Below are 56,497 nucleotides of genomic sequence, written 5' to 3' on the forward strand. Positions count from 1 at the left end.
CGGATCCGCGACTATCCGATCACCATCGACAAGCTCCTCGGATAGATCGTCTTACAAATCGGGTGGCTCAGCGCTCCAACGGGAGTGTTATGCTGACGGGATCTTACGGTTTCCGACGGAGACCGCACTATCACATGCCCGAAATCGGTCTTCTGCTCCTGATCTCCACATCCAGGCCATAGCCTCTCCCGTAGATGCCTTCACGCGCTGAAGAGTTCCGGGTGCTCCGCCTCGACTCGCGGCAGGGCTCGCAGAATCTCCGTGAGGTGTCGGCGCATCGCTTCTGCTGCCGCATCCTCGTCGCGGGCGTCGATCGCCGCCATGATGGCGCGATGCTGGTCGATCAGGGGCAGCATCGCCTCAGGGCCGGGCAAGGTGAGCTGGCACACCCGATCCATATGCGCCTTGATGTCCTGAACCGCCTCCCATGCCAGGGGACAGCCGGCGCCTTCCGCAAGGGCAATATGGAAGAGCTCGTCATAGCGCTGGAACGCCGCGTGGTCGTCCCGGCGGGCGGCCTGCTCCTGGAGTTCCAGAAGGTCGCTGATCCTTTCCCGGCTCTGCATGTCGAACGATGAGCAGGCCCGGCGCACCACGGCCGTCTCGATCGCTTCGCGGACGAAGCGCGATTCCATCATCTTCCGGACCGAGATCTTCACCACCGTCGTGCCGCGCTGGGGCTGGATTTCCACGAGCCGGGTCCTGGCTAGCCCAATCAGGGCCTCACGGACAGGCTGACGGGAAACACCATGGCGCTCGGCAATATCCTGCTCGGAGAGCCGGCTGCCCGGCGGAAGCTCGAGAGCAATGATCAGGCGACGCAGCTCGTTCTCAATGCGCTGGGCCGCAGAGCCATGACCGGTGGGGAAGGGGCTGTTCACATCGGATCTCATTCTTTTGGCGGGTTGCGTCATATATTAGTGTATACTACCATACAATCGTCGACCAAGTAAGCCGCGAAAGACGGCCGTCGGGTTTCTGCCAAGTCGCCAGGGATCTTGGGCAAGGGCTCTTTGGAAAGACAATGATCGGTCCGGAAGGGGCAGATCTGAAACAATAGGACATCAGAGGAAGCCTAAGGAGGAAGAGAATGCTGACAAAAAGGACATTCGCCGCTGCTGCGCTCGGGCTGTGTGCCGTCATGATGGCTGGCACAGCCAGCGCCCAGACAACACTGCGCTCGGCCGACATCCATCCCGATGGATACCCAACTGTCGAGGCCGTCAAGTATTTCGGCTCCCTGCTGGAGAAGAAAACCAACGGCCGGTACAAGGTTCAGGTTTTCCATTCCGCCCAGCTGGGCCAGGAAAAAGACACGATCGAGCAGACCCGTTTCGGCGTCATCGACCTGAATAGGATCAATATGGGTCCGTTCAACAATCTTATCCCTGAGACTCTGGTGCCCTCGCTGCCCTTCATCTTCCGGTCCGTCGACCATATGCGCAAGACCATGGACGGCCCGATTGGCGATCAGATCTTGAAGGCGTTCGAACCTCACGGCCTCGTGGCGCTGGCCTTTTACGACTCGGGCGCCCGGTCCTTCTACAACTCCAAGCGTGCCATCAACACGCCGGCCGACCTGAAGGGTATGAAGGTTCGGGTGATCCAGTCCGACCTCTTCCTCGACATGGTCAACGCGCTCGGCGCCAATGCGACCCCGATGCCTCCAGGCGAGGTCTATTCCGCGCTTCAAACCGGCGTGGTCGATGGAGCCGAGAACAACTGGCCGAGCTACGATTCCTTCCGTCATTTCGAGGTGGCGAAGTATTATTCTCTGACTCAGCATTCCATGTCGCCTGAGGTGCTGGTGATGTCGAAGAAGAGCTTCGACAAGCTCTCGCCCGAGGACCAGAAGGCGGTGCGTGAAACCGCCAAGGAATCAGTGGCTAAGATGCGCGAACTCTGGGAAGCCCGCGAGAAGGATGCCGAGAAGAAGATCCGGGCGAGCGGCAGCCAGATCAACGATGTGGACAAGCAGCCCTTCATCGATGCGATGAAGCCTGTCTACGAGAAGTACGCCAAGGACGCGAAGGTGAAGGACCTCGTCTCCCGCATCCAGGCGATGAACTGAGTTCGGTCCTCCTGAGCCAACCTGGGCCGGCTTCGGCCGGCTCTCTTTTCCGCTGGAGATTTTGATCGATGCGCGATGGTCTTGCCGCGCTGTCCCGAACTCTTGCCGTCATCAATCGTGCGGCGCTTTGGATTTCCGGGGTCGGGCTCGTTTTGATGACGGTCTTCGTCGGATGGCAGGTGTTCGGACGATATGTGCTGAACCAGTCGCCGAGCTGGACCGAGCCGGCCTCCCTCCTGCTGATGAGCTGGTTCATTCTGCTCGGCTCTGCCGTCGGGGTGCGGGAGGGCAATCATCTCGGTTTTGAAATCGCTCTTCACTATGCTCCTCAGGGACTGCGGCGCATCATGCTCGGCGTCACCGAGGTGCTGGTGATGGCCTTCGGTGTCGCCATGGCCTGGTACGGCACCGAGCTTGCCGTGGAGACCTGGTCGGCGGCCATGCCAGGATTACCGATCCCTCAAGGTTTCGACTATGTGCCTCTCGCCTTCGGCGGTGCTCTGATCGCCCTTTTCTCATTGGAAAAATTCGTTCGCCTCCTGTCTTTGGGAGAAGACGTACCCCTGGTGCGGGTGGACGAGCCTCATCTTGTTGCCGTGAAGGATTGACACCATGGAGATGTGGGTTCTGTTCGGCGTCTTCACGCTGCTGCTTCTCATCGGCACGCCAGTTGCATTCTGCCTCGGCATTGCGTCGCTCGCGACCATTCTCTACATGGATTTGCCGCCCGTCGTTGTGTTCCAGCAGATTAATTCCGGCATGAACGCCTTCGCCATGATGGCGATCCCGTTCTTCATCTATGCCGGAGACCTCATGATGCGAGGCGGCATCGCCGACCGCCTGATCCGACTGGCCGCCGGCTTCGTCGGCCATCTGCGCGGCGGGTTGGGCCAAGTCAACGTGGTTGCATCGACCCTCTTCGGCGGCATCTCCGGTTCGGCCATCGCGGATGCTTCGGCCATTGGCGGTATCATGATTCCGCAGATGGAAAAGCGCGGATACGCCAAGGATTACAGCGTCAACGTGACGGTGAATGCCGCTATCATCGCGCTTCTGATTCCGCCGTCACACAACATGATCATCTACTCCATCGCAGCCGGCGGCACGATCTCGGTGGCGGATCTCTTCACGGCCGGCGTCCTTCCCGGATTCCTGCTGGCGGCCGCCCTGATGATCACGGCCTATGTCGTGGCCGTTCGCCGCGGCTATCCCGCCGATCCGTTCCCCGGCCTGCGGATGCTGGCCTACTTCTTCGTCTCCGCCGTTCCGGGCATCCTGCTGATCTTCATCATCTTCGGTGGCGTGCGTTCCGGTGTCTTTACCGCCACGGAGAGTTCGTGCATCGCGGTAGTGTACGCCCTGCTTGTGACGCTTCTCGTCTATCGCGAGATGAACTGGGAGAATTTCGTCGAGGCGACCCTCGGTGCTGTGCGTACCACCGCGATGGTTCTCCTCGTCATCGGCACCGCCAGCGCCTTCGGCTGGCTCATGGCCTTCCTGCAGGTGCCGCAGGCGACGATATCCCTGATGAAGACCATATCGGACAATCCGATCGTCGTCCTGCTGCTGATCAACGTCATCCTGCTGGTGCTCGGCACCTTCATGGACATGGCCCCGATGATCATCATCTGCACGCCGATCTTCCTGCCCGTGATCAAGGCCTTCGGCATCGACCCGGTGCATTTCGGCGTGATCCTGATCCTCAACGCCGGCATCGGGCTCAACACGCCGCCGGTCGGCTCCGTTCTCTTCGTCGGCTGCGCGGTGGGCAAGATCTCCATCGGCGAAGCCATGAAGACCATCTGGCCGTTCCTCGGCGCGAGCGTCCTGGTGCTGCTCCTCGTCACCTATATTCCCGGGCTGTCGCTCTGGCTGCCGGCCCTGTTCCGCTGAACCATTCACTGAAAGAGGCAATGATGACCATCGAAATCCGGCAGGTATGCCATCCCGAGGCCGTGCGCCATTTCAGTTCCGCCGAACTGCGCCGTCACTTCTTGATCGAGACACTGTTCGTGCCGGGTGAGGTGAAGCTGACCTACAGCCATATCGACCGCCTAGTGGTCGGAGGAGCAACACCGACATCTGGTCCCATCAAGCTGGAATCGCACAAGCAGATCGGATCTCCCAACTTCCTCGACCGGCGCGAACTCGGCGTCGTGAATCTCGGTGGCGCGGGGCGCGTCCATACGGATGGAACCGTTCATGATCTCGGCCCCCGCGATGCCCTTTATATCGCTATGGGCACCAAGGACGTGCGCTTCGAGAGCCTCGACGCCGCAAACCCAGCGAAGTTCTATCTCGTCAGCACCCCGGCGCATGCGCGCTTCGAGACGGTGAAGATCGGCCTCGACCGCGCCCGTCGCGTGGATCTCGGCGACGCGGCGAACGGCAATGTCCGCACGATCTTCCAGATGATCCACCCGGAAGTCTGCCGTTCGGCGCAACTCGTTCTCGGCATGACGCAGCTCAAGCCGGGCAGCATGTGGAATACCATGCCGGCTCACGTCCACGACCGGCGCTCCGAAGTCTATGTCTATTTCGACATGCAGCCTGACACCCGCGTGTTCCACTTCATGGGCGAGCCCGCCGAGACCAAGCATCTCGTGGTGTCGAACGAGCAGGCGATTCTCTCGCCTGGCTGGTCGATCCATTCCGGTGTCGGCACCAGCAACTACACCTTCGTCTGGGCCATGGGCGGCGACAATCAGGACTTCACCGACATGGACATGGTGCCCATGGACGCTCTGCGCTGAGGACATGGCGATGACGTTCTCCTTCGATCTCACGGGCAAGACCGCTCTCGTCACCGGGGCCAATACGGGCCTCGGTCAGGGCATTGCGGTGGCGCTGGCCCAGGCTGGCGCTGCCATCGTGGCGGTAGGCCGCTCAAACATGGACGAGACGGAGCGCCTGTGTCGCGAGGCCGGCGCCGCGTTCCACAGCGTGCAGGCGGACCTGTCCTCCCTCGACCCGATTGAGCGCATCGTCACGGAGGCCAGTACCCTTAGTGGGCGGATCGACATCCTAGTCAACAATGCCGGTATCATCCGGCGGGCCGATGCCATCGAGTTCACGGAGAAGGACTGGGACGACGTGATGAACGTCAACCTGAAATCGACCTTTTTCCTGTCTCAGGCAGTGGCGCGCACGATGATCGCTGACGAGAGGGGCGGTAAGATCATCAACATTGCCTCGCTCCTGTCCTTCCAGGGTGGGATCCGGATCCCCTCCTACACGGCGAGCAAGAGTGGCCTTGCGGGCCTCACGCGGCTCTTGGCCTGCGAATGGGCATCGAAGGGCATCAACGTCAACGCCATCGCGCCGGGCTACTTCGTCACCAACAACACCGAGGCCCTGCGCAATGATCCGAAGCGCAGCAGCGAGATCCTTGGGCGGATTCCGGCGGGACGCTGGGGCGACCCGGCGGATCTCGGTGGCGCTGCCGTATTTCTCGCTTCGACCGCAGCAGATTACATTCATGGCATCGTTCTGCCCGTCGACGGCGGATGGCTTGCCCGATAAACCATTTCGGAGACGATCATGACTCGCAAAGGTTCAGCCTTCGCTTTTGACCGTGACATTGACTGGGACGCGGCAGGCGAGGGCATCCGCCGCAAGGTGCTGACCTACGATACGGGCGTGATGATGGTCCGCGTGGCTTTTGAATCAGGCGCCGTCGGCGCTGCCCATTCGCATCCGCATGTCCAGTGCAGTCTCGTCGAGCAGGGTGTCTTCGACATCACCATCGACGGCCGCACCGAACGGCTGCGGCAGGGCGACAGCTTCCTTGTCCCCCCGAATGCCGTGCATGGAGCGGTGGCTATCGAAGCCGGTGTTCTCCTTGATGTCTTCACGCCGATGCGGGACGATTTCGTTGCAGCAGAGGCATGAGGAGCTTCCGCTTCGCCGCCCTATAGGTTGGTAAGCCAACCCAGTCCGTCCTCCGTGCGGCCCCGCGGCCTATACTCGGCACCGACCCAGCCTTCGTACCCTAGGCTGTCGAGCGTTCGGAAAATTTCTCGGTAGTTCACCTCGCCCTCATCCGGTTCGCCGCGGCTCGGGACGGCAGCGATCTGCACGTGGCCGATGAGATCCAGGTGAGCGCGCAATCGCGTGATCAGGTCGCCCTGTGTGATCTGCACGTGGTAGCAGTCGAACATCAGCTTGATATTGCGGCGGCCCGCGTGTTCGATGATGGCGGAAGCCTGCTCCACAGTCTGAAGAAAATACCCCGGCCTGTCGCGATGATTCATCGGCTCGATCAGAACCGTCATGCCTGCCTGACCGGTCTTATCGGCGGCCAATTGCAGATTGGCGACGAAGGTGTGCTCGGCATCCGCCTGATCATTGGGAGAGACAATCCCGGCAAGACAGTGGATCGCCGAGGCCCGGATCGCCCTGCCATAGGACAGGGCCAGATCCAGAGCCTGCTCGAACTCCCTCTCCCGTCCCGGTACGGCACCCAGGCCGAAGTCGCCTGCGGCATCCCCGACAGGCATGTTCAAGCCGAGCATGGTCAGGTCGTGGGCTGTCAGCGCCTGGCGCATGTCATGCGCGGGCACCTGGTACGGCCAATGCATCTCGACCGCCTTGAAGCCATAGGAGGCAGCAGCGGCGATCCGCTCGATCTCAGGACGATCCGAGAAGAGAAATCCGAGATTGGCCGAAAAACGGGGCATGGTTCCTAGCTGCCTGTGCGTTCGGGATGCGGGGCATTCCTGCGGCAGTGAACAGCACCTCAGGGGCGCATTCAATGTTCTCCTGACATCCGCTTGGGTATGAAGAACGTCGAGGCAAGTCTCTCGACTTGCCTCGAGGAAGCGGTATTTAGTTCGCATGGTCTCATCACGAAGCTATACCATTCGCCAGTGCTTGATGGCTTTCGGCGCGGCCCTCGTGCTGCCGGGCCTTATCTTCGCGGCTATCCTGCTGTGGCGCTATGCAAGTGCGGAACGCCATCATTATGAGGAGGAGGCCCTCGGCACTGCCCAGCGCATCATGGCCTCGGTTGACCGTGAACTGGTGGGGATTCAGGCCGCCGCTCAGGCCCTTGCAACCTCCTCCACTCTGCTCGATGGCAACTTCGAGGCGTTCCAGCGCCAGGCCCAGATCACCCTTCAATCCTGGTCGCGGGAGAAGCCGGATGACTATGCCATCGTGGTCCGTGACACCACGGGCCAGCAGGTCGCCAACACGCGGCTGCCCTGGGGCTCGCCTTTGCCGAAGGGGGCCAACCTCCCGATCGACCAGCAGGTGATCGCAACGAAGCGTCCCGTGGTCCAGGATCTCTTCACCGGTGCAGCCGCCGGCCGGCCGATCATCAGCATCAGAGTGCCTGTTCTCAGGGACGACACCGTCACCCATGTGCTGTCCATGGCGGTCGAGCCCCGGCGGATTGCCGATGTTCTACAGGCCGAGGGACTTCCCGGCCAGTGGGTCGCAACGATCATCGATAGGGCAGATCGCGTCGTGGCCCGGTCTCGCCTGCACGAAAATTTCATTGGGACGCCTGCACCTGACGAGTTTCTCCAGGCGGCGCGCGATACCGATGGCACCTGGGAGGGCCGCAATCTCGAAGGAACTGAGGTTCTCGGAGCCTATGCCCGCTCCGCGCTATCGAGCTGGACGACCTTCGTGGGCGTTCCCACCGAGATCGTTCAGGCCCCGCTGCGCCGCTCCCTCTGGACCATGTTCGGGCTCGGGACGGGCTTGCTCGTGCTTTCCTTTCTCCTCGCCCGTGGGTTTGGGCAGCGCATCGCCGGTTCGGTCCAGGGATTGGTCAGCCTGGCGCAGCGTCTCGGCCGTGGCGAGCCGCTCACTGCAGAACCAATCGGACTGATGGAAATCGATCGCGTCGGTGAGGCCCTGACAGGTGCCTCGGCAGAGTTGCGCGCCCGGGAGGCCGCGCTGGCTCAAAGCGAGGCTCGCCTGCGAGCCACGCAGAACAACGCAGCCGTGGGCATCGCCGAGGTGGACAGGGATGGGCGGTTCGTGTCTGTCAACGAGGCCCGCTGCAGGCTGACCGGCCATGCCTATGAGGAGCTGCTCGGCCTGCACTTCGGCCACGCGGCCGATTCCTCGACTCTCGAACAGGACCTGGACCTGTTCAGGCGGCAGGTCGCAGGCGAGCTCGACACCTATACGACCGACAGCAAGTTCCGCCGCAAGGGCGGCAGCAGCGGATGGGCCCGCGTGACCAGCACGGCTGTCCGCGATGCCGGAGGAGACTTCCTCTATGCCGTACGAGTGGTCGAGGACATCACGGAACGCCGGGAGGCGGACCGGCGCCAGAGGCTGCTGATCGACGAGCTGAATCATCGGGTGAAGAACACGCTTGCAACGGTGCAGTCGCTGGCCTGGCAGGCTGCGCGTCATGGAGTGCCACCGCAGGTGGCGCAGCAGCGGTTTCAGGAACGTCTGCTGGCGCTCTCACGCACGCACAACCTCCTCAACGAGACACACTGGGAAGGAGCCTCCCTCAGGACGATTCTCGAAACAGAGCTCCAACCCTACGCAACGGCTCCCTTGCGCATTCAGCTCCACGGCCCTGAGATACAGCTTTCTCCAAAATCCGCCGTGGTGCTGGGTATGGCCATTCACGAACTCGCCACCAACGCCGTCAAGCACGGAGCCCTGTCTCTTGCGCCCGGTCAGGTGCAGGTGGATTGGAAGCTCAATCAAGCAGGCGATGAGGCCATCCTCACCATCGATTGGTGCGAGCGAGGCGGCCCCCAGATCGACGGTCAGCCAAGTTCCGGGTTTGGCTCGCGCCTCCTGCGGCAGACGATCATCCAGGAACTCGCAGGCGAACTGGACGTCAGGTTCGAGCGTGAAGGAGTGTGCTGCACGATGGCTGTTCCGACCGGATCAGCCAGTCAGCAAGCGGCCTGAGGGGAGAGGTACTGGCCGTCTGCCGACATTGATCTTGTCGGTAGGATTGCCGATACTGCCAATTCCGACTGTTCAGACAACCCTCAGGTCTACTGCCGGGCGTATTCGTGCCGCTCTGACCGTTGTTGGCGGATGCCTGTTATCATCCAAGGTTTTAGACCTTAATACATAACTGCGTTAAGAACTATATTGACAGGAGAACCCGCCTCGACCTGCGCGCTGCCCCGTGCCATCAGCCAACCATCCGCACGCTCCAAACGCGCAACGATCCGAAGCGTCTGCGAAGCAGCCGGGCTTGCGGGCGGTGACAAGGAAAATGCTACCGCCTTTGATGCACCATCGCTTGTGATACGGGTTGCCGCGGAACGACGCCGCGCATTATCCCGAATGGCAGGGTCCTCAAGATAAATTTCAAGATGGCCTTTTGGGACAGCAGCGCCGCCCTCGAACGTGACTGCGCCGCGAATGTCCTCCGGTTGCGCGGCGACCGCTCCCGCGGCCGCGGCGACAGCCCCAACTCCGGCAGTGAGCAGTATTGTGCGGCGGTTGGCCATGCGCTTCATCACACTCTCCATGATCGCTCCGTAAGATCAAAACTTTGGTGACATCTCTGCTCAGCCTGCAATTCGAAAGGTGCAGCCTACTGCAACTGCCGTATGAGGTGGGGCGCCTGAAGGCGCCCCACCTGGGGTCAAGTTAGATGATGATGAAGTCAGCTGCCGAGAGATTCAGTTTTGTGCTCACCCGAGCAAACTGAATGGCTGCGGCTTGCCCTGTACCATCGGCATCATACGACAAGGATCCGCTGTCGGTATCGTAGATGATGCGGTCGCTGGCGTCATGAGCAACGCCCGCTGCACTCTTGTGGAACGCCCCTAGGGCGAGAGCGCCATCACTCCCCAGACTGGTAAAGATGAGGTTGTCCAGAAGGATGGTGTCATCTGCGACCTTGAAGTCCTTGATCCAGTCGACATTGCCGTTCCCAAGAGCCGTCGAGAAGCGGAATGAGTCCTCTCCCGCGCCGCCGGTGAGGATGTCGGCCCCCAGTCCGCCATCGAGCAAATCGTCGCCGGTGCCGCCGTTGAGTCTATCGGACCCCGCAACGCCTGGCCGAGCCGGTTCAGGAGGAAACTCGACCGATACGTTCAACTCATATGTCGAGCCTGTCGGCACTGCCTCCGCCCAACCGTCGCCCGGTGCTGCCTCTGACCAGCTGCCTTCCACGATGTAGTAGGTTCCCGTCTCCTGGACAACGAAGACCGTGCTTGAATCCCGGTTGCTCGTCGAGCCAGGGTCGCCGCCGCCATCGTCGTTTTGAGCGACGATGTTGCCGTTGCTGTCGAGCAGTCTGACCCAGCTGTCGTGGACATCCGGATCGGCAATTCCGTCAATGTCGATCGTAATGACCGTACCAGCCGCCAGATCGATCTTGTAAAATCCGCCCCCGCCGTTTCCGGTGGCGTTGACGGTCGTATGAAGAATCGTGGTCGAGTCGAAGATGTCAGGGTCGCTGGTCAGGGAGAAATTGTTGGAGATGTCGAACGCAGTTGCAATCGAGTTATTCGTCGCGTCTGGTCCCAGCGTGGCGTAGCCGGTTCCCATGCCTGGGCGTGGCGGCGCATCGCCCTGATAGGCGAAATCGCCCAGCAGGGTGTCATCGCCGCGCCCCCCGTCGATCGTGTCGTTCCCGCCCTGGCCGGTCAACACATTGTCTGCGCTGTTGCCGGTCAAGCGGTCCTTGAATCCCGAACCTGCAAGGTTCTCGATGGAGACATACTTGTCTCCGCCTGACCTGCCTCCGGCAAGGGAGAGCCTAACGCCGCTCGTCGCGTTCGCATAGTCTGCCGTGTCGCTGCCGGCGCCTCCATTCAACCTGTCCGCGCCAGCACCGCCGGTCAGGGTGTCATTGCCGGCGCCGCCGGAGAGCTCGTTGGCCTTGGCATTGCCGATGAGGTGGTCATCATGAGATGAGCCCACGGCATTTTCGAAGCCGGCGAGAATGTCATGCCGAATGGTCGTGCCCCGGCCGACGATTTGCACAGGGCCATCACCATCGCCACCGATGGCCGTGCCGCGGGCAAGATCGATCGTCACACCGCCAGAGCTGCCTGCATAGACGACCGTGTCGGTGCCCGAACCACCATCCAGGTAGTCTTGGCCGGCGCCGCCAATGATCGTGTCGTTCCCGGCCTCGCCATACAGGATGTCGCCGTCGTTGCCACCGTCGAGGATGTCATTGCCGCCGCCGCCGTTGAAGTAGTCCCCGCCGCCGCGGCCCCAGAAATGATTGGCCGCGGAGGTGCCGATGAAGCGGTCGATACGGTCATCCGAACCAATCAGGTTCTCGATGCTGTAGAACGTGTCACCCGAAGCGGTGCCGCCGCTGGCGACGTTCGTGGCGAGGTTGACGAGCAGCTGGAAAGGGCTCTCCCTGCTGAAATCGACTGTGTCGATTCCTGCGCCGCCTCTGAAGACGTCAATTCCGTCCTGTCCGCTCAGCGTATCATTGCCGTCGCCACCGTCGAGAATGTCGTTGCCCTGGCCGCCAAGAATGACGTCGTTGCCGCCGCCACCGTAGAGCGCGTCGTTACCGTCGTCGCTCTCCGTCTGGTCTTCAAGATCCTCGACGTCGATCGTGTTATTGATGTCGCGGCTTGCGAGCGAGTCGCGGCCGCCGATGATCAGATCGTCACCCCCCTGTCCGAAGACCGTGTCATCCCCGGCACCGCCGTCAAGCGTGTTGTTGCCGTTGTCGCCGAAGATGATGCTGGTCCTGGTATTGTCGCCAACGATGGGCGGGCTCTCGCCGTCGTCGCCGGGCTGAAGCGTCGACGCGTCGGCGTAGATGATGTTTTCGACGTTGGCGACTTTCCTGATTTTCAAGTTCCTGGCGAGGATGATGATCGTGTCGTTACCACCGTTGGCTTCCTCACGAACGATGTCGTCCAGCGAATCAACGAAATAGATGTCGTCACCGCCGTTGCCGGCCATACGGTCTGCGCCGCCGCGGCCGTCCAGTATGTTTGCGCCGTCGTTGCCGATCAGGATGTCATCATGCCTGCTGCCGATGCCGTTCTCGACGTAATAATCGGTTGCATCCGCGTTATGCCCGGCGAAAATAGATACATTGTTGCTATGGCCGTTGACACTGGAGAACTGGCCGGCGCGCAAATCAAGGATCGTACCCGCCGTCGAACCGGAGAAGTCGATCGTGTCGGTTCCTCCGGTGTCATGAATCAGGAACCCGATATCGTGTTGCATGCCGGAGGAGGTTAAGCGGTAGCCATATTGTGTGCTGCCGAAGCCGTAAACGTTATCGCCTGTGTTGAGGTCGATGTGCTGATAGGTGCGCACTCCGTTTGCATCGACGGTCGAGAAAAAGCGACGAATGACGGCCTCAACGTCGGCCATGAGCGGTGTTGCCGCGGACCAGCGGCTGGTTTCGCCCACATCGATCCCGTCGAAATAGGACATGACGCTGTATTGCTGGCGGTCGTAAGTCCAGGTTGCATTGTTCAGATAGTTGATCTGCACACCGCCGGGACCACTGTAATTGTAGAGACCGGGATGGTTCAGGCCAAATTCATGGCCAAATTCATGGATGAAGGAATCGAAGACATAACCGCCGATATCTGTCTTGTTGGGCTCCGTGTCGTGGAAGCGCTGACCGATGCTGACATACCGATTGCTTGAATAGGCGCTGCCATCGTCCTCTTCGCCGAGTTCCGGGCTGACAACCTCCATCCAGTCCGTCGCGGCATTGTATGGTGCATCGTCAACGATCTCGAATTTCAGGGGAGTGACAGATGACCACATCTGTAGGGCGCCGATAGCGGCAGCCTTGTAGTCTGGATGGTCGTTAAGCTCGTAAACGTTGATCCTGAGCGTTCCCGCGGCGATCTCTGGCGTCAGGGTACGGCGCAATGCTCCAAGATAGTCGAGAAAGGACTCGTAGTCCTCGCTCTTGCCATAAGGGTTATCTGGCGTCTGATCGTTGACCCACCATTGATCGCTGGTTTGGCTCGGATTCGGCATCGTAGGGTTCCTCTCTCATGACTGTGCGCAGATTACGGTTAGGCCGTTCTGCAGCTACTAATCTTTTACCGGCACATCATGCACCGGCCCATCAGCGCCTTCACGCTTCCAAAGTAACTGGGCGGAATATTTGACTTGTCTACCCCCTAAGAGATACGCTTTTATCAGTTGAAGGCGAACAGCAGACGCTCGTGGCGTGTCACGTCGAAGCAGCGCCTAATAGAAGAGGAGCTGACGGATGAGTAAGTAACTGATCTGAAAAGCTTATAGTTGAATTTTATTCTTCAGAAGTCGGTTTAGGCTGGAGCAATCGCAACTTCCCTGAACCTCAGTTCAAGTCGCCGCGAATGGAGCACTGTCTGTCGCTGCTACATTAGAGCAAAGCGTCATGTCTAAGGTTAGGAGCGGCTCAATAAGCCTGCTCAACGAAGACCAAGAGCTCTGTTTCGCGCGCTGTTGATATGAGCTTCCATGGCTGCAACAGCTCGCAGCGGATCGCGCGTTTCTATTGCGTCTATGATTGCCAAGTGCTCCTGCATGACAGGCGTGACCAGAGCCTCGGACAGAAGTGTTTGCTCCTGCCGGATGAGACGCACCTTAATGGAGTTCACCCGGTAGGCATCGGCTATGATGGCGTTGCCGAGAGAGGCGATGATGGTCCAGTGCAGGTTCCAGTCGACGGCTTGAGCTCGTGCTACGAGGTCTGCCGTGACGCCTTCGCGAGAGTCTGCCAGGATGCTCTCATGCTCATACCTCAGCTGAGCGAGCGCCGAGGCTGTTGCTTCGGCGGTAAAGATTGCAACCGCTGCACTCTCCATAAAAAGCCGGAACTGAAACGCGTCCCGAATCAAGTTTAAGTCCACATGAGCAACCTGCATGCCCCGCTGCGGGACCGTCTTGATGAGACCTTCCGATTCAAGTCTAGGTATGAGTTCCCGAATGGCCCCAAGGGTTAGGCCCGTCAGCTCAACGAGCTGGCGCTGCGAGATGAATTGCCCGGGGCGGATGTCTCTCGCCAGGAGATGGTGCGTAAATCGGTCATAAGCCTTCTCCCGAAGCTTGTGACCAGTTCCACCTGAATCGACCTCGCCCATCTTTGCCTCGCTAGGCTCACTTTCGTTCCGCGAAGAGATGATCAAAAATCGAGCCGAGACGATCGGCGTCTGCTGCCGATATCCGGAGGAATGGGGATCTGACGTTCAACCACGCTGCATCTCCCGTTCGGTGAGCGACGAGCGCTTTCACCGCGGGTGTAACTGGATATTTCAATACTTCGTCGACAAGCCTGCTAATTCGTTCATCTCCTTGCCCGTTCATCGCCAGCGGTCGGAGAAAGTCAGGACAAACATTAGCGAGGCCGGAGATGGCTCCTTGCCCGCCTCTTCGCACGCCCTCTGCCAGGTAGCGCTCGTCTCCAATCAGGATCGCGAGATCTTGGTGTCTGTCGAGGAGGCGCTGCGTGTACTCCCAGTCACCTGAGGAATCCTTCACACCCGTGATGATGCCGGGGAACTGCTTCTTGAGCCGGTCGATCAGTTCAATGGACAGTGAGATCTGGGTGACTGACGGGATGTTGTAGAGAATGACCCCGCGTGCAACCGATCCCATCTTTTCCAGAACGGATGAAAACCAGGAGAAGAGCCCTTCATCCGAAACGCCCTTGAAATAGAAGGGCGGTGTCAACAGGAGACCACGGCAGCCGAAGTCCAGCGCCATGCGACCCTGCGCAAGGGCCTCGTGCACCGATGATGCTGCAACGCAATATACCACACTTTCACCAGCAATTCCCGCGCCGGCGAGTGCTCCCAACACCTGCTCTCTGCCTGATATCCCGATTGAGGCGCCTTCACCTGTCGTGCCAAAGACCGTGACGCTGGCGCATCCATTGGAAAGGCACCACTTCGCGTGCTCCGCCATTCGGGACAGGTCAACTGCCTCGTTTGAGCGGAAAGGCGTGGTCATCGCGGCGGAGAGGCCGAAGCAGCCGGCAGACACAGTCACATCAATAATCCCTGTTCTGATCCAGGTGACGAGTGTTTCCTGGAGCATTGCGTTGATTTCTGACATGTTAGTATGATGTCAGATATTTACAAGCGTGGGATTGCCGGTGCAGGATGTGAAAACAAGGGTGAGTCCGATAACACCCTGAAGCCGTCATGACCTTTGGGAGGACAACAATGTTCGCTTCGCTCTCGCGCCGCCTGTTCATTGGAACAGTCGCGACCGCCGCCATCGCAGCTTTAGCCCCGGCCCAAGCCGCCGATCCGATCAAGCTTCGCATCTCGACGCCTGCCGTAGAGGCCGACTGGCATGCCAAGATGCTCCCGGTGTTCAAGCAGGAACTGGAGAAGACCGCTCCTGGCCAGTTCGATGTGGAAATCCACCTGAACGGCACCTTGTTCAAGCAAGGCACCGAGCCCGCAGCCATGCAGCGTGGAAACCTTGAGATGGCGATGATCTCGGCATTCGACATCTCCAAGCAGATCCCGGAATGGTCTATCTTCACGGCCGGCTACCTGCTGCGGGATCCCGATCATCAGAGGAAGGTGTTCGGGAGCGATGTCGGCCAGGAGATGTACCGCCTCGTCGAGGATAAGATGGGGATCAAGATTCTCGATGTCGGCTATTTGGGAACACGTCAGCTGAACCTGAGGACGGAAAAGGAGGTCAAGACTCCAGCCGATCTCGCAGGGGTGAAGCTGCGTATGCCCGGGTCTGACACCTGGCTGTTCCTCGGCAAGGCCCTCGGCGCCAACCCGCTGCCGGTTGCATTTGGTGAGATCTACACGGCGCTGCAGACTGGCGCGATCGACGGCCAGGACAATCCGCTCCCCACCGTTCGCGCGGCAAAGTTCTATGAAGTCACAAAGCAGGTTGTACTCACGGATCATCTGGTGGATGCCATCTTCTTGTCGATGGCGGGCTCCACTTGGAAGAAACTCGATGAGAAGCAGAAGGCCGCTGTGACCAATGCCGCCAAGGCAGCCGTTCGATTCAACAACGAGAACCGGATCAAGGAAGAGACGGAGCTGGCTGACTTCTTCAAATCGCAGGGCTTGAAGGTCTACAAGCCCGATGTCGAGGCTTTCCGCGCCCAGGTGCAAAAGACATATCTCGAATCCGAGCTGTCGAAGGCTTGGCCGAAGGGAATGGTCGATCGGGTCAACGCGATCAAGTAAGCGGATCGTCCCGACCGTGCCTACGATGCTTCGGAGGCCCCGCAGCCTCCGAAGCAGCCGCCCAAAACGATCCGATCGCTCCCGTGAGTGCGGCAGCCGAAGGCCAGTCGCGCTCAAGCATCTTTCCGTGAGCTCCCATGCAAGCCCTCCGTTCCCGCCTGCGCTACTTCGCTGAACTGGTCGCCGCCATTCTATTCATGGCGATGTTCGGAGCGTTCCTTCTCCAGGTTTTCACTCGTTACATCTTGAATGATCCAGTGGCCTGGACGCAGGAGTTCGTGCTGATCGTTTACATCTGGATCGTGTTCTGGTGCGCGGCATTCTTGCTGCGGGAGCGGGAGCATATCACTTTCGATATGTTTTTCCTGGCTCTTCCCCTTGCAGGGCGGCGGGTGTTCGCCTTTGTTTTAACTGCGCTGATCGGCATTGCATTCATCGCAGCTCTCCCGGCGACGATCGATTATGTGACTTTCATGAAGATCGAGAAGAGTCCTGTCATTGGGCTTCGGTTCGATATCCTGTATTCAATCTTTGTCGTCTTTGTGATCGCAGTGGCGGTTAGTGCTCTGTTGCGTGTCTGGCGCCTTCTCAGTCGCTCGTGGCGGGACGAACTTCGGACAAGCGGAGACTTTGAACCATGAGCGCTGTCTTCATCCTCACGCTCGTGGCCTTCTTCGGCCTCGCCCTGTTAGGGATGCCTGTTGCCTTCGCAATGTTCGTGGCATCCATTGGGTACCTCATCGCCTCTGGTCGCGATGTTGGGCTGTTTGGCGAACAGATCCTCAATGGCCTTTACGATTCATTTGTGCTGTTGGCGGTCCCACTCTTCATCTTGGCGGCCAACATCATGAACGCCAGTGGAGTATCCGATCGCCTCTTCATGTTCTGTCAGGCGCTTGTGGGCCGCTTCCGGGGTGGCCTCGCCCAAGTCGACATTCTGGTCAGCATCATCTTTTCAGGCATGTCTGGCTCGGCGATCGCCGACGCGGCCGGTCCCGGCAAGCTCGTGACGCAGATGATGATCAAGCAAGGACGCATTCCGCCAGGATTCGCCGCCTCCGTTGCCGCGTCCTCGGCCACTATCGGGCCGATTATTCCGCCATCGATCCCGATGGTGATCTATGCGGTCGTGTCTGACACCTCAGTCGGGTATCTGTTTCTCGGCGGGGTCATTCCTGGATTGATCATGGGGTTGGCTCAGATGGGCCTTGTGGGTTTTGTCGCCAGAAAGCGGAACTTTCCCCGAGGGGAGGGGATCCCGCTGAGCGAGCTCCCACGAACGACATATCGGGCGTTTCCAGCGCTCCTCATGCCAGTAATCCTGCTCTACTGTATCTATGGTGGGGCGACAACGCCGACGGAAGCGGCTGCGATTGCGGCAGCCTATGCACTTGCGCTCGCCGTGTTCTTCTATCGTGAGCTCTCGTGGAAGGAAGGTTTCAAGGTTCTGGTGGAGTCGAGCAAGGCGACCAGCGTGGTGGCTCTTCTCATCGCCGGGGCCTTGATTTTTAACTATATAGTGGCTTCGGAACGTCTCCCCGAGCAGGTCGGTCGTCTCCTCGATGGCCTCAATGTCTCTCCCCTTGTCTTCCTGTTGCTCGTCAACCTTCTGTTCCTCGCACTCGGTTGCCTGTTTGATGCCACGACACTGCTGCTCGTCATCGTGCCGCTGTTCCTGCCAGCGGCCAGGGCGCTTGGTATCGACCTCGTCCATTTCGGTGTTGTCATCGTCGTCAACATCATGATTGGACTCATCACACCTCCATACGGCGTGCTGCTGTTCGTCATGAGCGGACTTACAGGCATTCCGCTGCGGGATATCATCCGCGAGATCTGGGCTTTTATCGGGATCTTGATCGCAGCTCTGCTGCTGATGATCTTCGTGCCGGAGGTCGTTCTCTGGTTGCCGCGGTATTTCGGCTACAAAGGCTAGACGCGAGGATAGCCTTTGCGTTGAAACGTCCTACAAGCGAGATTTTCCGCTTCTGACCTTCTTTGGTTATCCCTGAAGCTCCGGGCGTCAGGATAATCCATAAAAGTGTTGAGCCGTGCCTCCGAACAGGGCGTTCTTCTGATCCTGAGGCAAATGAGCGGTGAGTTCCTGCGCCCACTGCCACCATTGCACGTATGTGCTGCGCAAGGTGCAAACCGGCCAATCGCTGCCGAAAATCAGGCGCTCTGGCCCAAACAGAGCGAGAAGAGACTGGCAGACAGGTTCAAGGGCAGCCTTCGAGGTTCGTTCTCTGCACTCGGTTACTAGACCTGAGAACTTGCAGTGCACATGAGAAATAGCAGCCAATTGTGCCAGATCCCTGTGCCAGGAGCTTAAGTCACCTCCGATCGGCGGCTTAGCACCATGGTCGATGACGACTTTGATGTCCGGGTACCGTTCGATCAGCCGCAGAAGATTGGGAAGATGCCGTGGAAGAACAAGAGCGTCGAAGCGGAGGCCAAGATCGACGAGAGCCCGATAAACGGGAGCCAAGTCCGCTTTCAGCATCCAGTCATCGTCAGGAATGTCCTGCAGCATGGGGCGGATGCCCCGGAGCAGCTTGCTGGAGGCTAGTCGCTCCAGTTCATCAATGGCATGAGGAGCCATCATGTCGATCCAGCCGACCACTCCTTTGACCTTTGGTTCGCTCTCCGCAACCGATAGAAGATACCGGGTCTCTTCCAAGGTTGGCGCAGCCTGAACAAGAATCGCGTAATCGATGCCGGCCTGTTCCCAGGATGATCGCACATCTTCAATGGTGAAATCGCGATAGATCGGGGCAAGGTCAGGAGTGAGCCAGCCGTAGTCGCCCCGCGACAATCGCCAGACATGCATGTGAGAATCAATGCGCGGGATCGTCAAACGTGTGACCTCCGAAGAGCTGACTCTTAGATATGAATTCTCTATTCCGGCGACTGAGGACTGAATCGCTTTACAGCAGAGCAAGGGAGAGGGAATGATCCCTCTCCCGAGAACTGCGCTCAGTCGTAGAGAACGGCTGCAATCTTTGGATCGCTCATATTAGATTTGTCGTAATAGAAGAAGCCGGTGTCGATCACCTTTTCGAGTTTTTCACCTTTGAGAGCCTTCACGGCAGCTTCAACTGTCTTGTAGCCGATACCGACCGGGTTCTGGGTGATGGCTCCGGCCATGAGACCATCCTGGATTGCCTGCTTCTGCTGCTTACCGGAATCGTAGCCGATGATGACGATCTTGCGGTTCATCTCCTTGGCGCCGTTGACCACGCCGATGGCCGAGCCCTCATTGGCACCGAAGATGCCTTTGAGGCGCGGGTTCGCCTGGAGGATCGACTTCGTGATCTCCGTCGATTTGAGATGATCGCCGGAGCCGTACTGAACGCTCACGATCTTGATCTTGGGGTACTTTTCCTTGACTCGGTTCACGAACCCATCGCGCCGGTCGATGCCCGTGCGGCTGGTCTGGTCATGCACCACGAGAGCGATATCGCCTTCCCCACCGATCAGCTCAGCCATCTTGTCGGCAGCCAGGGCTGCGGCCGCAAGATTGTTCGTGGTCGCTGTCGTTACCGGGATGTCGCTGTCGACTCCAGAGTCGAACGCCACAACCGGGATCTTGGCGGATTGAGCCTTGCGCAGGAGCGGGATGGCTGCCTGGCTGTCCAGTGCCGCAAAGCCGATCGCCTTCGGGTTCTTGGCGAGAGCAGCCGAGAGCATGTCGATCTGCTTATCGACCATGGTCTCGCTGTCCGGGCCTTCGAATGTGATGCGCACGTTATGCTCTTTGGCAGCCTGCTCGGCTCCAGCCTTGACCGCTTGCCAGAACTGATGCTGGAAGCCTTTTGAGACGAGGGGAATATAGATATCCTGGGCCGCGGCGGGACCCGAAAAGCCGATGAGCGCTCCGATGCCGATGGCTCCGATCAGATTGCGTCTGCTCCACATCTGTTCCTCCTGGATGTCGTTCGTTGTCGGTCCCGTTTGTCCGGGGTCGGGGATTGTACTGAATGGGTGTTTGCTGTTGCGGTTGCTCCTTCATGATCGCCAGAGGTGAGGATGAGTTAGCTCCTGCGGCGCAGGATGTCGGCATAAACAGCGAGAATGATGATGATTCCCGTGACGACTGTCTGCCATTCCTGGGCGACCGAGAGAATGCGCAGACCGTTCGTGAGCACGCTGATGATCAATGCGCCGATGATCGTACCGAGAATGGTGCCGCGCCCACCGCTTAAGGAGGTGCCACCGATAACCACGGCCGCAATGGCATCGAGCTCATATCCTTGACCGAGAGCAGGCTGGGCGGAGTTCAGCCGCGAGGCGATGATGAGACCGGCAATGCCGCAGATCCCGCCCGAAACGGTGTAGACCATGATCTTCCAGAAGTCGGTATTCACACCTGAGAGTCGTACCGCCTCCTCGTTGGATCCAAGGGCGAAGGTATAGCGGCCGAACGCCGTGCGCGTGAGGACCAGGCTGGAGACGATTGCAACGACGAACAGGATCAGGACGCCGTTGGGAATCGGCAGGAAGGGCAGGATAGCTCCAATCAAGGACTCCTGCGAGATCATGGAAAAGTTCGGGGTATCGTTGAAGTAGATCGGCCTGGTTCCTGAGATCACGAGGGCCAAACCCTTCAGCAGCATCATCATGCCGAGGGTCGCGATGAAGGGAGGGATCTTCATCTTGGCGATGAGAGTGCCGGAGACCGAACCGCAGAGGGCGCCTGCAGCGATGGCCGCCACGATGCCTACGGGCATGGGAAGGCCCCAATAGGTCAGGAATACGCCTGCGATGACGGCACAGAACGTCATCAAGGTGCCGACAGACAGATCGATTCCGCCCGTGATAATGACGAAGGTCGCAGCCACCGCGAGAACCCCATTCACGGCAGTTGCCTGGAGGATGCCAATCAGGTTATCGCTCTGCAGGAAATTTTCCGACGCAACGCTGAAAACGGCCATCAGAGCAATCAGGCTTGCGAAGGCAAGGATCTTCTGCCAAGCCCCCTGACTCAGCACGGTAGACCTGACGATGGACTGCGTGTCCTTTTCTACGATGGTTGTCATGTGGGTGATCCCTCAAGCGCCAGGTTCGAGCTATCGGTCGTCAGGCTATGCCGCTGTGTTGCCAAACGCATGATGTCTTCCTGAGTCGCTCCCTCGGCGGGAAGCTCACCTGTGAGCCGCCCCTCGCACATCACGGCGATCCGGTGGCTCATGCGCAGGATCTCGGGCAGTTCGGATGATATCATCACGATGGCCCGGCCCTGAGCGGCAAGAGTGTTCAGGAGTTTGTAGATCTCGTTCTTCGCGCCGACATCGATGCCACGGGTCGGCTCGTCGAAGAACAGGATCTCGCAGTCCCGTGCGAGCCATTTCGCAATCACGATCTTCTGCTGGTTGCCGCCTGAGAGGAAACGGACCTCCTGGGCGTCCGAAGGCGTCTTGATCCGAAGCTGCTTGATGTAGGAGCGCGCTGTCTCGCGGATCGCCCGCGCCTTGAGGATCATGTTCAAGGAGAGAAACTTGCTCAGGCATGGCATGACGATATTCGCAGCCACATCCATGCTGGTTGCCAGTCCGAAGCGCTTCCGGTCTTCAGAAAGGTAGCCGATGCCAAGCCGCACGGCATCTTTCGGCGAGCGGATCGTCGCCAGCTGGCCCCTGACGATGATGTCCCCCCCGTCGAGCGGATCGGCTCCGAAGATTGCCCTCGCCACTTCCGTTCGGCCAGCTCCCATCAAGCCGGCGAAGCCGAGAATCTCACCCTTTCGCAGCTTGAAGCTGACATCCTGAATCGCGTTGCTTCGCCGCAAATTGCGGACCTCGAGCACCACATCGTGGCTCGACAAGTCGGGAACATCCGTTTTCGTCTCGGTCAGGCTGCGCCCGACCATCATCGAGATGATCGTATCGACGGTCGTGGACGCCGTTGGAACCGTGCCCACATACTCTCCGTCGCGCATGACCGTCACACGATCCGAGATTTCCTTCAGCTCGTCCATCTTGTGGGAAATGTAGACAATGCCGACGCCCTCGGCTCTGAGCTGCCGGATGATGCTGAACAGCTCCGCAATCTCCGCGTTGTTCAGGGCGGCCGTGGGCTCGTCCATGATCAAGACCTTGGACCTGAAGGACAGGGCCTTGGCGATCTCGACCATCTGCTGCTTGGCGACCGTGAGCTCGCCCACCTCGGCGCGAGGGTCCAGCACCAGATGCATGCGCGCGAAAATATCGGCGGCAGCCTGGTTCAGCGCCTCCTCGTCGAGCAGAAGCCCCATGGCCCGCTTGGGCTCGCGGCCGATGAAGATGTTCTGTGCGGCCGTGAGATCATTCATCAGGTTCAGTTCCTGATGGATGATGCTGATCCCGAGATCCTGCGCGACTCGTGGCGATGCAATATCGATGGACTTGCCGTCGATGAGAATGTCGCCTGCATCTTTTTGATAGATCCCGGCGAGCACCTTCATCAAGGTCGACTTGCCGGCGCCGTTCTCTCCCATGAGGGCGTGGACCTCCCCTGGAAGAAGTTCGAAATGCGCTTTCTTGAGAGCCTTCACGCCGGGAAATGACTTGTCGAGATCCCTGATCGTGACAAGCGGCGTCATGAGCAACGCCCCATTTGCCCGCGCGGCAGCTCACGGATTTTCGGCCGGGAGATCATACAAAGAACTGAGGCCGCATGAGGATCGGCAATGCCTGTGCGGTTGAAAGCCGTTGGGCAATCCAGGTCCCAAATCGCGGCGGACGCCAACAGGACCTCGTCCTGCACCTGCATCTGATCCTCCCGGCGCCCCTGTAATGTCCGTTCCCTGGAGCTATTCTGCGCGGCTCCTTCGGGTTTCGGATCCGGTTGAAAGCTCGAAGGCTTTTCTTGCAAGGATGATATTCATGATCATCAGAGGCAGGCAACTGAAAATGTCGTCTGGCGCACTGGTCAGATATAAACAGTGTAACAGAGTTTATCCCTCTCTAAGCGGTGCTCCAGACGTCTCATCGCTTGCCTGCCTGGAGGTGGCGCCATAGGCTTGAACCTATTCCTCGCCGGATCCGGATCGAAACTGTCGGGGGACGTGAATGGAGTTGTCAGATGTCCACCGACCCGATTGAGAAGACCACCCTCGGACGCACGGATCTCTCAGTATCCAAGATCTGCTTCGGCACATCCTCTTTGGGAGATATGCCTGGAACCTACGGCTATGACGTGAGCGAGGATCGAGCTCGGGAAACCGTACGTGCTATCTTCTCGGGTCCGGTAAATTTCCTCGATACGTCCCGCATCTACGGCCTCGGGCGCAGCGAGGAACGGATTGGTGACGTCATCCGTGAGCGCGGGGGATTGCCAGAAGGTTTTGTCCTCTCGACCAAGCTCGATCGCGATCCGCAAACCAACCGCTTCGATGCCTCTCAGGCGCGGCGATCTCTCGAGGAGAGCCTCCGGGCACTCGGCCTCGACCGCCTCGATCTCCTTCATCTTCATGATCCGGAGCATGCTGACTCGCTGGATGTGGCCACCGGTGCGCAGGGAGCCCTTCCTGAGTTGTTCAGGATGAGGGAGGAGGGGCTTGTGAAAGCGGTCGGCCTTGCCGCAGGGCCGGTCGATGTCATGATGCCGCTTCTGCGTGATTGGAACTTCGACGCGATGATCACGCATAATCGCTTTACTTTAGCCAACCGCAATGCAGAGGCCATGATCAGCTACGCGCATTCGAAGGGCATAGCCGTTCTCAACGCAGCGCCTTATGCAGGCGGTGTTTTGGCGAAGGGCTCTGACTCGTACCGGCGCTACGTCTATCAGGAGGCCTCGGACGACGTGCTGGACCCGATCCGCCGGATCGAGGCCATCTGCTCAAAGCACGGTGTTCCACCGGGCGCCGTGGCGCTGCAGTTCTCGATGCGGGACGAGCGGGTCACCTCGACGATCTGCGGGGTCAGCAAGCCGGAGCGGGTTGCCCAGACACTCGAATGGGCGCGTTGGCCGGTTCCACAGGCTGTCTGGGATGAACTGGCATCTCTTTCTTACTCGCTCGATGATCCCGAGGCGAGCCGCCAGTACAATCCAGGGTAGACCATGGTCGCTCCATCCGATCCTTCGCTGCTACGAATACCCTCAACACGGTGATCATCTTGATAACGGCCCGGCATTACGGAGTGCCGCATCACCCGCGAGAAAACACTTAGGGCTTCCTTTCGGCCATTACTTAGGTTCATCCGATCATGCTGAAGAATATCGATCCTCTCCTATCTCCAGATTTGCTGATGGTGCTGCGCTCAATGGGGCATGGCGACGAAATCGCCGTCGTCGACGGCAACTTTCCGGCCGCTGCCATGGCTCAGCGTCTCGTAAGGCTTGACGGGGTATCGGTGACAGCCGTGATCAATGCCATCCTGTCAGTGATGCCTCTCGATGATTTCGTGCCGGAGGCAGCATGGCGCATGGAAGTCGTGAGCGACCCTCGGGCGGAACAGCCGATCTTCGAGGAGTTCCGCACCATCATCGCCCGCCACGAGGGCTCGAAGTTGCGCCTTGGGTCTCTTGAGCGCTTTGCCTTCTACGAGCGAGCCAAAGCCGCCTATGCTATCGTTTCGACAGGAGAGAGCAGGCTTTACGGCAATGTCATCTTGAAAAAAGGTGTTGTCCGCAGCGAATGATAACGAGCGCGGGAAAGCCCTTTGAGTTGCCTGTTATCACTTATCTCGCTGATCTAGCTTCGGAATCGAACCCTTCTGCCTTACGTCGGTAGAGCGCTGACGCGGATCGGGGGGACTATACCTGAGCAAGTTATCGCGATAGCGGTCTGGGCGGCGGGAGCAGCTTCATGGCCGGCTCTCCTTGAGAGGGCGCGATTTACGCTCCTAAAGCTCTTCTCCAACTCGATCTATAGAATGGAGCAAAAGGAGGGCGCATCCCCCAATGTTCAGGTTGAACAAGGAGGAGAGGTGCTTTTGGACCAGAGGCTCAACACTTTTGGCGCGTCTTGCCTGATCGTCCAGGGCGATCCTTGGCCGTTGCTGATGGATGCCGCTGCGAAGGTGCGAACGATCATGATGCGAACCGCATCCTGGAGCTCCGCCACCTGATTCCCTACTTTTGGGCATTAGGTTCCGCAGCATGAACACTGGGGCCTTAGGTTCATCGACTTCGCCTAAGGCCTCTTATTAACTGGGATTCCCGTCCATGGCTCTACACTCAGCCATTGGATGTAGTCATAGGTTGTCGTAAGTCTCTGAGATAAGGTAACTTTTCCCTTGAGGCATAGGCATCGGCTATGATCTTAGACGCGGCCCCGGCGCGTATGTTGTGCCGCATTGATAAGTCCATGACCCCTTTTTGCGCGGCAGCATTCAGCCTCTCATTCGCGTCACAACCCTCTGATTTATTAACGAAAACCTAACATTTGGCATCGGCAGTCCCTGCGAGTGTTGGAATTTGGCCACAGTATGTCAAAGATCCGACATGAGTCAGGACGAAAGCGCGTCCATTCGCTTGATCACGAACTCGTGCTGGGTAATGTGGCTGCAGCGACGGGGGCACCCCAGTCGTGATCCTGGTGGGTTCGACCGAGAAGGCGAGCCGCCGGGTACTAGGGGAAAAGGGACGTGTTTAGGGCTTCGATGAAGTCACCGAGGCACAAAAACCCGGCCCCCCAGGGTCTCGAAACTTTGGAGGTTTAACCATGAAGCTCGTTAAGAGCCTCTTCCTCGGATCGGTCGCGGGTCTCGCGGCTGTCGCCGGGGCTCAAGCTGCCGATCTTCCCGCGAAGAAGGCCGCTGCTGTCGAATACGTTCGCGTCTGCTCCACCTACGGCGCAGGCTTCTTCTACATCCCCGGCACTGAAACCTGCCTGCGCGTCTCCGGCCGCGTCCGCGCTGAGTATCAGTACCTCGAGCCGGTGACCCGCGCCAGCAACGCCATCGGCTTCCGCGCTCGTGGCCGCGTCGCTCTCGACGCCCGTACGGCAACCGCCTACGGCCTGCTCCGCGCCTACATCCGCATGGAGATGGACCGCAACACCGGCGTGTACGCTTCTGGCGCCGGCATCGGGGCTGCCACTTCGCCGAACATGGCCCAGGCCTACATCCAGTTCGGCGGTCTGACCGCCGGTCGCACGACCTCGTTCTTCGCCAACGGCGACCTGCCGTCCGAGAACATCACCACGCTCCGTTTCTACGACTATCCGGACGTGAACCTGCTCGCCTACACCTTCTCGTTCGGCAACGGCTTCTCGGCCACCCTGTCGCTCGAAGACGGCGCCAGCACGGTCGTCAACAACGCCACTCTCTTCGGTCAGGGCGGCCAGCGTTACCCCGACCTCGTCGGTAACGTGAAGTACGCCGGCACGTGGGGTTCGGTGCAGGTCTCCGGTGCTCTGCACCAGGCCCGCAGCATTGACCCCGTGTATGACAGCGAGCTCGGCTGGGCCATCGGCACGCAGATCGGCTTCAACCTGCCGATGCTCGGTGCTGGCGACGCCCTCTGGCTTGCTGCCGCCTATGCTGACGGTGCCATGGGCTACCTCGGCTTCTCGGGCAACGTGACCAACACGAGCGACGCTTCCGCCTCGATCTTCGACGCCTACATCGGCGCTGACGGCAGCGTCGAGACGGCAAGCGGCTGGCAGGTCGCCGGTGGTCTGCGTCACTACTGGACGCCCACCATCCGTTCGGCCGTGCACGGTTCGTACGCCAGCGTTGAGTTCGACGACGCTCCGATCGGCCTCGCCGACTTCACCGAGTGGCGCGTTGGCGTCAACACCTTCTGGACCCCGGTTTCGGGTCTGAACATCGGTGTTGAGGCTCTCTACGCGAACCTCGACGTCGACGGTATCACCGCCGGCATCGACGACGATCGCTGGGAAGCTCGCTTCCGCATCCAGCGCGACTTCTAATCGGCTCGTCTGATTGGACAGGAAAACCCCGGTGGCAACACCGGGGTTTTTCTTTTTGCGATCAAGACCATGGGCATCGATCATCAGAGTTGTCATCGTGACAGGGATCAAGGAGGCCGCGGCAATAAGATGCCTCAGTAGGCGTTTGGCGGCTGGTGCCGAGATCGCGAACGGCGACGCACTGCTCCTGACTGGGCATCATTCCAGCCGGAGCGGTTGGCCAATAGCTCAAACCGTGAATCGTCACCGCGAATGGTCCGGAGAGCCCGATTCGCCTGAGAGGAACGTCGGTCCGACCCTGCATCTCGCCGTCACGACCTGTTACGATCTTCCGGCACTCCAGAAGGCCCGTAGGACGCGCCATAGACCAAGTCGCTTAAGAGCCAGCATCGCGGGGCCTTAGCGGTCCAGGATGGGCGCGGGCGGCTTCTCCGGCAGCGGGGGCATTGTCAGATCGAATGGGGTCGATGATCGCCCGGTGCTCGGCCGTCGAATTGGTTGGCATCGGACGAAGGTGAAGCGTCAGCGGCCGGGCCGGTGCGACTGGTCAGTGACTGTCGCGACTATCCGTTACACGCCATGCGTTGAGGTCTGCGGTCGGCAGGCCGAAGCCATCGCGTCGGTACTTGCCTGCAACTTGGCGGGGGAGCACAGGGTGCGGTCAGGTTCCCTGACTCCAGGAGTTCGGTCGCTACCCCTTCAAGAGCGAAGGGTGGCGGATTTGTTCTTTTGGGCTGGTTCGGACGCTCTGGCGGCCCTCGGCCTGAACCTCAGAGATCGCTATAGATCAACGGGTTGAATGGCGGAGAGGGGGAGACTCCACTTTTGCCACCCAAAACCCTGTGATTTCAAGGGCTTCGTGGTTGCCGTTGCCCCGCCTGTGTAGCACCCGTGCGGGGGCAGGGACAACAAGCATTGGGTATCAGATTTCTCTCTATTAGCGGTACTCCGGAGGCACCAATCATCCCCTCGCTGCATCGCGTCCGGCCCGGCCGCCGCTGGCCCTCAACCCGTCCCGCTGGGCTGCTGCGCGAGACCGAGGGACGTCAGAGGTCCACGTGAACTTGGGGCGCACGCTCAGGGATCCCACTGGGTTTGCCATCGACAGGAGCCCGCTGACGCGACCGGCGTCAGAGCGGGATATTGCCAGAACGCAAAACTAATGATATTAGTTTTAGCGCGAATGGTGATAGCAAAGGTTTGCAGATGCGTCTTCGACATAACGCCATTGGGGTGACAGTTGCTGCCGCAGGTGCAGTCGTCCTCATGCAACCCGCCGCCGCGTCCCCTCAGGACCGCAGTCGCAGCCTCAACGCTGGGTCGGAGACACACTTCTTGCAACGCGCCGACGGCCGGCTGGCCTATGATGATGTCGGCCAGGGACCGTTGGTTGTCATGGTGCCCGGACTTGGAGATCTGCGGACCGAATACCGCTACTTGGCACCGAAGCTCGTGACTGCCGGCTACCGCGTCGTGACGCTCGATCTGCGCGGGCACGGACAGTCCAGCGTCGGCTGGCCCGACTACACCTCGGCGGCCCTCGGCAGCGATGTGGTCGCGCTGGTGCGCCACCTCGATGCCGGGCCGGCCCATCTCGTCGGCACCTCAATGGGAGCGGCAGCTGTCGCCTGGGCGGCCGCGGAGGAGCCAGACCGCGTCGGCAGCCTTTCCCTGATCGGTCCCTTCGTTCGCGATGTGCCGCCCGCCTCGGCTTTCAGGGCAGCGCTGCAGCAACTGATGATGCGGGTCGGCTTTGCCGGTCCCTGGGCGCCACGCGCCTGGGGCCTTGCGTACGCGTCATTCCACGCCAGGAAGCCGGCGGACTTCGACGCCTACCGGGATGCGCTGGTCTCCAACCTGAGGGAGCCCGGCCGGCTCGACGCGGTAAGGGGCATGATCTTCGCGAGCAAGAGCGACGTCGAGGCCAGGCTGGCGGAGGTGCAGGCTCCAACGCTGGTGGTCATAGGCGAGGCCGATCCGGATTTCGCCGATCCTCGGGCCGAGGCCGAGACGGTTGCGCGCCTCCTGCGCGGCGCCGTTCACATGGTGCCGGGCACTGGCCACTACCCGCATGTCGAGGCTCCGGACGACGTCGCACCGGCACTCCTGCGTTTTCTTGGTGCGCGGGAGGGTGCGTGAGATGCCCCGAGCCGGATTGGACACCCAAACCGTAATCGACGCGGCAACGGAACTGGCTGACCGCGAGGGACTGGAGGCCGTTACTCTCGCGAGCCTGGCGAAATGCCTGAACGTGAAGCCGCCCTCGCTCTACAACCATCTTGACGGGCTGGAGGGGGTCCGCCGCGCGCTGACCCTGCGCGGGCTGCGGGAGGCCTACGCCCGCATCACCCGGGCGGCTGTCGGGCTGGCCCGGGACGACGCGCTCATCGCCATCGCCGCCGCCTTCCGGGAGTTCGCCCGGGAGCACCCAGGCCTCTACACCGCGTCTCTGCGGGCTCCGGCCCCGGACGATGCCGAACACGCCGCGGCGGGCAACGAGATCGTCGCCGTCGTCGTCACCGTGCTCGCAGGCTACGGCCTCAAGGGCGACGACGTCCTGCATGCGACGCGGGGCGTGCGGGCCCTCGTCCACGGGTTCGTCTCGCTGGAGGCCGCAGGAGCCTTTGGCCTTCCGCTGGACCTGGATGAATCCTTCAGGCGGCTTCTGCGCGCATTCATCGCCGGCCTCCAGAGCCCAAGCAGCGGAAGCCCCTCACCATGACCTGTTCCGGAGTGCAGTGCGCTTTTGCGCCCCTGTGACGCCCAAGCCAAACCGTATCCAGAGTTCAATCATGCCTGTCCTTCCGACCACGATCAGGCCCGCGACGCCGCGCGAACTGCCGGACCTCGCGCATTTCGTCGTCGATGCCTATTCCGAGTTCAGCACCCGGCTGTCGGTCGGGAACTGGGCAACGATGCAGGACAATCTGCGCCGCGCCATCATGAGCCCGGGAGGTGGCCTGCCCCTGGTCGCGGAGATGGGTGGCGCTGTCGGCGGCTTCGTCATGTACTACCCGCCAGGGCGATCCGACGGCGTGCTGTTCCCGCGCGAGTGGGCCTCCATCCGCCTTCTCGGCGTCAGCCAAGCCATGCGGGGACGAGGGCTCGGCAGGGATCTGATGAAGGAATGTCTGCGCAGGGCTGAAGCCGATGGCGCCGCAACCTTCGGGCTGCACACGAGCGAATTGATGGACACTGCCCGCGCCATGTACGAGCGCATGGGGTTTGCGGTCGTGCGCGAACTGGAGCGGCGTGTGGGCGCCAGGTACTGGCTCTTCAAACTCGATCTTCCAACCTCAGCTTCGGAGCCGACCAGAATTAAGGGGGCACAATGAACAACCGCTACGGCAGCCTGGCCGCTCTCGTGTACGATCTCGACAAGCCCGTGGGGCGCACCTTCGGCCGGGAGATCGAATTCTACCGTAGCCGCCTGGCGGATTGTCGCGGCCCCGTTCTGGAGCCTGGCGTCGGCAACGGACGGTTCCTGATCCCGTTGCTGCAGGCCGGCCTCCAAGTCGAGGGCTTCGATGCCTCCGAGGAGATGCTCGAACGCTGCCGCGCCCATTGCTCGGAGAGAGGGTTTTCCCCTCGTTTGGAAAGAATGCGATTCCAGGACTTCGCCTACGCTGACAGGTTCGAGGCCATCATCGTTCCGTTCGGATCGTTCCAGCTCATCGGTGACTTCGACGAAGCGCTCGCGGTGTTGGGGCGCTTCCATGACCACCTTATGCCCGGTGGCCGGCTGATTGTGGACCTCGATCCCATCAGCGACTTCTTCGCCAATCAGGTCAGGGTCCGGAGTTGGCCGACGGAAGACGGCGACCTGGTCACCCTGCAGGCTCAGCAGGTCGACATCGACCACATCGCGCAGCGCAAGGTATCGCATCTGCGCTACGAGCGCTGGCGCGACACGCGCCTGATCGAGACCCAGCTCGAATTGTTCACCCTGCGCTGGTGGGGACTCAACGAGTTCGAATTGGCCCTCAAGGCCGCCGGGTTCGGCGACATCGTCATCTCGGGGAGCCATGAGTACGGCCGCGCGCCCACCCGTGAGGATTGGATGATCACCTTCGAGGCAAGGAGAACCTGACCCCACCCAATCTCCTGAGCCGACACCGCCGGTGCCTCTGCCACTTGTGAAGCCACTAGATCAATTGCAGTGATGCCGCCGGAACGCCGAACATCCGGTGGAACGTGCGGCTGAAGTGGGCCGAGTCGGCGAACCCGGCGTCGTGCGCGGCCGCCGTCAGGGACGACCCGGCGGAGATCCGCTCGACCGCGAGCATGAGCCGCCGCCAGAGCAGATAGCTCCGGAAGGGCAGGCCGACCTCGGCGGCAAAGAGATGGCTGAAGCGGCTGTCCGAGAGACAGGCGATGGCCGAGGCTTCCGCAAGCCCGACACCCTCGCCGATGCGCGGCGTAAGCCAGTCGAGGGTGCGCGCAATCCGCGGATCGAGGGTGCTCGGCGGCAAGCTCTCGCCGACGATGCTCTCCACGATTTGCCGGCCGAGCGTTTCGACGATTTCATTGTCCGGCCGCGGCTCCGTCCAGAGGGAAGCCAGCCTGTCCTGTGCGTCCCCAAGGCATGGGGCCTCACGCCTGGTTACCGGCGCGCCTGCGAACCGGCCCGTCAGAGCCTGCCCCGCACGGCTTTCGGGCTCCACGAAGAGCAGGGCGACCTTGCCCTCCGGCTCAAAGGCGTGGGGCACATTCGACCCGATGATAACGGCAGGCCCATCCGTGCGCCCGTCCTCGGTCCGAATGGCAAAGCGGCCGCCGGCTGAGAGGGTGATCTGGATGGCGTGATGGGCGTGAAGACGGGTTGACGGCTGACCTTCGGGCGCGGGCGGCACGTCGAACGTCCAGAGGCCACCTCCGTCCCAGAGCACGATCCGCCCGCGAACCACATTCCTCATCTGCTTCTGCAAACCCCTTCGTCTCCGAGCGCTACCACACGCGATTCGGCGGCAGAAGTCAGCAGCTACGTTCAAGCGGAGCATCCGCCCGGCGCATAGGGTGCGCGCTTTCAGAACCCGCGCCGCAACGGTGCCGGAAGAGGACTGACGAATATGTTGACCCTGACTTCGCGCCGCGCGCTGCTGCTCGGCATTCCCGCACTTGTGCTTGCCGGCGGCATCGTCACGGCCGGGGCGATGATGCGCTCCGTTCCCAGCGACCTCGATCTCGCGCTGGAGAAGCCGACCGCGGCAGGCCTCTACAAGGCCGCCATCGCACCACAGACCAATCCCGTCAGTGTCGGGTCGATGCATGCCTGGACCGTGACCGTCCTGACCCCGACCGGTGCTCCTATCAAGGCGGCGAAGATCGGGATCAACGGCGGCATGCCGCAGCACGGCCATGGCCTGCCGACTGCGCCGCAGGTGACCAAGGACCTCGGCGGGGGCCGCTACCTGATTGAGGGCATGAAGTTCAACATGCGCGGCTGGTGGACGCTTGATCTCGCCATCGACGGTCCCAAGGGGGCCGACACCGTCACCTTCAACCTCGTGCTCTGAGGAGGCCGCGATGCGCCGGGCGGCTGCCATTCTCTCATCGGTGTTGTTTGGCGCCGGCCTGCTGGCGGCCGGGCTCCATGCCGCCTCCGCTCCGGCGGTGCGCTGGACAGAGGAGGAGCGTGCGATCATCCGGTCGCTCGCGCTCGACGCGCTGCCGCCGCTGCCTACGGACCCCTCGAACCGGGTGGCCGACGATCCACGGGCGGCGGAACTCGGCCGCGCGCTCTTCTTCGACGTGCGGCTCAGCGCGAACGGCCAGGTCGCCTGCGCCACCTGCCATCTGCCCGAGCGCCAGTTCCAGGACGACGTGCCGCTGGCGCGGGGTGTCGGCACGACCACGCGGCGCACCATGCCGATTGCCGGCATGGCCCACAGCCCGTTCCTGTTCTGGGACGGGCGCGCAGACAGCCTGTGGTCGCAGGCGCTGGGCCCGCTCGAAAGTCCCGTCGAGCATGGCGGCAACCGCACCCAGTACGCCCATGTCATCGCCGAGCACTATCGAGAGCGCTATGAGGCTGTGTTCGGGCCGCTGCCTGAGACAGTGAAGTTTCCGCCCCAGGCTGGTCCCGTTGCTGATCCGGATGCCACCAGAGCCTGGGAGGCGATGCCGGAGGCGGATCGCGAGGCGGTGAACCGGGTGTTCGCCAACATCGGCAAGGCCATCGCCGCCTTCGAGCGCACGATTACGCCAGCTCCGACACGGTTCGATGCCTATGCGTCCACGCTCGGCGCCGGGATCCTCAATGAGGACGAAGTCGCCGGGCTGCGCCTGTTCATTGGCAAGGGCGAATGCGTCAACTGTCACAATGGCCCGCTCCTGACGGACAATCACTTCCACAACACCGGTGTGCCGGCGGCTTCCGGATTGCCGAAGGACCTCGGACGGGCCGCAGGTGCGAAGCTCGTGCGGGAGGACCCGTTCAACTGCCTCGGCCCGTACAGCGACGCGGGCGAGGGCGACTGTTCCGAACTGCGCTTCATGGCGGCGGACGGGCACGAGCTCCTGCGCGCGTACAAGACCCCGTCCCTGCGCGGTGCCGCAGGCCGGCCGCCGTACATGCACGCGGGCCAGATCCCCACGCTGGCGGACGTGGTGGCGCACTACAGCGCCGCTCCGGCGGCTCCCGCCGGGCACAGCGAGCTTCGCCCGCTCAACCTGAGCGAGACCGAGCGGCGGCAGTTGATTGCCTTCCTCGCGACCTTGAACCCGGACCCCGACGACAAGGGTCGCAACGGCTTCTGAACTCCGTCACCGACCGCAACCTGAACACAAGGCGCGACGCCGCTGTCGCGCCGGAAAGGACCTGTCCCGATGATGACCCGACGCACCCTGCTCGCCCACGCCACTGCCACCGCCGCCCTCACACCGGCCCTGTCCCAGGCCGCGCCAGCCGACCCGCGCGAGATGGCCTCACACATCCCCGACTTGAGGATGCAAGGGAACGAGCAGATCGCCATGCTGGTCTATCCCGGCTTCACCGCCCTCGACTTCGTGGGCCCCTATCATTTCCTCGCCGGCATTCCGGGCGCGACGATCCACCTGGTGACCAATCAGCCGGATCTTCGCCCGGTTGCGAGCGATCTCGGCATGGCGGTGCAGCCCACCGTCACCATGGCCGACTGCCCGGCCGACCTGACGGTGATCTTCGCCCCCGGCGGCACGACGGGAACGCTGGCGGCAGCGCGTGACGAAAACACCATCGCGTTCATGCGCGACCGCGCCTCGCGGGCGAAGTACGTCACCAGCGTATGCACCGGCTCGTTGATCCTCGGGATGGCAGGCGCCCTGAAGGGCCGGCGCGCCACCTCGCACTGGTCCGTCGTGCCGCTGCTGTCGCAGTTCGGTGCCACGCCCGAGAGGAGCCGCATCGTGCGGGATGGCAACGTGATCACCGGGGCAGGGGTCTCGGCCGGCATCGACTTCGGCATCACCCTCGTCGCCGAGTTGCGAGGCCGCCCGATGGCCGAGGCCGGCGTGCTGATGGCCGAGTACGCGCCCGAGCCGCCGATCACCGGCGGCACGCTGGAGACGGCGCGTCCGGAGATCGCCGGACTCCTGCAGATGGGCCTTCAAAGGTTCGTCGAAGAGGCGAAAACCCTCAAGCCCATGTCCTGACCCGAACCGTGCCAGACAGGAATTGCCATGCCACAGACACCGCACGCGGGCGCCGTAAGAATCCGCCAAGCCATCCCCTCGGACACAGAGGACCTGGTGGCTCTTCTGCATGACAGCTTCCGCACGACCTGGGAGCCCGTCGTGACGGCCGCCGCGGCCCAGGCTTATTGGGAGAGCGACCGCGCCCGACGCTATGTCGTCGAGATGGGCTCCGAGTTCCGGGTGGCCGTCAGCGGCGACAAGATGGCGGGCATGGTGCATTGGCGCGGCGACTTCGTCCATGCGCTCCACGTCCTCAGCTCATGGCGGCGCAAAGGCATCGCGACGCAGCTGATGGACGAGGCTGAAACGCGCATTGCCGATGCGGGCCATCGTGCGGTGCGCTTGGAAACGGACACGTTCAATCAAGCATCCCAAGGCTTCTACCGCTCCCGTGGCTACCAGGAGGAGGAGCGATATCCCGACAGTGAGTGGGCAAGCGGGCTGACGACCTTGCTGCTGCGCAAGCCACTCTGAGTTTCGTGCCGCCATGCCGCAGCCGCGCGGTCTGCGGGTAAGTCCCAATCGAGGAGATGACGATGTCGACATTCGTGCTGGTTCATGGCGCTTGGCATGGCGCGTGGTGCTGGGAGCGGGTTGTGCCGCTGCTGGAGAGCCACGGTCACCGTGTGATCGCCCCTGACCTGCCGGGCATGGGCCAGGACCGGACGCCGTTTGCCAACGTGACGCTTGAAGGATGGGCCCGCTTCGTAGCCGACCTTGCGCGGCAGCAGGAAGAACCCATCATCCTGGTGGGCCACAGCCGCGCCGGGATCGTGGTGAGCCAGGCGGCCGAATACGTGCCCGACCGCATCCAGACCCTCGTCTATCTGGCCGCCTTTCTGGTGCCCGATGGGTGCACCCTGTTGGACACCATGCGGCGGATCCCGCCGCGGCCGGAGTCGAAGGACTCGCTGGTCTTCGCTCCCGACGGCGCGACGTCCACCATCGCACCCGACGCCGTGAAGCGCGTGTTCTACAACACCACCCCGAACGAGTGGGTGGCCCGTGCAGCGGCGCTCTCGGGGCCGGAGCCGATGGTGAGCTTCACGACGCCGCTCCAGGTGACGGATGAACGCTACGGATCAGTGGACCGGGTCTACATCGAATGCACGCAGGACCGGGCCATCGCGCCCCAGCTGCAAAGCATGATGGTGGCGGACATGCCGTGCCGCGAGGTCGTCACGATGGACACCGACCACTCGCCCTTTTACTCGGCGCCGGACCTGTTGGCAGCGCACCTGCTGGCCATCGCGGCGAACCGACCCCTGGTGAACCACGCGGGGTCCGCCGGGGATGATGATCTTTCCCATCTTGGAGCCCGTTGATGCCCTCTGTTCGCCTAGCCCGTTCCGAGGATTTGATCGAACTCGCGGCCGTCGAGCGCTCCGCCGCATCCGTGTTCCGGGATGTCGGTCTCGCTTGGCTGGCGGACGGCGAAACGATGGATTCGGGACTGCTAGCGGCGCTCTGCCACGACGGCACGCTCTGGGTCGCGACCGATGAGATGCATGAGCCGGTGGGTTTCCTTGCGGCCCATGAACTCGATGGCCGGTTCTACATCGCGGAGGTCTCCATCGCCCGGTTCCACCAGCGCCAGGGACATGGCGCCAGGCTGATCGCGGCAGCGGTGGATCACGCCAGGGCCGCAGGCTTTGGCGCGGTGACGCTCACCACCTACCGGGACCTGCCCTGGAACGGTCCATACTACTCCAGGCTCGGGTTTGTGGAGGTCGATCCGGAGGAGGCGGGACCGGGCCATCTCCAGAAGCTCCAGGCCGAGGCCGAAGCGGGCCATGAGCCGGCCCGGCGCTGCGTCATGGCGTTGTCCCTGGGATGATCCTCCTCAGCCCTGCCGCGACGTCTAGACTCTCATCAACCGTGTGCTTCCATGCATCGAACACATCCTAATGCCCACCATGACATTGAGCTGCGGCTCTTCTCGGAGGACGACAGGGCGAGTTGCCAAAGAATCGCAGCCCTGGCGGCGCTCAGCTCGTACGGGCCGCGCATGCCGGAGTTGCGGGGGCGGTTCGTCGAAGCGCAGCCGCTGGAGCCTGCGGACGAACGCATCGTCGCCGTCCGCGATAGCGCCATCGCGGGTTTCCTCGACCTGATCGGAAGCCACGTCTCCAACCTGTTCGTCGATCCGCAGCATCAGGGGCAGGGGATCGGGACGGCCTTGATGGCGGAGGCGGCGCGTCGGGTGGTCGGAGATCTGACGCTGTCGGTTTTCACCCTGAACCCTGATGCGCGGCGTCTGTACGAGCGCCTCGGTTTCCGGATCGAGGGAGTGAAGACGGCGCCGTTTGCGGGCTCCAGCGCTGAGGTCTGGATCATGCGCAAGCCGCGACCGGGGAAATGGCCCTCGGGAGACACTCCCGAGGGTTGACCTTGCCATGGCGGCAGCGCTTACCCGTCCGCCATCGGCTCGGTCCGACAGGTCGCATTCGCAAAAGAGAGTTCCGATCCAATCATGTCCCGACGCATCATTCTCATGGGCCTTCTTGTTTCGGTGCTTGCCCTTGGCGGCGCATATGTCGCGTGGCGGCGCCCGGACAGGCCCGCTTCAGATCATCAGGTCACCTCGGAGCGGAGCAGGGTGCCGTCAGACCAGGTCGAGACCGGACTTCTCGGCGGCAGGATCCCGTACATCCGCGGCGGCGCGGGGCCGAGGCACGCGGCCGTGTTCTTTGGCGGCAACGCCCTGTTCAAGCGCCTCGACCTGTCGTCCGATCCCGGCCGTTACGCAGGACAGATTGCGGCCCTTTTGCCGGAGGGTTTCCGCTTCACGATCCTGGGCTACGAGGAGACGCCGCCCGCAGATTACACCCTCGACACCATCGTGCGGGACATGGCCTCCGTGGTTCGGGCCGAAATCGGCAAGCCGGACTTGGTGATCGGCGTTTCTTTCGGGGGCTTCGTCGCGCAACGCTTCGCGGCGGAGCATCCTGACCTTGTGGACCGCCTTGTCCTTCTGGTCAGCGGCCACCGGTTCTCCGAGGAGGGCTGGGCGGCGATGGAGCGCCAGTTCAAGGCGCTTGGGACCGGCGACTTCCATTCGCTTGTGACTGACAACGTCCTTCTCTTCCGCCGGCCCTGGTACAACTGGCTGGTGCGCCTGAAACTGTGGAAGGACCGCGACCGGTTGGCGGCGGAGTTCAAGGATCCCACGCTCATCCTGCGGTCGTACCGCAGCCTGTTCTCCGAGGACTTTGCGCGCAATCCGGAATTTACAAAGCGGATCACGACGCCGACGCTGGTGGTTGGAGGAACGGCGGACCAGTTCTTCGGCACACGTGTCTTTGAGGAGACCGCGACGATGATCGTGGGTGCAGGCATCGCGCTGTACGAGGGCGAAACCCACATGCTGCCGATTGAGAGGAGCGGTGACGTGGCGGACGCCATCGCGGCGTTCCTGGCCGAGGGGCGGGATGCGGCCCCGTTGGCGGTCCGCTGAAGCCCGCCACGTCAGGTGGTCTCCCGAATTGGGAAGTCAGAGCGGACGCGTCCGACCGCGCTCGCCGCGACGCGAGGCTTGGTTTCCGACACCAGCCGTAAGCTTCGAGCCAATCGCGGGCGGAAGTGCTCTCACCACCCTCGAAAATGGCGGTTGCGTCATCGGAGTGCGGTTGCATGTCCTCACCAGCGAGAAAATCGCCATCCCGCCCCCAGACTGGTTTGCCCGCGATGGTCAGGGGCAACACCTCTCCTTCGGTATCGTCATCCGGAACGACGCCGTCCGGATGGACGACGGCGCCGGCCAACGGCTCGCGCGACCGGCTGGTGAGTTCGACCCGACCACCGGGGCAGGATCTCCATGCAGAGGTACTCGGTCCACTCATCAATGGATCCGCTGAAGGTACCGGATAACACCGAGGGGAACCGTCAGCGGAGGCTCCGGGCGGAAATCGGAATTTCTACCCTCTTCAAATCGGGTTTGCGTTCAACTCCTTCCGCCAACGGGATGCACGTTCCTTCAGATCCGCGTCACGCGTGTAGGATGATGGCCCATCTTCAAGCCTTTCCAGGATTTCGAAGGTGAACTGCGCCTCGCCGTGGCGACGCCATGACTCCAGCAACTCCTTCCTGGGGTGGGTGCCCTGTCGGAGTGTGAACCACAGGCGGGTCTGGATGGTCTCGATGTTGGGCCACTGCCCAACCCAGGTCTCGCCGGAAGCCACGCAGCGAACTACGTAGACCCCGCCGACGACCTTGCGTTCCTTGTAGGCGGCCACGGCTGCCCTGCGCGCCTCACCCTTCATCCCTCTACCCCTTCAACTGGTTGCGAGGCGACTTCGTATCGCCTCGTCGTCCGGAAGGACGCTATCTATGAATATTACACGGGTAATATTGACGCAAACCTTTTACCCGGGTAATAATTGGAGGTCAACTTGTGGTGCTGAACGTGTCCGATCCCCTTGCCAATCCCTGCACGGCCTTTGACGGCCATCGCTTGCTCCTCTCCGGTCCGCTTGTCGAAGTGGCTCTAGCTGTCAAAGCGGCCACCGAAACCGGCTTGTCGAACGCGATCCTCGTGTTCGATGATGTGACCGGCCGCGTCATTGATCTGGACCTGCGTGGGAGCAAGGCCGACATCATCGAGAGGTTGTCTCAGCCTCCTCGGACGCATGCTGGGCGCCACCGCCCCTGTGCGAATGAGGCGTCCAAACTTGCGACAGACGAGAGTTCCGAACTACGGGGCCGGGGGCGCCCGAAACTGGGAGTCGTTGCGCGGGAGGTGACGCTGCTGCCGCGGCACTGGGAGTGGCTGGCCGCGCAGCCGGGTGGCGCATCTGCTGTCCTGAGAAGGCTGGTGGATGATGCTCGGCGTAGCGGGGGAACGCGCCAGCAAAGGCGGACTGCCCAGGAGGCCGCCTATCAGTTCATGCTGGCGATGGCGGGCGATCTGCCAGGCTATGAGGAGGCCACACGCGCGCTCTTCGCGGATGATCGCCCCACGCTGGAGCAATGGATCGCAAACTGGCCGCACGACATCCGGTCCTACGTCCTGCGCCTGGCCTTCGGTCCGCAGGACGATCCAACCTCGCTCCGGGCGGAATAGCATCATGGCCATCGTGAGAACCAATGGGATCGATCTGGCCTATGACTGTTTCGGCGACGAGGCCGGTGAAGCGCTCCTGCTGATCGCAGGATTGGGTACGCAAATGATCCGGTGGACGGTTCCGTTCTGCGAGGCGTTGGCGGCGCGTGGCTACCGTGTGATCCGTTTCGACAACCGGGACAGCGGACATTCGACCCATTTCCACCAGTGCGCTCCGCCGGATTTTGGTGCGCTGGCGGCAGCGCTGATGGCCGGACGGCGGCCCGACGTTCCCTATACGCTCCACGACATGGCTGCGGACGCCATCGGATTGCTCGACGCTCTCGCCATTGACCGGGCGCATGTCGTCGGGCGCTCAATGGGCGGGATGATCGCCCAGATCATGGCGAGCGATCATCCCGAGCGGGTGCTGTCCCTGACCTCGATCATGGCAAGCACGGGTAATCCCATGCTGCCGCAGGCTGCCCCCGACGTCATGGCGCTGATGATGCGCCCGGCGCCGGATCCCGTCTCGGACGAAGCCGGCCTCATCGCGCACAAGCTTGCCTTCGCACGCCGCATCGCCGGCAACGGCCATCCGTTTGACGAAGATACCCATCGCCTCCTCATCATGGAGGAGACCCGGCGGGCCTATGATCCCGGCGGCTCCGCACGGCAGATCGCCGCGATGGCCGTGACCGGTGACCGTCGCCCGCGTCTGGCGACGATCTCCGCGCCGACGCTCGTCGTTCACGGGGCCGATGATCCGCTCATCCTTCCGGCTTGCGGCCGGGACACCGCAGCTTCGATCCCGGATGCAGACCTGATGCTGATCGACGGAATGGGGCACGACTTGCCGCCTGCGCTGGATAGCATGGTCATTGAGGCCATCGACCAGACGGCTGGGCGGTCATTCCCGCTCAGGACGTTTGGGAGGAGAAATCGATCATGAGCATGGCGGGTGACGCCCATTTCTGGGATCGGATCTCACGGAAGTATGCCAGGTCCGCGATTGCGGATCAGGCCGGCTATGAGCGGACGCTGGAGCGGACCCGGGCCCTGCTGGGACCAGGAGACAGGGTGTTGGAACTGGGCTGCGGAACAGGAACAACGGCCCTCCGGCTCGCGGGCGGCGTTCAAGACTATGTCGCGACGGACCTTTCCGCCGGAATGATCGCAATTGCCAAGGAGAAGCATGCCGCAGGCCCCGTCCCGACCCTTGCCTTCCGGACCGCGACAGCCGAGGCGCTTGCGCCTGACGCAGCACGGTTCAACGTGGTTTTGGGCTTCAACTATCTCCATCTGGTCCGCGACCTGCCCGGCACGCTGCGCTGCATCTACGCCTTGCTTGCAGCGGAAGGCCTGTTCATCTCCAAGACACCCTGCTTGGGACACATGAACCCGCTCATCCGGTCCGTGGCGTTGCCTGCGATGCGCGTGATCGGCAAGGCACCCTATGCGGGCGTCTTTCGGGTAGCGGACCTGAGCCAGCACATCCGGGCCGCGGGCTTCGACATCCTTGCCACCGAAAGCCATGCATCCAAGGGCAACGACAATCGTCCTTACGTTGTGGCCCGCAAGTGGTGACGGGAGCGGCCGTGACAGGAGCTGCCTGGCACCACCCTGCCACGGCGCGCCTCTGAACGGCCGTGGCAAGGAAGCCGCGTTACCAAATCAAGTGTTGATCAAGTGCCGCTGATCCTGGACGAACAGGATCGGCGAGGAAACGAGGCTCCCCGGATCGTTGGGAACGAACCGAAGCACTTGGGATCCAGAGGCCTGGATCACGTCACCCACCGTCGGCTCAAAGATCTCGTCAAAGCGACAGCAAAAAGGCTTGGCGGAGACTTGGCGGAAAGTGCCCCGAACACCCCCGATTTCGACTGTTTTCCCCGCTTTCAGCCCGTCGAAATCCGGCTCCTCCCGAGGGGGCCCGTCAGCGGAGCCTCTGAGTGGTGAACATGGCTCCAAGCACGGTGCCTGTTCACCCAGCCTGACCTGGGTCGGAAGCCATCAACGGGCGTGCTTCACAAGGAACTCCGATACGATCCTTCTGGCGATGGATCCGCACCTCGTTGGGGCTTGTTGGGAGATGAATGAAGTCCGAGATTTTGACTTAAGTGCTTGCAGGCTGCACCGCTTGTTGAGGGCCAAGGCCCCGAACATAGATTTCGCCCTTGTCCATCTCACAAAAATCTTTGGTCGTCATTCCGGCATAGGTCGGGATCTCAGCCACATAGGCCTCTCCTGAAATCCCGCTGGCGGCATGCTCGATGAAATTTCTCCAGGGGACTGGATCCTTCTGAACGGTGCGGGCGACGATGAGAAGCTTGTAATCCGCTTGGCCGGCCTTCAGCTTGCTCAGGTCTTCGCTCACCTTCGTTCCGTCCGGTTTGAGTTCTGATTCCACCTGCCAGAGGGTTCGTTTCAGAACGGGCACCTGTGATCGCTGGTAGGCGGTCTCAATCCACTGGACTTCCATGAGCGTCACGTCATGCATGAACTCCCAGCGTGGCCAATGCTTGAGACCGGACGGCAGTAGCTCCTTTTTGTCGCTGGCTTGGGGCCGGCCCCCGAATGCCGCAATCCGTGGCCGCCCTGGAATGCCGGATTCGCTTTGAGGCTTGTACCGTTCCCAGAACGCCTCTCGCAGCGCATTGAGCCAAGCGTCTCCGGTTTTCGCGTACCGTTCTGGCCCATAGTCCAGCATGATCTCAAAAGCCCTGACGATGACCTCGCCCACAAATTCACGGCCATCAATGAAAGGGTGGGAAACCCCTGTCTTCATCCGTACGCTCCAGCTTCGGTCTGCGGAGACTATATGCGGAGTGACAGAACGACCAGGGCACACCACAGCCTAGGTTTCAGGCAAGCGGCAGCAGGAGGTGATGGTCGATGCAGACGATACGTCAGGACGACAGCCTCATGTCTGGATGCGAGATAATCCGCTCGGACAGGCACAGCTAGGGAGGTGCACAAGGTGAACAGGCGAAGTAGCTTCACCACATCCGACCGAGTGTCCTATGCCGCGAATGGGGCGACCACTCTGGCTTGATTTTGAAAAGAGCGCCAGAATTGTCGCGAGGTCCATACGTCCGAATCCAGCTCGATGGGCGGGATCGACCTCAACCATTCTTCAGGGAACGGCAGGGCTGTCACGGCAGCGAGGGCGCGATCCGGTGCTGACGTTCGAAACAATCTGGCCGCTCCTTCAGCCCAAGTCCCATGAGGTGCCTGGCGGGACGGCGTGGGCTGCCCCTCGCGGGGCGCTCGTTTGCGCCCTGTCGGCCTGTTGCGGCCTGTGGCCGCTCGAAATCATCGAGCTTCCTCCGGCGCACTGGCGTCCTGGCGGCCGGGATGTTGTCCTGACCTCAAGCCTGCGGGGCATCCATCGCCGGGTCCCGCGGTACATCCCGCTTTCGCCGTTCGTCATCGCCCTCATGGAGGGGTATAGGCAAGCCCTTCCATCTGAGATCCTTGGGGATCATCAGACCCCGCTGATCAGAGGCGCGAACCTGAAGCCAATGCGGCAAATGGAGATCGATGACCATGCCCGGCGCACCGCCATTCGGGTCGGATTGAAGGGCGCGACCCTGGCCGTCATACGTGCGCGTTTCGAGCTGCTCATCCGGGGGCAGGACGACGGCAGTGGACTCGTGCCGTACCTCCTCGGAGAGATCCGGACCCACAGCAATGCTGCAAGGTGGCTGGCCGAGGATCCTCCCGACCCTGTGGTCAGGTCTTTCCTGAAGGGTGTTCATCCGCTCTGGGCACCGCCTCGGGAGCTTTGGCACAGGAAGAGTTCTCGTGGACGAAAACCGTCTTCGGCTTGAGGTATCCAAATACCTAAATTCCTGGTGGTCTGGCCCCGGAATGGCCCCCGGAACAGAGGGCATTTCCCTGAATTTCGGGCCCTCGGACTGCATCCGGCTGTGCGGGAGAGGACGAAAATCAACGGGATAGCGCGTCCTTCATCCTTTTCAAGCCACAGCGCATCCGCCCCATAACCCCTTGCGGCGCAAGGGGTTATGGGGCGGAATGGCCGCCAAATGGCCCCGCAATGGCCCCGCAATGGCGCCGGAATTCCGCCCGGACACGGCCGCGGGCGGGCCTCGCCGCCTCAGGCGCGCGCGCCTTCCCGCCACAGCCCCCACGCCCACGGGACGGGGCGGGTTCAGCCCTCCGAGGCCGTCCGGATATGGATCGTGCTGATGCGCGGCCGCCCGCGCCCGACGTCCCCGAAACCCAGACGCAGGAGCGGCGGCCCGGACGCCACGAGCAGGCTGAGAGGCTGGCCCGGCCCCGCCGGTTGCCAGCTCCCGCCCGGGCGGGGGACGCTCGCGAACGCCGCCAGGCGGTGGGAGCGCCGGCTGCCGATGCCGTGGCCGCGGATGTTGAAGCCGTCGTCGACCGCGGGGGCGAGCAGCAGGTCGACGAGCCTGGACCAGTCATCGGAGCCGCCCGGCTGCGCCGGCCGCCCGGCCCGTGGCCACCCCCCGACCATCCGCGCCATGTAGCCCCCGAGCGTCGGGCCGGTCAGGGCGTCCATGGCCGGCGCGGGCTGCACCGCGTGCCATGCGGCGCCCGGCCTGCGCCGGCCGCCTGTCCTGATCAGCCCGTAGCGCCCGCCCGGCTCGGCGGTTCCGGGCGATCCGATGCTGTAGGCCGTTCCCTCCAGGGTGAAGCGCGGCCATGTGCGGTACAGGTGCAGCTGGGTGGGGTCCGGCGCCCTGACGACCCCCGTCTTGTTCTTCTTCGCCTGCACCAGGACCGCACGCCTTGTCCTTGGGATGAAGGTCGGTCCCGCAGGGCCGCCCCTACGGGTCGCGAAGCCGTCGTCGTGGACGATCAGAAGGTCCGCGAGCTCGCAGGTCGCGTCCGGCCGGGCGCCGTGGCGGAACGACACCATGGGCTTGAGATGGCAGAACACCCCGGTCATGCCGACGAGGACGCCGGACGGCTTGAGGAGGGCGTCCCAGGCGCTTTGGATCGCTGCGAGCCCGTCGATGACAAAGCAGGCGACGATCTCCGGCTCGTTCCGGGGCGGGGTCAGGGGAGGTGTGCCGCGCGTGATCGCGGCGTGGACCACCTGATCGGCGGCCTGCTGCAGCGCCTGGACCGTCCGGGCGTCCATCGCGCCGGCTTGCTGGGGGGAGGACATCTCGAAGGATCCTTCACGGGCTGCCGATGACGGTCAAAGGAATGGCGTACGTCTCCTTCAGGTACGCCTCCGTCGCGGCGAGCAGGTCGAGCTGCTCGCGCGAGGCGTTCGCCTTCGACAGACCTGGTTGCACGATGAAGATGCGGAAGTCCGGGATGAGGAGCCGGGCCCGGTGCGCGAGCGCCGCGAGGTCGGCATCGTTGCCCACCTCGAACCGCGACACGCCGTGCTTGCGCTCGCGCTCGGCGCTCCGGCGCCGCAGGTGTTGGAGCAATCCCACCGGGTCCGCCTTCCACATGACGCTCTTCTGGGCTTGGCCGCACACGGCGTAGAGGTCGTCGACGCGGGCCCCGGCCATCCTCTCCTTCGAAAACTTGCAGTGGTAGAAATGCACGACCAGCCGCTCGCCGACGACCTTCAGCCCGACGATGTCGGCGGCCTCGTGGTGGTCGTCGTCGTCGAGCAGGAAACTGTAGTGCGGGTCGTGGGCGGGATCGGCAAGGACCCGCAGGGCGTGGAACTGGATCGAATGCGGCCGCTTGGCGACCTTCTGGGACTCGACGGTGAGGTCCACGTGCGCGGGCCAGGACCAGGCCTCCAGCCGCTCGCGCGGATACGGGGCGCGCTCGCCAGGGTTCCGGAGCCTGAACTGCTCGTTGTAGATCAGGAAGGTGTTGTCCTCGAAGCGCACGACGGGCGGCTCCTCGTCGAACCACTCCGACAGGGTCTTGATCCTCTTCCCGGCCTTGATCCGCACCTCCTGGCGCGAGAGCGGCTCGTAGCGGACATGTTCTCCCCTGAAGGCGATCCGGTACCCCGCCGACTTCGTTTCGGTGAACACCCGGAACTGGATCGGACCGTCGCGCTCATGCGCGATGAGCTCCAGCCCCGCCTCGTAGAACGGCGCGACCTCGCCGTCGATCTCGACGGTGACGCCTTCTTCGGGGCGGTTGTAGAACTCCTCCGACCACTCGATCACGAGCGGCACCAGCGCCGGGCGGTCGCTGACACGCTCGGGAAGGAGCACGTTGCGCAGGATGATCTCTCCCGGGTCGATGCTCTCGTCGATGAGCTTGCGCCCGATGGCCTGGCACCACTCCAGCCATTCGGACGGGTCATAGGCGATCTTATACGACCAGACGCGGCCCTTCTTCGAGCAGCCGACGGTCACCTTGCCGCCGTCGGCGTATCCCTTGCCGAACGTGTTCGACTTCGTCTTCGTCTCCAGGTCGCCCGACGTGACTGCCTCGGCGATGTCGGCGCCCACGAGCATCGTGAAACGGACCGCCTTGGACAGGGAGTGGCTCAGGCCGAGGTTCATCAGCACGAGCCGGTTGATGCCGTGCAGTGAACGGAACACCTCCTCGCCGCGGATCAGCGAGATGTCTTCGCCGGCGACGGACTTCGCGATCCCCTCATGCGTGCCGTCGTTGTTCGAGCTGTTGATGAAGAGCAGCCCGAGCTCGCGGTTCCAGTGCAGGACGTAAAGGTGGTAGGAGACGTTCGAGATCTCCTTGACGGCGCCCCAGGAGACCGGCTCGACCTCCCTGGTGACAAAGACGGCCATCTCGAACCGGCGGCTGATGGCCGGATCCGCCAGAAGGCTCACCCACTTCGTCTCGACATCGAGGTCCTCGGGCCGCCAGCGCTCGCAGGCGGTGCGGTAAACCACCGCCGACATCTTCGGCGCGATGTTGCGCAGGGCGATCTCGGGAGGCGCATCGACGAAGCTCTCGATGAGATCCGAGCGCCGCTGCTGGCGCCCCGTCTCACCCTCGCTCAAGCGGCGAAGGAGGACGTTCCAGTCCGCGTCCTCCGCATACAGGTCCCGCAGGCTCTCGTCGACACCGGGATCGGCGATGTTGGCCACCACCGTGGCGCGACCGAGATGAGCGGCCGTCCGGGTGAAGCGGCCCGTGAACTGGAGCGTGATAGCGAGGCTCTTGTGCATGTCGTGCAGCGCCGCGATCTTGAGCTCGGGAAGATCGAAGCCCTCGCCGAGCATGTCGACGCAGACGATCACCCTCGTCTCGTCCGCGCGCAGCGCGCGCAACGCCTCGCGCCGCTGCGCCTGGGGCATCTTGCTGTGGATCAGCAGGGGGCGGTGCCCGGGCGCAATCTCCGCATAGAGGGCATGCACCGAGGACGCGCGGTCGATGCTGTCGACGCGCGCCATCACGAGGTGGCGCAGGCCGCTCCCGCGGTCCGCGTCAAGGCGGGCGAGGGCCGCGCATGCGATCTCACGGTCGGCATCCCTGGTCCCGAAGACGTTGACCGGCCGGAAGTTGATGGGGCGGAAATAGCCCTCCTCCTGCGCCTTCCTCAGGGGATAGTTGAACACCACCTTTCCGTCGACGTGGCGGCCGTCGGTCCTGAAGGGGGTAGCCGTGAACTGAACGATAACCTTGGCCAGCATGCGCCGGCGGAACGCGTCCCATGTCCGGGCTGAGATGTGATGGGCCTCGTCGATGAAAAGGTGCGTGCATGCCTCCGCGATCCGCTCCTGGATGGCGGGCTCGCAACCGCCGACCACCTGCATGTTGGTGACCACCACGTTGCAACGTGCGAACAGTTCGTCGACTTCCTCGACGGTGCGCGGGCGATGCTCCATGACGCCCACGACCGGATGGTGCGCGTCGCGGCTGACGATGCCATGGTCCTTGAGGATGCCGAGCGTGATGAACTTGCGCGAGACCTGGTCGCGCAACGCGACGGTGGGGACGACCACGAGAAGCCGGTGCAGGCGTTGGCTGACCAGCAACGCCAGCATGGTCTCGGTCTTCCCGGTTCCGGTGGGCATCACGACGGTGGCGGGGGCCGTCGTGACCTTCCAGTGCGCCAGGATGGCATGCAGCGCACCGCTTTGGGGGCTGCGAAGGCCCGGGGTTCCCGCCTCGGGATCCTCCTCCTGGAATTGAAACCGGCCCCGCCACGATTTCCGGGCGTCGTCGCAAAGCGCCGCCGCCTCCTCGCGGCTGAGTTCCTCGGGGTCGCTCGACACCGGCTTGAGCCAACGAGGCTTGGCCGCCTCGTCGCGGGCCCTCTCCGCCGTGTCGAGCATGTCCAGGGAACGGAGCCGCAGGACGCCGTCATCCGTTTCGCGGGGCTGCACCCTGCGCTCCGTGACGAGCAGCGTCGTTCCGTCCCCCAGTGCGAAGCGCGTGCCGTCCCGCGTCTCCGCGAGCACTTCGGCCTCGATTGCAGCCTGAGGAATGGCGACCTGCCGGATCCTGTTGCCATGGATCTTGCCGTCGACGCGATAGCGCGCCGGCACATGGATGTTACGCGTTGGCACCCCGAATCCCCCACTTTTCGCGGAAGATTATCACAGGCGCCCGCGTGTGCAGCCAAAGGACATGCAATGTAGAGGAGGTTGACGGGCCTTGGGCGGGGCCGCGCCAGCCGCTTGTCGCACTCCTGTCGCGGCGCGGCCGGCGAAGGATCAATGCGCCCCCTCAAAAGAAAATGGCATTCGATCCTTTCACGTTCTTTGCAGATTGGAGCCACCAAATTGGAGCCGTCATAGACTGATGGTTTCATCGTCCTGTGAATACTATCCATTCCGCCCTTGACCGCCGGCTCCAAGGGCCGAAGCTTGCTGCAACATTCAAGAAAACGTGCAGGGGGCAATGTCGTCAGGATTGAATGGCCCGAGCCGCAAGCCTTTCGCCACGGTGGTCGCCCATTGCCGTCAGTGCGCGGATTTCGAGGACGCCGAGCCTCTCGGTGTCGAGGACGAAGCCGGCGAGCCGGATCGCTTCTGGTTTTACGAGGACCATCCCGACATCGGCTGGGTCAAGCGCCGCCGCCGCTGCCTGTCGTGCGAGCGGGCCTACGCCACCGGGGAGGTGGACGAGAGCCTGATCGAGGAGCTGCGCGAGCTCCGCGGGCAGGTTGCCAGCCAGGCCGCCCAGATCGCGAGCCTGACCGAGCAGCTGGCCGAGGCCAACCAACGGGCCGCGGCCGCGGCCGCGCCGCCGCAGGTGGCCGTGCCCGCATGGGCCGACGGGGCCGTCACCGCCGTTCCCCGCGTGGTCGCCGAACGGATCGTCAGCGAGAGCGCCTGGTGGCTGCAGCACCCGAGCGGAAGCGCGTGCCGGGCGCCGCGCATGGCGGACCGGTTGCAAAACACCCGGTGGGGCTGGGCCGTGTCCTATGGGGCGAACTGGTTCGCGGCCGCCCTGGCCGCCCATCGCTGTGCGAAGATCGCGAAGGACGTCCTCAACGATGCGGCGGCCGGCCGGCCCGTCGACGCCCAGAAGGTCAAGGCCGAGATGGACCGGGCCATCTGGTCAAGTGTGCTCAACCACGACCTTGAGCAATATCCCGCCTGCAGCTACCGGCGCGAGCAGAACGACCTGGTCTTCGGCGTGCATTCCATCGACATCGTCGACGTCCGGAAGGTCTTGCTGGAGGTCACGGGTCTCGGCGCGGTCCCGGGATTCGCATGATCGGGCGCCCGCGAACGCCGCGCGACTGCCGCGGTCAGTGGGTGTCAAACTCGTCCAGGGGAAGCTGCAGTTCGAGGCAGGCATAGAGCTCCAGCAGGTACTGCAGGACCGGATCGGTCACCTCCACGAAGCGCACCTGCATCGCCCTGACGGCCTCGATCTGCCGATGAAACTCCGCGCCGAACACGGGGTCCTTCGACAGATGGCCCCTGGATCCTTCGGTGGTGTAGGTCGCGGCCCGGGCGAGAGCCCGTCGGGCGCGCTTGAACGCGAACGAAGCCGAATAGTGGCTGCGGGTGATGTGCCCTCGAAGGCGGCCCCCCAGGTTTCGGGTCCGGCCGACATGCACCGGGACCCCGTCCTCGAAAAACACGTAGATGCCCGCCTTTCCCCGTTGGGCCGCAATGCCTTTCTGGTGGAATGCGGGGGACGACATGAGCTGGGCGAACAACACCGGAACCGCCGATGTCGCCGTGTGAAACATGGTGTTCATGCCGCTCACTTCAGACCCCTGTCCAATGGGGCCGACTTCCCCCGTTCCGGAACGCGGCACAGTTGTTCAGGAGCGGGATCCCGTCAAGGTGTCGGTTGGCGTGCCGACGCCCGCGGGCCGTGTTCCGCGGCCTGATCCACAAGACGCCGCCGCGGCATGCGCATGCCGCGGCGGGCACTGTCAAGCGGCGAGGGAGGCGGCGCGGCCGGGCCTGAGATCGAAGGCGGCCCGGGCTGGCAGGACGGTCGACGTCAGCTCCCCAGCCGCCAGCCAGACCGGCTTCGGCGCCGGACCCTTGGCCGGCTTGAGGCCGCGCGGGAGCTCCGTGCCGCCCATGACCCGGCGGTGGCGCAGGTCGCGGGCGTTGTCCATCGCCGCAGTGGCGGCGGCATGACCGTCGATGGTGCGCTGGCCATAGACCCGGATCAGCGTCACCGGATCCATGCCCAAATAGTCCGCGGCCTCCTCCAGCCGCACCCGGCTCAGCCGCAGCCAGGTCGCGCAGGTGTGCCGCAGCGCGTGCGGGATCACCTCGGGGTCGTCGCCGAACCCGGCGTCGGCGGCGACCGTGTCCCACAGGTGCTCTAGCCGCTGCCAGTAGGGCGTGCCGTCGGGCTTGTGGATGACGAAATCGGTGCCGAGCGCCTCGTCCATCGCGCGCCACCGCCTCAGGTGGCGGAGGAGACGCTCGGGCAGGTCAACCGCGGGCTGCCGCTTGCCCCGGTTTGGCGCCACGCCGAGGCCCTGGCGGTGAAGCACGCCGCCCTCGACGTCGATGGCGCCCGTGTCGCGGTTGAGCCGCCACCGCAGCGCGCGGACGGCCGCGTTCCGCGTGCCGGTGTAGAGCCCGATCATGATGAAGCGGAGCAGGGCCCGCCGGGTCTTCCGGACGGCGGGCGGGCGCCGCACGAGGCGCCAGACCCGGCGTCCCTCAACCACCCCGGCCTCGCGCTTCCAGGCGCCGGCCGCCGTGTCCCAGACAAAGCCGAGCGCGGCGCCGACCAGGCGCGCGCACTCGGACCGGGTCAGGTACCGGGTGCGGTGTGGCGAATTGCGCGGGACCCAGATCGGCGGCAGGCCGAACACCTTCCTGTCCTGCGCGAAGTCCGCGACCGCCTTGCGGAACGCGATGAGCTCCTTGCGGACCGTGCCTTCCTGGACCAGGCGGACGTCCGAGGCGCCCGGGCGGCAGGTGCCGAGCGGCTGGTCGAGCCGCTCGGCGAGGTACTGGCGCAGGGCGCGTTCGGTGACCTCGCCCATGGGCGTGTCGCCGAAATAGTGGTTGATGCGTCCGATCTCGCGGACCTTGCGGTCGTATTCGCGCCGCGCGTTGTCGGCCTTCCGGGCCTTCGGATCGCCCGGGTGGCGCGGCGCCATCCGGTCCGGCCTGCGGCCGAGCCGCGACAGGGCATGGGCGCAGATGGCGGACACGGTCACCGCGAGCGGCGAGACCGCGCCCAGCCGCGTCGCGAGCTTGATCACCGTGTAGGCGGCCTTGAACGCCTCCGCCTCGTCCCTCTGGGACTCCCGGAAGCCGGTCGAAAGCTCAAAGCCGCCCTCGTCGTGGAGGTACCAGATCGGTTCCGAGGGCCCGCGGACCCGCAGGTCCAGACAGGGAAGGTCCCGACTCGGCTTTCTTCCGCGGCGGGCCTTCGGCAGGGCGGCGGAGGCGCTGACGCCCTTCCTGAGGATGTCCTCCAGGAGCGCCAGGGGGACGTTGATGTCGGCCGGGCGCAGGGATGCGGTGGCCGTCGTGAACTCGGTTTGCTTGATCCTCGCCATCGGAGTACAGTTTCTCTGTCGGCACCCACTGCCTGTGGGTGGCCGGTTGCGAAATGGACCTGGTCGGGCTGTGTGCTTGCCGGCAGTGGCCCGATCAGGATCCCGCGGCGCTCCGGGGACGTCGTCCGGGCCGCCGCATGGACCCGGGTCCTTTCGGGGGCAGGCGCGGCGCCAGGGCCGCCTCCCGCTTCATCCCCTCCACCATGTCCCTTACGGCATCGCTCGCCCTCCTTGTCGGCTCCGCAGCCTCAGGGGCGGCGGGGCGCAGCACTTGGCAGTTTGACAGCGCCCGCAGCGCGAGCGGCGTCACGAAAAACTTGCCGGCGACGACGCTCACGGGCAGCCGCCCGTCGCGGATCGCCGTCCGCAGCGACGAGACGCTGAGCGGGCCGTCGGGCCAGAACAGGGCGACAGCCTCGCCGAGGCTCAGCAGCTCATCCTCCCGCCACAGCGCCGGGTCCGGCCGCGCCGCGACCCGGGGATAGTCTGTCCTGTGCATCGGACGTCCTCCATGAGAGCAGAAAATGCGGAAAAGTCGAATCCCTCCAGCCACTTCGGCGGGCGCCACGGTGGGCCGGGCCCGCGGGCCGCGCGGCGGGCTGTCGGTCCGACCTGCCGACGGATGCGCCTCTGAATTCTTTTGAATAGGCCTCCAAATCCTTCAGCCCCATTCCTGGAGGTCCTGGAAGGGCTTCGCGCCTGGCCGGGCGCGCGGGCCGCGCCGGACCGGGGATCCGGGGCAAAATGGGCCGGCTGATCCTTTGAAGGATTGGCGGTCCTGTCAGACACCAAATGGTTGTATTTCGCGCGCCAAAGCCCGCGAAAATTCGCGTTGGGGTTGCCGAACAATTTTTCGGCGGGCCCGGGGAACGAGGCTCCGACAGGGGGGCGGAGATGCAACAAGGGCACGAATCGAGGTCGGGGACTCCCGGCCCGGGGGCGAATCCGTGCCCCGGCGGGGACGGGTCGGCCGCCGCGAAGGCACCGCCGGGCCGCCGGCCCACCCCGCGGCCTGGTTTCGGCTGGCGCCTGCCGAGCTCCCCATGGCTGCGCGGCGGAAAAGGTCATGGTTCCCTCCCGCCGCCACGACGCTCACGGGCGAGCGGAAGCCGGATGACAGCGCCCCTCGCGATGGACCGGCGGCGCAGGCGCCGCGCGCGCCGCTCGGCCTCGGCATGGGCGGCCCGGGCGATGGCCACCCGCGCCCGTCCCGCCGCGTCCCGGAACGCTCGGGCTCCGAGCGCCGCCCGCACCGAGAGCAGCCTCTCGATGATCTCAGCGATATGAGTGTCCACGGCGGCCTCCCTTGCCCCGGCGCCTCCGGCCAGCCGTCGCGCGCGCATAGGCCGTGAACAGCCGCTGGAAGTCGCTCCCGCTCATATATCGTTCGGCGACGAGCACCTCGGCGATGGTTTCGACCAGCCGGCGGTGCTCGCGCACGACGGCGACGGCGCAGGCGTGCAGCCGATTGAGGTCGCCCTCGACGGCGCGGCGCAGGTCCGGGTCGAGGGCGAGCAGGGAGGACGCGTTCTCCGGCGCGGCGCGGTAGGCCAGCGTGTCCCCGAGGCCCAGGCTCGCGTGCAGGGCCGCCAGCCAGCCGGTGGCGAGCGCCAGGTCGGAGCGGGCGCTGCCGCCCGCGCCCGTCGTGGCCGCGCCGCAGATGACCTGCTCCGCCGCGCGGCCGGCGAGCAGGCCGATGACCATCGTCTCCAGCGCCGGGCGCGTCAGGACCGGCTCCACGGCGAGCGCGTTCATGAACCCGCCGCCGCCGCTCCGGTCGAGCAGGCTGATCTCCGCAACGGTGCCGGCGCCCACGAGGGACGTAACCACGGCATGGCCGGCCTCATGCACGGCGCAGCAGCGCAGGGCCTCGGGCGAGCGGGTGTCCGGCGGCAGGATCTCGGCCATGAGGTCGTGGAGCGCCATCGCCCGTCCGGCCATCCGGGCCCGGCGCCGGGCCGACCTGACCCACAGCGCGGCGTCAGCCCCGGTGGCCCCGGCCGCGATCCGGGCCAGCGGGCCCAGGTTAGCCCCGGGAAGGTCGTGCTCGCCAAGATGGTGCCGCAGGATCCCGGCGAGGGCCGCAGGATCGGGGATCGGAATCTCGATCACGCGGTTCAGGCGCCCTGGGCGCACGAGCGCGCTGTCGAGCCTTTGCGCGTGATTGGTGGCGCCGACGATGACCACCCGCGACAATGGATCCGAGAGCGTGCGCTCGATGTCCAGCAAAACCGTGGTGACCAAAACCGACCAGTAATCGCGGTTGCGCCCGTCCACGGTGGCGCGGTCGGGGAGCGCATCGAGCTCGTCGATGAAAAGCAGCGCGGGCCGCGACAGCGCCGCCGCGGCGGCCAAGGCCTTCTCCCACTCCCGGATGGTGACGTCCAGGTATCCCGTTCCCTGGGAGAACCAGGTTCCCACCGAGGTCGACACCAGGGGCATGCCCGTCGTCCCGGCGATGCTCCGTGCCAGTGTCGTCTTGCCGGTGCCGGGCGGGCCGGCCCAGACGCAGGCCCGGTCGATGGCCGAGAAGTCCAGGGCGCCGCGCCGCCAGGCCTCAAGGTCCTGCACGAGGGCTTCGGCCCAGGTCATCGCCTCGCCAAAGCCGTGCAGGGCGGACAGCGCCGGCGCCTCGGCCACGGTCGCGTCGACCATGGTTCGGGCGCGGGCCGCGGCCTGCAGCCGGCGCACGCACGAGGCCGGCGTCGTCCGGATCCTGACCGCCGAGCAGATGTCGGGGTAGTCCAGGCCGAGGCCCAGATCTGGCGGAACCCGCCGCGGGGCGGACCCGGTCGCGGCCCGGATCACCCGGCGCAGGACGGCCGGCGAAGGATGCGGGATCGTGATCTGCAGGTCGGCGGCGCCGATCAGGGCCGACGGGAGATGGCGGCGCGGATCCGGGGCGATGCCCAGAAAGCGCCCGCTCCGGCTGAGGTGGTCCATCGCGTGGTCGTTGCCCTTGGCGGGCTGGTGGTGGACGCGGTCCGTGCCGGTGCGGATGGCGACGCCGTCCCACGACGCGAGCGTGCGGGCGGCGAGATACGTCGGCTCGACCCAGGCCGGCGTCGGAACGCTGATCACCGCCGCGAGCGCCGGCGCCGCGGTAAACCGGCGCCGGGTGCGCCGGTCGAGCGCCGCCTCCAGGGCGAAGCGGGCCAGGGTCTGGGCCGCGGGGGTGAACGGGGCGGCGGCGGGCTCCGCCGGCTCCGTCGCCGCCTCGTCCTCCGCCGGCACCAGGAGATCGTCGAGGGTGACATCGATGTCGTCTGTGTTGGCCATGGGGCAACCTCGTGGGGCGAAGCGGCCGGGCGCGCCTCAGCGCGCGCCGGACGGGTCCGCCGTGAAACAGGATCGGGATCGGGGGCGATGGGCCCCGCGGCGGGGCCGGTGTCTGTCTCCGCGCGGCGCTGAAGGCGCGCCACGGACAGGGGGGTGGTCCCGTCGGCCGGGACGAAAGGGTGGGGAGGCGCTCCGTGGCCTCCATGGTCCCGCAGCCCTGCTGCGGTGGCGGCCCCGTCACGGCGGAGGCCTTGCGTGTCTTAGAACAAATAGGGAACAAGATGTAGGCTTGTCAATTACCTCCTTCGGAGGGGCGAAGGCGTCCTGCTCGGCGCAGGGGGCGCCGCCGCCGCACCGGGGTCTCGGGGCCAAGCGGGGCCGCCGCCAAGTCGAGTTCGACGAGGTCGCGGCAGGCCAGGGCCAGAATGACGGCGACGCCGTCGCCCTCGCGCACGGCCCTGGCCACCTCGGCCAGGGGGGCGGGATCGAGGCGCCTGAGCACCTCCAGCACCCTCACCTGGTCGGCGGCCAGAACCGGAACCCGCCGGCAGCCCCAGACGGAGCGTGCGTTCATGAGCAGGGGGGTGCCATGGACCTGCGGCGGCTCACGGCGCTCGTAGGCGACACCCTGGGCGGCGAACGCGGCCGCGGCGGCTTCGAACCGGCCGCGGCCGACTATGATTCTGGCCGGATGGCACACGTCGATGACCACGGTGCCGCTGTCGGTTTCGAGCTGGTAGTCGGGGACATGGGGCAGCGGAAGCCCCTCCAGCGTGATCGTGACCGGATCCGCCGGTGCGATGGCGCGCACGGCGGGGTCCAGGGTCGCGACCAGCAGGGCGTCGAAGACATGGCGGTCGCGCGCGGCGATGGGGCCGCGGGTCTTGGCGCTTTCGAACTGGCGCGCCGGCGGGGCGGGCCGGGTGGATTGGGGACGCAACATGGACGCACTCCTACGAATCCCCGCGCGCCCGGCCGCCGCAGGGACGGCCAGGGGGGCGGGGCGGCGCCGGGCCTGGCCGGTCGCCATGGGTTGTCAGATGATCCGCATCTGCGAACAAATAGGGAACAAAAAGCTTGGCCGTGTCAACGACTCGAAAGAGGTAGGAGTGAAGTCTTAGGCGCGTGCCTCTTGGGCTTGGGCTGTGGAAAACGCCCTGGCCGCTGAGATGCCGCTGTGCATGGCGTTCACCGGCTCGCGATCAGAAGGACGTCTCCGGCCAGGCGAATCTGAAGGTTCCGACATAGAACTTCTCGTACAGAAACCGGAGATCCTGCTCCCAGTGCTGGATGGCCGTCTCCATTCGCGCGTCGCGTCGGCGCTTAGCGTTTCGGGTGAGCGACGCGACGGTTTCAGCGAGCTTGCGCAGGCGGGTCGCCGTGCCCGGGGCATCCCATTCGTCGAGGTAGCGGCGCGGGAACAGAGGGGGAAGCTGGCCCTTGAAGATCTCGGCCAGGATCATCTTGCGCTGGCCAAAGGCGAGCCCCTCCGTCTTGCCAACCTTGTAGCCCATGGCCTGCAGCATGCCCTCGGGCAGCCAGCCCTTGGTGTCGATGCTGTGGCGGCCGGCCTTTGCGTCGG

Annotated in this window: 52 protein-coding genes (2 of these 52 only partly in view); 30 read left to right on the top strand and 22 right to left on the bottom strand. The window is 63.5% G+C overall.

All coding sequences use genetic code 11. The annotated features are described in order from the left end of the window. Positions 1-45, top strand: the 3' portion of a protein-coding gene (locus FHR70_RS16875; protein WP_183452259.1) for a xanthine dehydrogenase family protein molybdopterin-binding subunit. 2,193 nt of this gene lie to the left of the window's left edge; 45 of the gene's 2,238 nt are visible here — the last part of the coding sequence; the start codon falls outside the window, past its left edge; it ends in the stop codon at positions 43-45. Between the two features lie 155 nt (positions 46-200). Here FHR70_RS16875 and FHR70_RS16880 read toward each other — a convergent pair whose 3' ends face one another. Continuing rightward, positions 201-881 (bottom strand): GntR family transcriptional regulator, encoded by a 681-nt coding sequence (locus FHR70_RS16880; RefSeq protein WP_425487875.1) that lies wholly within the window; start codon positions 879-881, stop codon positions 201-203. A gap of 209 nt (positions 882-1,090) precedes the next feature. Here FHR70_RS16880 and FHR70_RS16885 point away from each other — a divergent pair, with 209 nt between their 5' ends. From FHR70_RS16885 to FHR70_RS16910, 6 genes are all read left to right on the top strand, one after another. Continuing rightward, positions 1,091-2,071: a TRAP transporter substrate-binding protein gene (locus tag FHR70_RS16885; RefSeq protein WP_183452263.1), complete on the top strand. Its 981-nt coding sequence runs from the start codon at positions 1,091-1,093 to the stop codon at positions 2,069-2,071. A 68-nt stretch (positions 2,072-2,139) separates the two neighbouring features. After that, positions 2,140-2,679, top strand: a complete 540-nt coding sequence (locus FHR70_RS16890; RefSeq protein WP_183452265.1) for a TRAP transporter small permease — start codon at positions 2,140-2,142, stop codon at positions 2,677-2,679. 4 nt (positions 2,680-2,683) lie between these two features. Continuing rightward, positions 2,684-3,964 (top strand): TRAP transporter large permease, encoded by a 1,281-nt coding sequence (locus tag FHR70_RS16895; protein WP_183452267.1) that lies wholly within the window; start codon positions 2,684-2,686, stop codon positions 3,962-3,964. 23 nt (positions 3,965-3,987) lie between these two features. Then, the gene (gene kduI, locus FHR70_RS16900; RefSeq protein WP_183452269.1) at positions 3,988-4,824 is read left to right on the top strand and encodes a 5-dehydro-4-deoxy-D-glucuronate isomerase; all 837 of its coding nucleotides are present in this window, start codon (positions 3,988-3,990) and stop codon (positions 4,822-4,824) included. Positions 4,825-4,834: 10 nt separating this feature from the next. Further along, positions 4,835-5,593 carry a 2-dehydro-3-deoxy-D-gluconate 5-dehydrogenase KduD gene (kduD, locus tag FHR70_RS16905; protein WP_183452271.1) on the top strand — a complete coding sequence of 253 codons (759 nt, stop codon included), beginning with the start codon at positions 4,835-4,837 and terminating at the stop codon, positions 5,591-5,593. An 18-nt stretch (positions 5,594-5,611) separates the two neighbouring features. Beyond that, on the top strand, positions 5,612-5,962 hold the full coding sequence (locus tag FHR70_RS16910; protein ID WP_183452273.1) for a cupin domain-containing protein: 351 nt from the start codon (positions 5,612-5,614) through the stop codon (positions 5,960-5,962). Positions 5,963-5,982: 20 nt separating this feature from the next. On the opposite strand, the gene FHR70_RS16915 is transcribed toward FHR70_RS16910, so the two are convergent. Further along, positions 5,983-6,750, bottom strand: a complete 768-nt coding sequence (locus tag FHR70_RS16915; protein WP_183452275.1) for a hydroxypyruvate isomerase family protein — start codon at positions 6,748-6,750, stop codon at positions 5,983-5,985. A 157-nt stretch (positions 6,751-6,907) separates the two neighbouring features. Between FHR70_RS16915 and FHR70_RS16920 the strand changes: the two genes are divergently transcribed. Then, complete coding sequence (locus tag FHR70_RS16920) at positions 6,908-8,962, top strand: sensor histidine kinase (RefSeq protein WP_183452277.1); 2,055 nt, start codon at positions 6,908-6,910, stop codon at positions 8,960-8,962. 161 nt (positions 8,963-9,123) lie between these two features. Here FHR70_RS16920 and FHR70_RS16925 read toward each other — a convergent pair whose 3' ends face one another. From FHR70_RS16925 to FHR70_RS16940, 4 genes are all read right to left on the bottom strand, one after another. Beyond that, positions 9,124-9,525, bottom strand: a complete 402-nt coding sequence (locus tag FHR70_RS16925; RefSeq protein ID WP_183452279.1) for a hypothetical protein — start codon at positions 9,523-9,525, stop codon at positions 9,124-9,126. Between the two features lie 133 nt (positions 9,526-9,658). After that, entirely contained in the window at positions 9,659-12,997 is a 3,339-nt protein-coding gene (locus FHR70_RS16930) for a M10 family metallopeptidase C-terminal domain-containing protein (protein ID WP_183452281.1), read from the bottom strand. Between the two features lie 422 nt (positions 12,998-13,419). After that, positions 13,420-14,091, bottom strand: a complete 672-nt coding sequence (locus tag FHR70_RS16935; protein WP_183452283.1) for a GntR family transcriptional regulator — start codon at positions 14,089-14,091, stop codon at positions 13,420-13,422. Positions 14,092-14,107: 16 nt separating this feature from the next. Further along, positions 14,108-15,064 (bottom strand): dihydrodipicolinate synthase family protein, encoded by a 957-nt coding sequence (locus FHR70_RS16940; RefSeq protein ID WP_246408237.1) that lies wholly within the window; start codon positions 15,062-15,064, stop codon positions 14,108-14,110. A 110-nt stretch (positions 15,065-15,174) separates the two neighbouring features. Between FHR70_RS16940 and FHR70_RS16945 the strand changes: the two genes are divergently transcribed. The 3 genes from FHR70_RS16945 to FHR70_RS16955 all read left to right on the top strand — a co-directional run bounded on the left by FHR70_RS16945 (position 15,175) and on the right by FHR70_RS16955 (position 18,109). Continuing rightward, complete coding sequence (locus tag FHR70_RS16945; RefSeq protein WP_183452285.1) at positions 15,175-16,176, top strand: sialic acid TRAP transporter substrate-binding protein SiaP; 1,002 nt, start codon at positions 15,175-15,177, stop codon at positions 16,174-16,176. A gap of 137 nt (positions 16,177-16,313) precedes the next feature. Then, positions 16,314-16,817: a TRAP transporter small permease gene (locus FHR70_RS16950; RefSeq protein WP_183452287.1), complete on the top strand. Its 504-nt coding sequence runs from the start codon at positions 16,314-16,316 to the stop codon at positions 16,815-16,817. After that, positions 16,814-18,109 carry a TRAP transporter large permease gene (locus FHR70_RS16955; protein ID WP_183452289.1) on the top strand — a complete coding sequence of 432 codons (1,296 nt, stop codon included), beginning with the start codon at positions 16,814-16,816 and terminating at the stop codon, positions 18,107-18,109. Before FHR70_RS16950 ends, FHR70_RS16955 begins: the two co-directional genes overlap by 4 nt. Before the next feature lie 87 nt (positions 18,110-18,196). Here FHR70_RS16955 and FHR70_RS16960 read toward each other — a convergent pair whose 3' ends face one another. The 4 genes from FHR70_RS16960 to FHR70_RS16975 all read right to left on the bottom strand — a co-directional run bounded on the left by FHR70_RS16960 (position 18,197) and on the right by FHR70_RS16975 (position 22,753). Further along, entirely contained in the window at positions 18,197-19,030 is an 834-nt protein-coding gene (locus FHR70_RS16960) for an amidohydrolase family protein (protein WP_210277664.1), read from the bottom strand. 119 nt (positions 19,031-19,149) lie between these two features. After that, positions 19,150-20,091: an ABC transporter substrate-binding protein gene (locus FHR70_RS16965; RefSeq protein WP_183452291.1), complete on the bottom strand. Its 942-nt coding sequence runs from the start codon at positions 20,089-20,091 to the stop codon at positions 19,150-19,152. Positions 20,092-20,207: 116 nt separating this feature from the next. Then, positions 20,208-21,212 carry an ABC transporter permease gene (locus tag FHR70_RS16970; RefSeq protein WP_183452293.1) on the bottom strand — a complete coding sequence of 335 codons (1,005 nt, stop codon included), beginning with the start codon at positions 21,210-21,212 and terminating at the stop codon, positions 20,208-20,210. Beyond that, a complete protein-coding gene (locus tag FHR70_RS16975; RefSeq protein WP_183452295.1) occupies positions 21,209-22,753 on the bottom strand; it encodes a sugar ABC transporter ATP-binding protein in 1,545 nt (514 codons plus the stop codon). The genes FHR70_RS16970 and FHR70_RS16975 overlap by 4 nt, the downstream gene beginning before the upstream one ends. Positions 22,754-23,235: 482 nt before the next feature. Between FHR70_RS16975 and FHR70_RS16980 the strand changes: the two genes are divergently transcribed. The 7 genes from FHR70_RS16980 to FHR70_RS17010 all read left to right on the top strand — a co-directional run bounded on the left by FHR70_RS16980 (position 23,236) and on the right by FHR70_RS17010 (position 31,124). Beyond that, positions 23,236-24,213 (top strand): aldo/keto reductase, encoded by a 978-nt coding sequence (locus tag FHR70_RS16980; protein ID WP_183452297.1) that lies wholly within the window; start codon positions 23,236-23,238, stop codon positions 24,211-24,213. Between the two features lie 149 nt (positions 24,214-24,362). Then, the gene (locus tag FHR70_RS16985; RefSeq protein ID WP_183452299.1) at positions 24,363-24,797 is read left to right on the top strand and encodes an RbsD/FucU family protein; all 435 of its coding nucleotides are present in this window, start codon (positions 24,363-24,365) and stop codon (positions 24,795-24,797) included. A gap of 1,025 nt (positions 24,798-25,822) precedes the next feature. Further along, positions 25,823-27,034: a porin gene (locus FHR70_RS16990; protein ID WP_183452301.1), complete on the top strand. Its 1,212-nt coding sequence runs from the start codon at positions 25,823-25,825 to the stop codon at positions 27,032-27,034. 1,335 nt (positions 27,035-28,369) lie between these two features. After that, positions 28,370-29,173 (top strand): alpha/beta fold hydrolase, encoded by an 804-nt coding sequence (locus FHR70_RS16995; RefSeq protein WP_183452303.1) that lies wholly within the window; start codon positions 28,370-28,372, stop codon positions 29,171-29,173. 16 nt (positions 29,174-29,189) lie between these two features. Continuing rightward, positions 29,190-29,756: a TetR/AcrR family transcriptional regulator gene (locus FHR70_RS17000; protein WP_210277665.1), complete on the top strand. Its 567-nt coding sequence runs from the start codon at positions 29,190-29,192 to the stop codon at positions 29,754-29,756. A gap of 70 nt (positions 29,757-29,826) precedes the next feature. After that, positions 29,827-30,369 carry a GNAT family N-acetyltransferase gene (locus tag FHR70_RS17005; RefSeq protein ID WP_183452307.1) on the top strand — a complete coding sequence of 181 codons (543 nt, stop codon included), beginning with the start codon at positions 29,827-29,829 and terminating at the stop codon, positions 30,367-30,369. Then, positions 30,366-31,124 carry a class I SAM-dependent methyltransferase gene (locus FHR70_RS17010; protein WP_183452309.1) on the top strand — a complete coding sequence of 253 codons (759 nt, stop codon included), beginning with the start codon at positions 30,366-30,368 and terminating at the stop codon, positions 31,122-31,124. Before FHR70_RS17005 ends, FHR70_RS17010 begins: the two co-directional genes overlap by 4 nt. Before the next feature lie 55 nt (positions 31,125-31,179). On the opposite strand, the gene FHR70_RS17015 is transcribed toward FHR70_RS17010, so the two are convergent. Then, positions 31,180-31,950, bottom strand: coding sequence for a helix-turn-helix domain-containing protein (locus FHR70_RS17015; RefSeq protein ID WP_183452311.1), 771 nt, complete (start codon positions 31,948-31,950; stop codon positions 31,180-31,182). Between the two features lie 153 nt (positions 31,951-32,103). Here FHR70_RS17015 and FHR70_RS17020 point away from each other — a divergent pair, with 153 nt between their 5' ends. From FHR70_RS17020 to FHR70_RS17055, 8 genes are all read left to right on the top strand, one after another. Continuing rightward, complete coding sequence (locus FHR70_RS17020) at positions 32,104-32,550, top strand: FixH family protein (RefSeq protein ID WP_183452313.1); 447 nt, start codon at positions 32,104-32,106, stop codon at positions 32,548-32,550. After that, complete coding sequence (locus FHR70_RS17025; RefSeq protein WP_246408239.1) at positions 32,489-33,793, top strand: cytochrome-c peroxidase; 1,305 nt, start codon at positions 32,489-32,491, stop codon at positions 33,791-33,793. The genes FHR70_RS17020 and FHR70_RS17025 overlap by 62 nt, the downstream gene beginning before the upstream one ends. A gap of 69 nt (positions 33,794-33,862) precedes the next feature. Continuing rightward, complete coding sequence (locus tag FHR70_RS17030; protein WP_183452315.1) at positions 33,863-34,666, top strand: DJ-1/PfpI family protein; 804 nt, start codon at positions 33,863-33,865, stop codon at positions 34,664-34,666. Between the two features lie 27 nt (positions 34,667-34,693). After that, entirely contained in the window at positions 34,694-35,182 is a 489-nt protein-coding gene (locus FHR70_RS17035; protein ID WP_183452317.1) for a GNAT family N-acetyltransferase, read from the top strand. 62 nt (positions 35,183-35,244) lie between these two features. Continuing rightward, positions 35,245-36,033, top strand: a complete 789-nt coding sequence (locus FHR70_RS17040) for an alpha/beta fold hydrolase (RefSeq protein WP_183452319.1) — start codon at positions 35,245-35,247, stop codon at positions 36,031-36,033. After that, the gene (locus tag FHR70_RS17045; RefSeq protein ID WP_183452321.1) at positions 36,033-36,545 is read left to right on the top strand and encodes a GNAT family N-acetyltransferase; all 513 of its coding nucleotides are present in this window, start codon (positions 36,033-36,035) and stop codon (positions 36,543-36,545) included. Before FHR70_RS17040 ends, FHR70_RS17045 begins: the two co-directional genes overlap by 1 nt. A 171-nt stretch (positions 36,546-36,716) precedes the next feature. Further along, entirely contained in the window at positions 36,717-37,097 is a 381-nt protein-coding gene (locus tag FHR70_RS17050) for a GNAT family N-acetyltransferase (RefSeq protein ID WP_183452323.1), read from the top strand. 84 nt (positions 37,098-37,181) lie between these two features. Continuing rightward, on the top strand, positions 37,182-38,165 hold the full coding sequence (locus FHR70_RS17055) for an alpha/beta fold hydrolase (RefSeq protein WP_210277666.1): 984 nt from the start codon (positions 37,182-37,184) through the stop codon (positions 38,163-38,165). Positions 38,166-38,634: 469 nt separating this feature from the next. Here the strand turns inward: FHR70_RS17055 and FHR70_RS17060 are convergent, their stop codons facing one another. Beyond that, positions 38,635-38,970, bottom strand: coding sequence for a GIY-YIG nuclease family protein (locus FHR70_RS17060; RefSeq protein WP_183452325.1), 336 nt, complete (start codon positions 38,968-38,970; stop codon positions 38,635-38,637). Between the two features lie 143 nt (positions 38,971-39,113). Here FHR70_RS17060 and FHR70_RS17065 point away from each other — a divergent pair, with 143 nt between their 5' ends. Genes FHR70_RS17065 through FHR70_RS17075 form a run of 3 tightly spaced genes read left to right on the top strand, consistent with a single transcriptional unit; the run spans position 39,114 to position 41,336 of the window. Beyond that, positions 39,114-39,770 carry a DUF2239 family protein gene (locus tag FHR70_RS17065; protein WP_183452327.1) on the top strand — a complete coding sequence of 219 codons (657 nt, stop codon included), beginning with the start codon at positions 39,114-39,116 and terminating at the stop codon, positions 39,768-39,770. Between the two features lie 4 nt (positions 39,771-39,774). Further along, positions 39,775-40,701 carry an alpha/beta fold hydrolase gene (locus tag FHR70_RS17070; RefSeq protein ID WP_183452329.1) on the top strand — a complete coding sequence of 309 codons (927 nt, stop codon included), beginning with the start codon at positions 39,775-39,777 and terminating at the stop codon, positions 40,699-40,701. Next, on the top strand, positions 40,698-41,336 hold the full coding sequence (locus FHR70_RS17075) for a class I SAM-dependent methyltransferase (protein ID WP_183452331.1): 639 nt from the start codon (positions 40,698-40,700) through the stop codon (positions 41,334-41,336). Before FHR70_RS17070 ends, FHR70_RS17075 begins: the two co-directional genes overlap by 4 nt. A 529-nt stretch (positions 41,337-41,865) precedes the next feature. On the opposite strand, the gene FHR70_RS17080 is transcribed toward FHR70_RS17075, so the two are convergent. From FHR70_RS17080 to FHR70_RS17090, 3 genes are all read right to left on the bottom strand, one after another. Next, positions 41,866-42,537, bottom strand: a complete 672-nt coding sequence (locus FHR70_RS17080; RefSeq protein ID WP_210277667.1) for a hypothetical protein — start codon at positions 42,535-42,537, stop codon at positions 41,866-41,868. 1,386 nt (positions 42,538-43,923) lie between these two features. Then, positions 43,924-44,910 carry a hypothetical protein gene (locus FHR70_RS17085; RefSeq protein WP_183452335.1) on the bottom strand — a complete coding sequence of 329 codons (987 nt, stop codon included), beginning with the start codon at positions 44,908-44,910 and terminating at the stop codon, positions 43,924-43,926. 13 nt (positions 44,911-44,923) lie between these two features. Beyond that, on the bottom strand, positions 44,924-48,205 hold the full coding sequence (locus FHR70_RS17090) for a DEAD/DEAH box helicase family protein (protein ID WP_183452337.1): 3,282 nt from the start codon (positions 48,203-48,205) through the stop codon (positions 44,924-44,926). Positions 48,206-48,539: 334 nt separating this feature from the next. On the opposite strand from FHR70_RS17090, the gene FHR70_RS17095 reads away from it, so the two are divergent. Next, entirely contained in the window at positions 48,540-49,361 is an 822-nt protein-coding gene (locus FHR70_RS17095; protein WP_183452339.1) for a hypothetical protein, read from the top strand. A 34-nt stretch (positions 49,362-49,395) separates the two neighbouring features. Here the strand turns inward: FHR70_RS17095 and FHR70_RS17100 are convergent, their stop codons facing one another. The 7 genes from FHR70_RS17100 to FHR70_RS17130 form a co-directional block, all read right to left on the bottom strand. After that, a complete protein-coding gene (locus FHR70_RS17100; RefSeq protein WP_183452341.1) occupies positions 49,396-49,854 on the bottom strand; it encodes a GIY-YIG nuclease family protein in 459 nt (152 codons plus the stop codon). A 180-nt stretch (positions 49,855-50,034) separates the two neighbouring features. Then, on the bottom strand, positions 50,035-51,636 hold the full coding sequence (locus FHR70_RS17105; RefSeq protein WP_183452343.1) for a tyrosine-type recombinase/integrase: 1,602 nt from the start codon (positions 51,634-51,636) through the stop codon (positions 50,035-50,037). 94 nt (positions 51,637-51,730) lie between these two features. Beyond that, positions 51,731-52,135, bottom strand: coding sequence for a hypothetical protein (locus tag FHR70_RS17110; RefSeq protein WP_183452345.1), 405 nt, complete (start codon positions 52,133-52,135; stop codon positions 51,731-51,733). A gap of 565 nt (positions 52,136-52,700) precedes the next feature. Further along, complete coding sequence (locus FHR70_RS17115) at positions 52,701-52,931, bottom strand: hypothetical protein (protein ID WP_183452347.1); 231 nt, start codon at positions 52,929-52,931, stop codon at positions 52,701-52,703. Further along, on the bottom strand, positions 52,912-54,915 hold the full coding sequence (locus FHR70_RS17120) for an AAA family ATPase (RefSeq protein ID WP_183452349.1): 2,004 nt from the start codon (positions 54,913-54,915) through the stop codon (positions 52,912-52,914). The genes FHR70_RS17115 and FHR70_RS17120 overlap by 20 nt, the downstream gene beginning before the upstream one ends. Positions 54,916-55,207: 292 nt before the next feature. Then, positions 55,208-55,858, bottom strand: a complete 651-nt coding sequence (locus FHR70_RS17125) for a hypothetical protein (protein ID WP_183452351.1) — start codon at positions 55,856-55,858, stop codon at positions 55,208-55,210. A gap of 259 nt (positions 55,859-56,117) precedes the next feature. Beyond that, on the bottom strand, positions 56,118-56,497 hold the 3' end of the coding sequence (locus tag FHR70_RS17130) for a hypothetical protein (protein WP_183452353.1). It continues 532 nt past the right edge of the window; only the last 380 of its 912 coding nucleotides appear in the window; the start codon falls outside the window, past its right edge — the gene reads right to left on this strand; the stop codon is at positions 56,118-56,120.

It is taken from the genome of Microvirga lupini (genome assembly GCF_014191055.1).
In the GTDB taxonomy this organism is placed as follows: domain Bacteria; phylum Pseudomonadota; class Alphaproteobacteria; order Rhizobiales; family Beijerinckiaceae; genus Microvirga; species Microvirga lupini_A.

Coding starts and splice junctions, on each gene's coding strand:
- FHR70_RS16885 (WP_183452263.1), top strand. CDS start 1,091: ATGCTGACAAAAAGGACATTCGCCGCTGCTGCGCTCGGGCTGTGTGCC.
- FHR70_RS16890 (WP_183452265.1), top strand. CDS start 2,140: ATGCGCGATGGTCTTGCCGCGCTGTCCCGAACTCTTGCCGTCATCAAT.
- FHR70_RS16895 (WP_183452267.1), top strand. CDS start 2,684: ATGGAGATGTGGGTTCTGTTCGGCGTCTTCACGCTGCTGCTTCTCATC.
- kduI (WP_183452269.1), top strand. CDS start 3,988: ATGACCATCGAAATCCGGCAGGTATGCCATCCCGAGGCCGTGCGCCAT.
- kduD (WP_183452271.1), top strand. CDS start 4,835: ATGACGTTCTCCTTCGATCTCACGGGCAAGACCGCTCTCGTCACCGGG.
- FHR70_RS16910 (WP_183452273.1), top strand. CDS start 5,612: ATGACTCGCAAAGGTTCAGCCTTCGCTTTTGACCGTGACATTGACTGG.
- FHR70_RS16915 (WP_183452275.1), bottom strand. CDS start 6,750: ATGCCCCGTTTTTCGGCCAATCTCGGATTTCTCTTCTCGGATCGTCCT.
- FHR70_RS16920 (WP_183452277.1), top strand. CDS start 6,908: ATGGTCTCATCACGAAGCTATACCATTCGCCAGTGCTTGATGGCTTTC.
- FHR70_RS16925 (WP_183452279.1), bottom strand. CDS start 9,525: ATGAAGCGCATGGCCAACCGCCGCACAATACTGCTCACTGCCGGAGTT.
- FHR70_RS16930 (WP_183452281.1), bottom strand. CDS start 12,997: ATGCCGAATCCGAGCCAAACCAGCGATCAATGGTGGGTCAACGATCAG.
- FHR70_RS16935 (WP_183452283.1), bottom strand. CDS start 14,091: ATGGGCGAGGTCGATTCAGGTGGAACTGGTCACAAGCTTCGGGAGAAG.
- FHR70_RS16940 (WP_246408237.1), bottom strand. CDS start 15,064: ATGTCAGAAATCAACGCAATGCTCCAGGAAACACTCGTCACCTGGATC.
- FHR70_RS16945 (WP_183452285.1), top strand. CDS start 15,175: ATGTTCGCTTCGCTCTCGCGCCGCCTGTTCATTGGAACAGTCGCGACC.
- FHR70_RS16950 (WP_183452287.1), top strand. CDS start 16,314: ATGCAAGCCCTCCGTTCCCGCCTGCGCTACTTCGCTGAACTGGTCGCC.
- FHR70_RS16955 (WP_183452289.1), top strand. CDS start 16,814: ATGAGCGCTGTCTTCATCCTCACGCTCGTGGCCTTCTTCGGCCTCGCC.
- FHR70_RS16965 (WP_183452291.1), bottom strand. CDS start 20,091: ATGTGGAGCAGACGCAATCTGATCGGAGCCATCGGCATCGGAGCGCTC.
- FHR70_RS16970 (WP_183452293.1), bottom strand. CDS start 21,212: ATGACAACCATCGTAGAAAAGGACACGCAGTCCATCGTCAGGTCTACC.
- FHR70_RS16975 (WP_183452295.1), bottom strand. CDS start 22,753: ATGACGCCGCTTGTCACGATCAGGGATCTCGACAAGTCATTTCCCGGC.
- FHR70_RS16980 (WP_183452297.1), top strand. CDS start 23,236: ATGTCCACCGACCCGATTGAGAAGACCACCCTCGGACGCACGGATCTC.
- FHR70_RS16985 (WP_183452299.1), top strand. CDS start 24,363: ATGCTGAAGAATATCGATCCTCTCCTATCTCCAGATTTGCTGATGGTG.
- FHR70_RS16990 (WP_183452301.1), top strand. CDS start 25,823: ATGAAGCTCGTTAAGAGCCTCTTCCTCGGATCGGTCGCGGGTCTCGCG.
- FHR70_RS17005 (WP_183452307.1), top strand. CDS start 29,827: ATGCCTGTCCTTCCGACCACGATCAGGCCCGCGACGCCGCGCGAACTG.
- FHR70_RS17010 (WP_183452309.1), top strand. CDS start 30,366: ATGAACAACCGCTACGGCAGCCTGGCCGCTCTCGTGTACGATCTCGAC.
- FHR70_RS17015 (WP_183452311.1), bottom strand. CDS start 31,950: ATGAGGAATGTGGTTCGCGGGCGGATCGTGCTCTGGGACGGAGGTGGC.
- FHR70_RS17020 (WP_183452313.1), top strand. CDS start 32,104: ATGTTGACCCTGACTTCGCGCCGCGCGCTGCTGCTCGGCATTCCCGCA.
- FHR70_RS17030 (WP_183452315.1), top strand. CDS start 33,863: ATGATGACCCGACGCACCCTGCTCGCCCACGCCACTGCCACCGCCGCC.
- FHR70_RS17035 (WP_183452317.1), top strand. CDS start 34,694: ATGCCACAGACACCGCACGCGGGCGCCGTAAGAATCCGCCAAGCCATC.
- FHR70_RS17040 (WP_183452319.1), top strand. CDS start 35,245: ATGTCGACATTCGTGCTGGTTCATGGCGCTTGGCATGGCGCGTGGTGC.
- FHR70_RS17045 (WP_183452321.1), top strand. CDS start 36,033: ATGCCCTCTGTTCGCCTAGCCCGTTCCGAGGATTTGATCGAACTCGCG.
- FHR70_RS17050 (WP_183452323.1), top strand. CDS start 36,717: ATGCCGGAGTTGCGGGGGCGGTTCGTCGAAGCGCAGCCGCTGGAGCCT.
- FHR70_RS17055 (WP_210277666.1), top strand. CDS start 37,182: ATGTCCCGACGCATCATTCTCATGGGCCTTCTTGTTTCGGTGCTTGCC.
- FHR70_RS17060 (WP_183452325.1), bottom strand. CDS start 38,970: ATGAAGGGTGAGGCGCGCAGGGCAGCCGTGGCCGCCTACAAGGAACGC.
- FHR70_RS17070 (WP_183452329.1), top strand. CDS start 39,775: ATGGCCATCGTGAGAACCAATGGGATCGATCTGGCCTATGACTGTTTC.
- FHR70_RS17075 (WP_183452331.1), top strand. CDS start 40,698: ATGAGCATGGCGGGTGACGCCCATTTCTGGGATCGGATCTCACGGAAG.
- FHR70_RS17080 (WP_210277667.1), bottom strand. CDS start 42,537: ATGAAGACAGGGGTTTCCCACCCTTTCATTGATGGCCGTGAATTTGTG.
- FHR70_RS17085 (WP_183452335.1), bottom strand. CDS start 44,910: ATGTCCTCCCCCCAGCAAGCCGGCGCGATGGACGCCCGGACGGTCCAG.
- FHR70_RS17095 (WP_183452339.1), top strand. CDS start 48,540: ATGTCGTCAGGATTGAATGGCCCGAGCCGCAAGCCTTTCGCCACGGTG.
- FHR70_RS17100 (WP_183452341.1), bottom strand. CDS start 49,854: ATGAACACCATGTTTCACACGGCGACATCGGCGGTTCCGGTGTTGTTC.
- FHR70_RS17105 (WP_183452343.1), bottom strand. CDS start 51,636: ATGGCGAGGATCAAGCAAACCGAGTTCACGACGGCCACCGCATCCCTG.
- FHR70_RS17110 (WP_183452345.1), bottom strand. CDS start 52,135: ATGCACAGGACAGACTATCCCCGGGTCGCGGCGCGGCCGGACCCGGCG.
- FHR70_RS17120 (WP_183452349.1), bottom strand. CDS start 54,915: ATGGCCAACACAGACGACATCGATGTCACCCTCGACGATCTCCTGGTG.
- FHR70_RS17125 (WP_183452351.1), bottom strand. CDS start 55,858: ATGTTGCGTCCCCAATCCACCCGGCCCGCCCCGCCGGCGCGCCAGTTC.